The organism is Paraurantiacibacter namhicola, assembly GCF_001687545.1.
Classification (GTDB): domain Bacteria; phylum Pseudomonadota; class Alphaproteobacteria; order Sphingomonadales; family Sphingomonadaceae; genus Paraurantiacibacter; species Paraurantiacibacter namhicola.
Genome location: NZ_CP016545.1, coordinates 2,531,567 through 2,586,421, shown reverse-complemented (window position 1 = coordinate 2,586,421; position 54,855 = coordinate 2,531,567). Strand labels below are relative to the sequence as shown.

Here is a 54,855-nt window from a genome sequence, read left to right as displayed (position 1 = left end):
TTTCGGGCCGGACGCTGCTGATCGAGCGGGTCGGCGCGGCACTGATGGTGGCGGCCTGCGGGGCGACAGCCTTCATGGACAAGGTGGGGCTGGTGCACGAGATTGTCGCGGGTCAGTTCCTCGCGCTCGCCTTCGCCCTTTATCGCCCGCATCGCTGGTGGCCGGCCCTGTTGCTGGCCGCTTGCGCGCTGGCGGTGCGCGAACTGGCCGCGCCCTTCGTGCTGCTGTGGCTGGCCTTTGCGCTGGTCCAGTGCCGCTGGAGGGAAGCGGGCGCGGTTGCGGCGCTGCTGGCGATCTTTGCCATCGGCATGGTTCTGCACGCGCAGGGCGTTGCCGCGCACCGCCTGCCGGAGGACCTGGCATCGGAAGGCTGGCAGGCCATGGGCGGCCCCGTCGTGCCGCTTTACGGGGTGCTGGGCGTGACGTTGCTGCAGACGCTGCCGGGCTGGATCGGCCCGCCGCTCGTGGTGCTCAGCCTGCTCGGATGGGCCGGGCTGGGCGGGCGCACGGGCGGCTTCGGGACGCTGTGGTTCGCAGGCTTCATGATTGCCGCCGCGCTGTTCGCCCGGCTGGAGAACTTCTACTGGCTGGCGCTGCTGGTCCCGGCCTTCGGGGCAGGGATAGCCCTCGCCCCGCGCGCGCTGATGGACCTGGTGGCGGCGCTCTTCAGGCCTTCATCGCGTGGTGCGGCAGCATCCGGCTCCCGATAAGGGCCAGCACCACGGTCAGCGCTTCCACCCCCATGGGGAACCACCAGCCTTCGTAGATGCCATCTGCCAGCAGGCTGACGAAGCGGCCGGTAAAGGCGATGCCGACCAGAGCCGCGGCCACCAGCAGCACGTCGCCCGCGCGGCGCCATGCGCCCCACATCAGCGCTCCGCCAGCCACCACGAAAAAGGCCGTCATGTCCGCCCTCAGGGTGGAGAGGCCCTGTATGCCGTCTGCGCCCATGCCGAAGCCTGCCGCTTGCTGCTCCGGCGTCAGCAGGAAACCGATGCCATTGGCGACGAACACGATGCCCAGCAGGAACAGGGCGGCGATGAGTAGCAGGCGCATGATTGTCTCTCCCGTTTGCCCACCATGTCGCAGAGCCGGGGCCGATAGGCAAAACTTAACCCTCTCCCGCCAGTACTGGCACATTGCGGGCCGCGTGCTAGTGTCCCGTTTCTGGACTGGTTTTGAGAGGGTGGGCGCGGGCCGATGGCACAGCCGAAAATCCTGCTGGTGATCGGCGGCGGCATCGCTGCCTACAAGTCGTGCGAGCTCGTGCGGCTGATCCGCAAGGGCGGGGGCGAGGTGACGTGCGTATTGACCGATGGCGGATCGCAGTTTGTCACCCCGATGAGCCTTGCCGCCCTGTCCGGCAACCAGGTGCACACCAGCCTGTGGGACCTGAAGAACGAGGCCGAGATCGGCCATATCCAGCTTTCGCGAGAGGCGGACCTGGTGGTCGTGTGCCCCGCAACGGCGGACCTCATGGCCAAGATGGCCGCTGGCATCGCGGATGACATGGGCACCACGCTTATCCTCGCCACAGACAAGCCCGTGCTGGCCGTGCCCGCCATGAATGTGCGCATGTGGGAGCATGAAGCGACGCAGCGCAATGTCGAATGGCTGCGGCAGGCAGGCGTCACCGTGATGATGCCCGATGAAGGCGCGATGGCCTGCGGCGAGTTCGGCCCCGGCCGCCTGCCCGAACCCGAAGCCGTCTGGCTGGAAATCGCCGACATGCTGGGCGTGGACCCGGGCGAAGCCGGTCCCGGGGAGATCGCCGATTATCTCGAGGCGCTGGAGCCGGAAGACGAGGAAGAATTCGAGGCCGAGGAGCCGGAAGCACCGGCAAAGTCCGGCGGCCTGTCCGGCATCCTCTCCGCGCTCATCCCGCGCTCCACCCCGCGCCGGATCGAGGAAGAGGAAACGACTTACGGCGACGATTTCGGCGGAGACTTCGAGGGCGAGGAGGAATTGCCGGCCGAGGAATGGTCCGAGGAAGAGGAAATCGCCTTCAACCCCGATCTCGGCGGCGGCCTGCTGGCGGGCAAAGGCAAGGCCAAGGCTGCCCCTCCCACCGATGCGGAGGCCATCAATCACGAGGTCAATACCAACCAGTCCGCGCCGGAGCCCTTCGAGGGCGAAGCGCCCGCCGCGCCGGTCAGCCCGGAGTGGGACCCGCTGGAAGGCCAGCCCGCTTTCGAAGCGGAACCGCAGCATCGCCCGCTTTACGGCAAGCATGTGCTGGTGACCGCCGGGCCGACGCATGAGCCGATCGATCCGGTGCGCTACATTGCCAACCGCTCCAGCGGGAAGCAGGGCTATGCCATCGCCGCCGCAGCAGCAGCGGCAGGCGCGCGGGTAACTCTGGTGAGCGGCCCGGTGACACTGGCAACGCCCCCGGGTGTCGACCGGGTGGACGTGGAAAGCGCGGAGGACATGGCCAAGGCCGTGCGCGAGGCTCTGCCCGCCGATTGCGCGGTGATGGTTGCCGCCGTCGCGGACTGGCGCGCGCGCGATTACGTGCCGGAAAAGATCAAGAAACGCGGCGCGGCGCCGCCGGCCCTGCTGCTGGAGGAAAACCCGGACATCCTGGCCACGCTGGCCTCCCGCCCGGACAAGCCGGAACTGGTCATCGGCTTTGCTGCGGAAACGAACGACGTGCTGCTCCACGCCAAGAAGAAACGCCGCAACAAGGGCGCGGACTGGATCGTGGCGAACGATGTGTCCGGCGACGTGATGGGCGGGGACGATAACACTGTCCACGTGCTTTACGATGACGGGGTGGACAGCTGGGAGCCGATGTCCAAACAGGGTGTCGCAACGAAGCTCGTCGAAAGGATTGCCGATGCCATCGGGGACCACGATACCGGTCAGGATCAAGAGGCTTGAGCATGGCCGCGGGCTGGCGCTGCCGGCCTATGCCACCGATGGCGCTGCCGGGATGGACGTGGTCAGCGCCGAAGATGTGACCCTGGCCGCAGGCGCACGCCATGCGGTCGCCACGGGCCTCAGCGTCGCTATCCCCGAGGGTTACGAGATCCAGGTCCGCCCGCGTTCCGGCCTCGCCTTCAAGCACGGCATTTCCGTGCCCAACAGCCCCGGCACGATAGATTCCGATTATCGCGGCGAGCTGAAGGTGCTGCTGATCAATCACGGCGATGCGGACTTCGCCATCGCGCGCGGTGACCGGATTGCGCAGCTCGTCCTCGCCCCTGTCACGGTGGCGACGTGGGACGAGGTGAAAGAGCTGGACGACACGGCGCGCGGCGCAGGCGGCTTCGGCTCCACCAAGGGCGCCGCGGGCCTTTAGGGCTTCGCCGCGCGCGCGAAGCACAGGCTCGCTACCACCCACATTAGGGTTAAGACCGCCAGGATGCCCCATTCCACGCCGTGCCCCGGCATCGTGGCCTCAGCCTGCAGGCCTGCGATGGACGGCACGAGCGAGAGGGCTGCGGCGATCCAGCGCATGGCATTGGCGCGCAGGCGCACGAGCGCGCTGGCCAGAATGCCGAGCAGCGTGCTGGCGGTGAACCAGATGTTCACGGCCTCGCCCTCCGCGCCGATGATGCCGACGGCCGCGTTAGACCACAGCGTCAGGAAAGCGGTGAGCGCTGCGAGGGCAATCCCGATGCGGGCGGGGCCGGGGCGACCGATGCGCATCGCGAGCTCTCCGCCCAAGCCAAGGAAGCCAAGCAGGATGGCAGCAAGGATGAAGTCGATCGCCGTCCAGGCCCATTCCCCGCTCAGCTGCATCATCAGCGCGGGCAGGGATAGAAGAGCGAGCAGCACGCCCCACATGGCGATGCGCCAGCCATTGGGCCGGGGCGCGGACTGAGTTTCGGTCAGGGTCATATTTTACATCCTTCAATGCGGTTCGGAGCCCGCCGCTTGCGCCGAAAACCACCTGAGCGGCATGAGCAATTTGTGAGGAATGGCTGAAATCCTTCCGGCGCGCCGCGCCTTGGCTTATCCAGCACCGGACATGACCGCGCCTGCCCCCGACACCTTCCGCTTCGGCGATTTCACGCTCGACACGCGCAACCGCGTGCTGTCGCGCGGCGGAAAGCCGCTGGAACTGGGCAATCGCTATTTCAATGCGCTGGTCCTGATGGTTCGCGCCGATGGTCAGCTGGTGCGCAAGGACGACTTCATGCAAGCCGTGTGGCGCGGCATCCCGGTGACGGACGAGGCGCTGACGCAGTGCATCCGCACGCTGCGCCGCGCGCTGGAGGACGATGCGGCCGCGCCGCGCTTCATCGCCACCGTGCCCAAGCATGGATACCGCTTCGTCGCCCCTGTCGAAACCGGCCTGGGCGCTGCGCCGCCTCCGGTCGCGAGGGCGGTTCACTCCTTGCCGTCAGCGGTGGCGGCGGCCTGCACCATCGCCGGCCTGCTGAGCGGACTGGTTGCGGGCGCCTTCTATGCAGTCGTTTCCGGCGGGCCGGTCATCGTGCTGGCGGCACTGGTTGCGGCGCTCGGCCTGCTGGGCGGCGGCGGGGTGGGCGCAGGCCTCTCCGCGGCGCTGGCATGGCGCGGGAGGGCGGACGTTTGGCTGGTGGCCGGCGGCGCAGCAGGCGGCATGGCCGTGGGCGCGCTTGGCAGCATGGTCTCGCGCGAAGGCGTGGGCCTGCTGACCGCGCGCGACCTGCCTCCGGTCACGGGGCTGGTCGAGGGTATCGTGCTCGGCGCGGCGACGGGCTCCGCGGTGTGGCTCGCACTCTCCGGCAGGCCTGCGCGGCTGGCCATCCCGGTGGCCGCAACCATCGGCATGGGCGCGGGCCTCCTGCTGCATCTCGCAGGCGGCGTCCTGCTTGGCGGCAGCCTGTGGGCGTTGCAGCAGGGCCTGCCGGACATCAGGTTCGACCTGCAGGCGCTGGGGCGCTTCATGGGCGATGCGCCATTCGGGCCGCGGGCGCAGCGCCTCACCGCACTGGCCGAAGCGGGCGCCTTTACCGCGTCGCTTGCGCTCGCCGCCATCCTCGCCCGAAGTCGCGCGGATCAGGCGCATGAAAAAGGCCGGCCCCCTTTCGGAGACCGGCCTTCCTCGTGATGTCGTGCTGCCGGGAGGTCAGCGGCGCTGGGCCGCCATGTCCTCTGGCTTGACCGAAATGCGGACTGTTTCGCCGGAATTGCCGGGGAAGTCCGTGAACATGGCCTCGACCAGGTTCGGAACCAGATACTGCAGGCGGTTGCTGGTGGAGGCGGCCTGCGCCTTGCCTTCGAACAGCCGCTCGCCGCTCTGTGCATCGTCGATCTTCATCGTGATGCCGCTGGTAAACACGGTGTAGCTGGTCACACGTTCACGGCCACCGAAGAACGGATCGTGCCAGCCATAGCCCCATGCGCGCGTGGGCACATAAGCCACGCGGGCGCGCCCGTCGCGGCGGCTGCGATAGACAACCGGAGTATAGCTGCGCCAGGGGCGGAAGAACGGGTCGCGATAGCCGTAGCCAGCGCCCGTGGAACGGATGCGCTCGCGGCCATTGTCGATGCCGTAATCGAAGCGGACCAGCAGGTTTGCGTCCGACGGATCGACAACCGGCGTGTAGCCCAGCTGCGACATCTCTTCGGTGACGAAGGCGGCATACTGGCTGAATTCCAGCCCGCCGGCGAGCGCCGGATCGTCCGCCACGACGGCGAAGGTCTGGCCCTGCGGTGCGGGCAGCTGCGTCTGGAAGCGCGATACATCGGCGTTGAAGCCGGTGGTGCAGGCGGCAAGGGCGCCCAGTGCCAGCGGAGCAGCGGCCAGCTTTACCTTGCGCAGAGTGGTAGTGATAAACATGACAAACCTCTTTTGCGAAACCCTGTCGGGCGCGCGCCGTTCCCCCCGGACCCGGCTTTTGCCGGCGTATTGTGGGCGCGAATCATCCCGTTGTGCAGACGGTTCTACGCCGTCGGGAATGAACTCGTTTTGAACGCGTCACTTAACATAAGTGTCGCGCAAACACAGGCAAATCAGGCGCGTGGGCCCCGCACCAGCCCCAGCGCCGCATAGGCGTTGTCCAGGGTGGGGATGGCGATTTCGCGCGCACGGGCCGCGCCGCGGGCCAGGATCGCCTCCAGCGCCTCGGTATCGGCGGACAGCTCGCGGAAGCGCGCGCCGATGGGGGCCAGCGTCTCCACCATCAGCTCGGCCAGCGCGGGCTTGAACTTGCCGAACCCCTCCCCGCCGAACTCGCGCAGGACGCCGTCCGTGTCGGTTCCGGCCAGCACGGCGTAGATGGCGACGAGGTTTGCAGCTTCCGCCCGGCCTTCCAGGCCTGCCTCCTCGGATGGCAGGACATCGGCGTCCGATTTTGCCTTCTTCACCTTCTTCAGGATCGTGTCGGCATCGTCGGCCAGATTGATGCGGCTCATCTCGCTGGGGTCGGACTTGCTCATCTTGGCCGTGCCATCGCGCAGGCTCATGATGCGCGCGGCCTCGGGCGGGATGATGGGATCGGGCAGGGTGAAGACGGGGGCGTCCTCGCTGCCGAAGTCGTTGTTGAACTTCTGCGCTATGTCGCGTGCCAGCTCCAGGTGCTGTTTCTGGTCCTCGCCCACCGGAACGTGCGTCGCCTGGTAGAGCAGCACGTCGGCGGCCTGCAGCACGGGATAGGTGAACAGGGCGATGCTGGCGCCTTCGCGGTTCTTGCCCGCCTTGTCCTTCCACTGCGTCATGCGGTTCAGCCAGCCCATGCGGCCCGTGCCGCTGAGCAGCCACTGCAATTCCGCATGCTGGGGAACCTGCGCCTGGTTGAACAGGACGGAGCGAGACGGATCGATACCGCAGGCGACAAGCGCCGCAGTCATTTCCAGCGTTCCGTCGCGCAGATCCGCCGGATCGTGCGGCATGGAAATGGCGTGCAGGTCCGCCAGGAAGAACAGGCATCCGCCGTCCTCGCCGATCTCATCCTGCATGCGCACCCAATTGCGGATCGCGCCGAGGTAATTGCCGAGATGCAAATTGCCCGTGGGCTGGATTCCGGAAACGACACGCATGGGATCAATCGGCTTTCTGTTTCTTGGTCAGGGCGGCGATGCGCTGCCGGTCTATCGCGCCGACGGCAAAGGCAACCGCAAAATAAACGATGGCGGCACACAGGACGAGGACGCCAAGCGCAAACAACCGCGCCAGCAGGCCGGCCGCGTACCAGTCGGTTAGCAAATCGCGCGCATAGAACAAGGCGGCGCCCATGGCGGCTGCGGCAACCAACTGGCGCGCGATGCGCAGCAGCAGGGCGCCCGAGATCCGGTAATAGCCGCGCCGCACCAGCACCACATAGAGGAAGCCGACATTGATCCACGCGCCTATAACGCTGGAAAAGGCCACGCCGACGACGCCGAACCGGTCCAGCAGGACCAGGTTCATGGCCACAAACACAGCCAGCGAGATGAAGGCGGCATAGACCGGCGTTTTCGTGTCTGACCTGGCATAGAAATTGGGCACCAGCACCTTCACCAGCACATAGGCTGGCAGGCCCAGCACCAGCGCTGCGAGCACATTGCCGGTGGTCGCCGCATCGGCCAGGTCGAAGCGCCCGCCCTGGAAGATCATGGTGATGAAGGGCGTGGCGCAAATGGCCATGGCCACCGCTGCGGGGATGGTCAGCAGCATGGACAGCTCAATCGCGTCTGACTGCACGCGGCTCGCGCCCTCGCGGTTATCGCTGCCCACGAAGCGCGAAAGCGTGGGCAGGATCGCGGTGCTCAGCGCTATGCCGATGATGCCCAGCGGCAGCTGGTTCAGCCGGTCGGCATAATTCATGTAACTGACCGAACCGCTTTGCAGCTGGTTGAGGAAATAGAGCTGGACCAGCGTGTTGATCTGGTACGCGCCGCCGCCGATGGCTGCGGGCAGGGCGATGATGCCCAGCCGCTTTACCTCCGGCGTCAGGCGCGGCAGGCGCAGCTTCACCTCGAAACCTTCGACCCGGACCCAGGTGTATAGCCACGCCAGCTGCATCACGCCCGCGCCCGTGACCGCCCAGGCAACGCCGTAGGCGACCTGCTCGACGCTCGCGCCTTCATCGATGGCCCGCTCGCCCAGCAGCAGGGCAGCGATCAGCACGATGTTGAGGATGATGGGGAAGCTGGCACCGGGCGCGAAACGGCTGACCGAATTCAGCATGCCGGTGAACAGCGTCACCAGGCTGACCAGCACGATGTAAGGAAACATGATCCGCGCGAAATCCACCGCCAGGGCGAATTCGGCGGGGTCCACCGGCTTGTCCGCCAGCAGCCAGATTACGCCCGGCATGGCCAGCAGCATCACCGCGCATAGCGCGATCAGCACGGGCAGGAACACGCTCAGCACATCGGCGCTGAAACTGCGCGCCTCCTCCAGCCCGGTTTCCGGATCCGTGCTGCCGTGCAGCCGCTTGGAAAACATCGGCACGAAGGCGGCCGAAAACGCGCCTTCCGCGAACAGTCGGCGGAAGACGTTGGGGATGATGAAGGCCTGGAACCACGCATCGGTGACCGCATTGGCCCCCAGCACGCGGCTGAAGATCATCTCGCGCGCCATGCCAGCGACGCGGCTGACCATTGTCAGCCCGCCGATCGTCCCGACATGCTTGAGCAGGCTCATGTCATGAACCCGTGCGCGAGTGTGCTAACGCTCAGTTCGCCGCGTCGCCCACGGGGGCTTCACCGGCTTCCTGTGCCTGCTTGGCCTGCAGCTGCTGCAGGTAAAGGCCCTGGAAGTCCACCGGGTCCAGCACCAGCGGCTGGAAACCTGCATCGCGCACCGCATTGGCGATGATGGCGCGTGCGAAGGGGAACAGGAAACGCGGCGCTTCGGCATAGGTGAAGGCGTGCTTCTGGTCGTCCGGCATGTTGCGCATGCCCACCAGCCCGCAATAGGCCAGGTCGACTATGTAAGCCGTGCCCTGCTGGCACTTGCTGGTGCAGGTGATCTTGAGTTCCACCTCGATCACTTCCTCGTTCACGTCTTTGGCCTGGATGTTGAACTGCACGTCCATTTCCGGCTGGTCGGTCCACTGGAAGCTGTCGGGCGCCTTCGGGTTCTCGACCGAAAGGTCCTTCACATACTGGCTGATGATGCCTGCAACCGGCTGCGTATCCGCGCCGTTGGCTGCCTTGGCGGCATTGTCGAGGTCGGTCAGCACGTCGCTGTCTTCGGCCATGGAATCGGTATCCTGTATCTTGCGTGTTTGTGGATTGGCCGCGCGCCTAGCACCGGTGGCCGCCGCGGGCAACGCGCATCGCATAGATGCCCCGGCAGCCAGCGCTTGTTCATTTGAAATCGCACCTTATTTCAGGCACGGTAGGAACACATCGCGTCAGGCCCCGTATTTCGGGGGCTTTTCGCACGCTTCGGGACAGAAATTCGTGATATTGGAAATCGTCATCCTCGCCGCCATCGCCGTCTTCCTCGGCCTGCGCCTGTATTCGGTGCTGGGCCGCCGGGCGGAGCATGAGGAGGAGGCCGCCGTACAGCGGTTCGAGGCCAAGCGCGAAGCAGCCGAACAGCGCGAGCGGCAGGCCGCGCAGGTGCGCGAGCGGCCCGATCTCGCCAGCACGCCGCAGGCCGAGCCCGCGCCGCGCGCGTTGGTTGGCTTCCCCCCGGCGATCGAAAAAGGCCTGCAGCAGATTTCCGGCGCCGACCGGGGCTTCGACCTCCTGTCCTTCCTCGAAGGCGCGAAGGCCGCTTATGGCATGATCCTGGAAGCCTTCTGGGAAGGCGACAAGGATACGCTGCGCGAACTGTGCGACGATGATGTCTATGCCAGCTTTGCCGGTGCCATCGATGCGCGCGACGCCGCGGGCGAGACGCTGGCCAACAAGCTGATCCGCATCGAGGACGAGACGGTCCACTCCGCTTCGCTCGACGGCAAGGTGGCCCGCATCGCCGTGCGCTTCGTATCCGATATCGCCGCCGTCACGCGCGACAAGGATGGCAATGTCATCGCTGGCTCGCTGGACGATGCCGTGGAAAGCCGCGACATCTGGACCTTCAGCCGCGATATCGGCTCGGGCGACCCGGCCTGGCTGCTCGACGAGACCGACGCAGGCTGATGCAGGTGCGGGGGGCACGCATGCTGCGCCGCACTGCCGGCGCACTTCTTGCCGCACCGCTGCTGGTGCTTGGTGCGTGCAGCACGATCATCCCGCCCGGCGCGGAGCCGGAGCCTGAACCCACACCGCTTCCCTCACCGCCTGCCGCGCCCACCGCGCTGCTGACGGGCGTGGAACGCGGGCCGGGCATTTCTTCGTTGGGTTTCACGCTGGCAGACGCGCAGGGCGCGCTGGCCAGTTTCGTCGAAAGCTGCCCCGTCATCCTCAAACGGGAAGACAAGAGCGGGCTGACGCGGCTGGATGACTGGACGCAGCCGTGCAGGCTGGCCTCCACCTGGCCTATGGAGCGGGCCGACCGCTTCTTCACCGAGAATTTCGAAACCGCCCGCGTGGGTGAGGGCGAAGCTTTCGCCACCGGCTATTTCGAGCCGCAGATCGCCGGCGTGCGGGAGCGGCAGCCGGGTTACGACGTGCCGGTCTACGCCATGCCGTCCGACTTGGTGCGTGCATGGCCCAAGGACACGCCTGCCGAGGAGCGGGACGGGCGCGCCCCGCTCGGCCGGATCGACGAGAATGGCGACCACGTGCCCTATTACGACCGCGGCGAGATCGTGGACGGCGCGCTCGCCGGGCGCGGGCTGGAGATCGCCTGGGCCCGCGACGAGGTGGAATTCTTCTTCCTGCAGATCCAGGGCTCCGGCCAGTTGATCGGCCCCAATGGCGAGGTCATGCGCATCGGCTATGCCGGGCAGAACGGGCGGGGCTACACCGGCATCGGGCGCGTCATGCGCGACCAGGGCCTTCTGGGCGACGGGCCCGGCCAGTATCCCGGCAGCATGCAGGGCATCATGCGCTACATCCGCGAAAACCCCGAGGACGGCGACGCGCTGATGCGCATGAACCAGAGCTGGATTTTCTTCCGCGAGCTGGTGGGCGACGGACCGCTCGGTTCGCTCGGCGTGCCCGTGCGCCGCGAAAGCAGCGTAGCGGTTGACCCGAACTTCGTGCCCTATGGCGCGCCCGTCTGGCTTGCGCTCGACCGTCCGGAAGCCAATGGCCTGTGGGTCGCGCAGGATACCGGCGGGGCCATCAAGGGCGCCAACCGCTTCGACACATTCTGGGGTGCAGGCGTGGATTCGCGCGAGATTGCCGGCGGGATGAGCGGGCGCGGACAGGCGCTGATCCTGCTGCCCAAGGGTGCGCTTGACCGCCTCGGCGTAAATTGAAACCCCCACGCGGACTGAGCGACGCCGAGGCCGAGGCCTGGGCGAAACTGGCCGCGAGCGTAACGCCGCTGGACCGGGCCGCTTCCAAGCCGTTTTCCGCGCGCAATTCCAAATCCGCCCCGATTGCCGCACCGGTGGCACCGCCGCCTTCCGCGCCTGCCAGACCGGTGCCGCAGCCATTCACGAGCGGAAGGCTTCCCAAGGTCGGATCGCAGGCGAAGCCGCGCACCGCCCCGCCGCCAGCGCCGAGGTCCGGCTCACAATCGGGCGGCAATCTCGATTCCCATTGGGAGCGCCGGCTGGGCCGCGCAGCCATCGCGCCCGATTTCACGCTGGACCTGCATGGCCATACGCTGGACCAGGCCCATGCCCGGCTGGACCACGGCATCAGGCAGGCGCTGGCCATGGATGCGCGGCTGGTGCTGGTCATCACCGGCAAGTCGCGCCCCGTCGATGCCGCAGACCGGGGCAGCAGGCGCGGCGCCATTCGGGCAAAGATCCTGGACTGGCTGGCGGCAGGCCCGCACGCCTCCTCCATCGCCGCGATACGCAAAGCGCACCGCCGCCACGGGGGCGAGGGTGCGCTTTACCTTGTCCTGAAGCGGCGCCGCTGACGGGGTCTTAGCCCAGATCGTTTGCGCTGAAGGGGAATTGCCGCTTTCCGTGCTGCACGCTGATCCAGCGTGTGGTGGTGAAGGCATCCACCGCCCAGCGCCCGTTGAAGCGTCCTATGCCGGAATTCTTGGCCCCGCCGAAGGGGCTGAAAGGGCTGTCGTTAACGGTCTGGTCGTTGATGTGAGTCATGCCCGCGTCGATCTGTCTGGCAAAGGCGAGCGCGCGGCCCTCGTCGCGGCTGAACACGGAACTGGAAAGCCCCATCTCCGTATTGTTCGCCAGCTCTAGCGCGTGGTTCTCGTCCCGCGCGCGCTGGATCGGGGCGACGGGCCCGAATATCTCGTTTGCGACAAGGCAGTTGTCCTCCGCCACATCGGTGAAGACATGTGGCGGGATGACCAATCCGTCCGGATCGCCGCCCAGCGCGCAGGTCGCGCCCTGGTCCTTCGCCTTGGCGATCATGTCCATGATGCCATCGAACTGGTCGCGGTTGACGATGGGGCCGATCATGCAGTCGGCCGCATCGCGCTTGCCCACCACCAGCTGCTTCGTGCGCGCGACGAACTTTGCGGCGAACTCGTCGTAGATTGCGTCTTCCACCACGATGCGGTTGGCGATCATGCAGATCTGGCCCTGGTGGACGAACTTGCCCCAGACGCTGGCCTCCACCGCGTAGTCCACATCGGCATCGTCCAGCACCACGATGGGTGAATTGCCGCCCAGTTCCAGCTCCAGCGACTTCAGTCGGCCTGAATCCATGGCCGCCTTGCCCACGCCGCGCCCCACCGGGGTGGAGCCGGTGAAGGACACAACGGAGGGGACGGGGTGCTGCACCATCGCATCGCCGATTTCGGAGCCCGATCCGGGCAGCACGGCGACGAGGCCGGGCGGCAGTTCCGCCTCTTCGCAGATGGCGGCGAAGATGGTGCCGCCCGTGACGATGGAATCGCTCGCAGGCTTCACCACCACGCCATTGCCCAGCGCCAGCGCGGGGAACAGTGTGCGGGCGGTCAGCTGTGCCGGGAAATTCCATGGCGAGACGAGCGCGATCACGCCGGCAGGCTGGCGGTAAGCGCGGCTTTCCTTGCCGGGCAGGCTTTCGGGCAGGATCGCACCTTCCACCATGAAGGGCAGGGCGGCCGCTTCCTGCCGCGCAACCTGCGTGACCAGCATCATTTCCAGCGCGGCCTTCAGCTGCGTCCCGCCGACCTCGCGCACGATCCATGCGGCAATCTCGTCCTTCCGGCTTTCCAGGATGTCCGCGATGGCGTGCATCTTGGCGGAGCGGGCGGCGGGAGGCATTGCAGCCCATTCGCGCTGCGCCTCGGCACTGGCACGGTACGCCTCGTCCACGTCATCGGGCGTGGCGCCGTCCATCTCGAAAATCGTGCTCTCGTCCCATGGGCACACATTGGTCAGCGTCTTGCCGCTTCCGCTGCGCCATTCGCCGGCCAGGTGCAGCCGGCCCAACTGGGTGTATTCGCTCATGAAGTGTCCTCAAGTCTGCCTTGACCTGACGACGCTTGGGGGCAGCTGCGTGTTCCGCGCAAAAAGAAACCCCCGGCATTGCTGCCGGGGGTTTCCTTGCGACCCTTGGCCGATCGGTGAGGATCAGCCGTGGTACTTGGCGTGGGTCAGGTCGAACCGGTCGGCATCCATGACCTTGGTCCAAGCAGAGGCGAAGGTTTCGAGGAACTTGGCCTCGCCGCCGCTTTCCGCGAACACTTCCGCGATCGCGCGCAGCTGGCTGTTGGAGCCGAAGACCAGGTCCGTGCGCGTGGCGGTCCAGCGCTTGTCACCGGTCTTCCGGTCCTTGCCCACGAATTCCTCGTCGCCGCTCTCATCGACCACGGACCATTCGGTGCCCATGTCGAGGAGGTTGACGAAGAAGTCGTTGGACAGTGTGCCTGCGCGGTCCGTCAGGACCCCGTGGCCTTCATCGCCATAGACCGCGCCCAGCGCGCGCATCCCGCCGACCAGTGCGGTCATTTCCGGGATGGAGAGGCCGAGGAGGTTGGCCTTGTCGACCAGCATGTCCTCGGTCTTCACGCTCGCCTTGGTCTGCAGGTAATTGCGGAAACCATCGGCGAAGGGTTCCATCGGCTCGAAGCTCTCGGCGTCCGTGTGCTCGTCCGTGGCATCGCCGCGGCCGGTCGTGACGTCAAGGGACAGCGAGTGGCCGCCATCCTTGGCTGCCTTCTCGATTGCTGCTGCACCGGCCAGGACGATGGCATCGGCCATCGACAGGTCGCCGCGGATTTCGTCCAGCTTGGAGAGGACGGCATCCAGCTTGTCCGGTTCGTTCGCCTTCCAGTCCTTCTGCGGGGCCAGGCGGATACGCGCGCCATTGGCGCCGCCGCGGTGGTCCGAATTGCGATAGGTGGAGGCGGACGCCCAGGCGGTCTTCACCAGCTCGGAGACAGTCAGGCCGCTATCCAGTACCCTAGACTTGAAGTCCGACACGGCGCTGTCCGAAGGCTTGGAGCCGGCCGGGACCGGGTCCTGCCAGATCAGGTCTTCGGCGGGGACTTCCGGACCCATGTAGCGGATCTTGGGGCCCATATCGCGGTGGCACAGCTTGAACCATGCGCGGGCGAAGGCATCGTCCAGCGCCGCCTGGTCGTCGCGGAAGCGTTCGGAAATCTTGCGATAATCCGGGTCCATCTTCAGCGCCATGTCGGCGGTGGTCATCATGGTGGGCACCTTCTTGGAAGCATCGCGCGCGTCGGGCGCCATGTCTTCCTCGTCAGGGTTCACCGGCTGCCACTGCTTGGCCCCTGCCGGGCTTTCGACCAGCTCGTAATCGTATTTGAACAGCAGGCGGAAGTAATCGCCGCCCCACTGGGTGGGATTGGGCGTCCACGCGCCTTCGATGCCCGACGTGGTGATATTGCCATTGGCAATCTCTTCCTTGTCGTTCAGCCAGCCGAAGCCCTGCAGCGCCAGGTTCTCGCTTTCGGGCGCGCCGCCGAAGCTGTCGGCAGGCTTGGCGCCGTGCGCCTTACCGAAGGCGTGGCCGCCAGCGGTGAGGGCGACGGTTTCCTCGTCGTTCATGGCCATGCGGCCGAAGGTCTCGCGCATGTCGCGGGCCGACTGCAGCGGATCGGGATTGCCGCCCGGACCTTCCGGATTGACGTAGATGAGGCCCATCTGGATCGCCGCGAGCGGGTTCTCCAGCGCCTTGCCTTCATCGGGGTTGATGCGCGTTTCGGCGCCGGTATCGACCCATTGTTCTTCCGTACCCCAGTACACATGCTCGGGCTCATAGACATCGGCACGGCCGCCGCCGAAGCCGAAGACCGGGCCGCCCATGCTTTCGATGGCGACATTGCCGGTCAGGATGAACAGGTCGGCCCAGCTGATGTTCTTGCCGTACTTCTGCTTGATCGGCCACAGCAGGCGGCGGGCCTTGTCGAGGTTGCCGTTATCCGGCCAGCTGTTGAGCGGGGCGAAGCGCTGCTGGCCGCTGGAGGAACCGCCGCGGCCATCGCCGGTGCGATAAGTGCCGGCAGCGTGCCATGCCATGCGGATGAAGAAGGGGCCGTAATGCCCGTAATCGGCCGGCCACCATTCCTGGCTGTCGGTCATCAGCGCGGTCAGGTCCGCCTTCAGCGCGTTGTAATCGATGGCGTTGAACGCCTCGGCATAATCGAAATCCTCGCCCAGCGGGTCGGCGTTCTTGCCGCCCTGCGTCAGGATTTCCAGGTCCAGCGCATCGGGCCACCAGTCGCGATTGGTGCGGCCCAGCAGGGCGCGTGCCCCGCCATCGCCATGGAAGGGGCAACCGCCCCCGGAAATCGAACCTGTTGCAGCGTCCATCGTGTGTCTCTCCTGTTGAGAATCGTAACCTGTGATTGCGCAGGAGGATGCGCCCTCCCCGCTAATTCGTCCAATCGATTAAATGCACGGGAATAATCGCTTGTTCCGCTTACTCGGCGGAGCGGGGCGCGTATGCGGCGAAAGGCGGGAACCCGGTAGTTTCCCAACCGATTCGGCTGGCTGCCTAAAGCGGGCAAGCCTCGGCAATCGCCTGCCGGAACCGCTCCGAGCCCTCGGTGGTGAAATGCAGCTTGTCCATCATCAGCGGCCCCTCCGGCATCGCGACGAACTCGTAACCTGCGTCTTTCGCCAAGGCGGCGATGAAAGCATCGCCCTTGTCGGAATTGTGGATGCCCACCAGCACCACCTGCCGGCCGTCTGCAGCGTCGATCAGATAGGGATATTCGTTTTCCAGATCTGCCAGCTGGTCGCCGCTCGTGAAATAGTTCGTGCCGATCGCGATGAAGACGACCTTCGGATCGGTGTGCTGCACGATCGCGGGCAGGGCATTAATTGCATCCACGGCACTGCTGCCACCCAGTCCCGCCTGGAATGTCCGCCCGCAGACCCCGGAGAAATCGGTCTGTTCCACCAGGCTGTCGCCAATGATGACGCTGTCCGCCTTGCCGAAATGCGCCGCCTGCTGCCGCGTGTAATGGCTGCGGCCCTGGGGATAGGTGTAGCCTTGCTCGGGAGCGGGAGGCACGCTCGACCGGCCGCGCTCGTAAGCGGCTATCGCTATGAGCGCCGCGCAGACCGCCGTCGCCACGATCAGGGCAAAGGACTTCAGCCGCATTGCGCGCGGTGCAGCAATTTGTGGTCGGCCAGCACCAGAGCCATCATCGCCTCCACCACCGGTGCGCCGCGAATGCCCACGCAGGGGTCGTGCCTGCCTTTCGTGCGCACTTCCGTCTCCTCGCCATCGCTGGTGACGGACTTGCGCGGGGTCAGGATGGAACTGGTCGGCTTGAAAGCCACGCGGCAGACCACCGGCTGGCCGGTGCTGATGCCGCCGGCCACGCCGCCCGAATGGTTCGCCAGGAATTCCGGCCCGGCGCCTTCGCCGCTGCGCATCTCGTCCGCATTCTCCTCGCCGGAAAGGCGCGCGGCGGCGAAACCGTCGCCGATCTCCACGCCCTTGGTGGCGTTGATGGTCATCATCGCGGCGGCAAGGTCGCTGTCGAGCTTGGCATAGACCGGTGCGCCCCATCCGGCGGGCACGCCCTTAGCCACGCACTCCACCACCGCGCCGAGCGAGGATCCGGCCTTCCGGGCATCGTCCACCAGCGCCTCCCAGCGCTTGGCGGCCTCGGCGTCCGGGCAGAAGAAGGGGTTGTTCGCGATTTCCGCCGCATCGAAATTCGCGTGGTCGATGGCATCGCCGCCGATCTCGCTGACATAGGCCAGCACTTCGACCTCCGGGATCGCCAGCCGCGCAATCGCGCCCGCCGCCACGCGCGCCGCGGTCTCCCGCGCGCTCGACCTGCCGCCACCGCGATAATCGCGGACGCCGTATTTCGCGTCATAGGCATAATCGGCATGGCCGGGGCGGTAAGCCTTGGCGATTTCGGAATAATCCTTGGACCGCTGGTCCGTATTTTCGATCATCAGGCTGATCGGCGTGCCGGTTGTCCGGCCTTCGAACACGCCTGACAGGATACGCACCTGGTCCGCCTCCTGCCGCTGCGTGGTGAACTTGCTCTGCCCCGGACGCCGCGCGTCGAGAAAGGGCTGGATCGCCGCTTCGTCCAGCATCAGGCCGGGCGGGCAGCCATCGACCACCACGCCCAGCGCCGGGCCATGGCTCTCGCCCCAGGTGGTGAAGCGGAATGCGCGTCCGAAAGTGTTCCAGCTCATGCGCGCAATCTCTGGCGCAGGCGTGGGGAAGTGTCCAGCAGCGCTGGACCAAGGCTTAGTTTCGCGCCAAGAACAAACCATGATTGCGAAACTCACCGGCAGGCTGGACGAAACGGGCGCGGACTGGGCGGTGATCGACGTGCGCGGTGTGGGCTACCTCGTCCATTGCTCATCCAAGACGCTGTCCGCGCTCGGCGGCGAGGGCGACGACTGCACCGTCTTCACGGACCTGCAGGTCAGCGAGAACGACATGCGCCTGCTGGGCTTTGCCGATGCGGGCGAACGGGACTGGTTCCGCCTGCTGACCCAGGTGCAGGGCGTGGGCAGCAAGGTGGCGCTCGCCATCCTCTCCGCGCTTTCGACCGGCGAGCTGCGCGATGCCTGCGCCGGAGTGGACGCGGCGACGGTCGCCCGCGCGCAGGGCGTGGGACCGAAACTGGCCGGGCGCATCGTGAATGAGCTGAAGGACAAGGCAGGCGCGCTGCCCGGCGGCGGTGTTGCGGGCGCGGGAGGCGGCGTTGTCTCCCCCGCAGGTGGAGCGAGCGCCGATGCGGTGAGCGCCCTGCAGAACCTTGGCTTCAAGCCCGTGGTAGCCGCGAGCGCCGTCGCCCAGGCCCAGGCTGAACTGGGAGAAGATGCGAGCGAGAGCGACCTGATCCGCGTAGCGCTTAAGAAGGCGGCGGGGTGATCTTGAAATCGAAACTACCGTTCTATGCCTTGGCAATACTCTATAGTGTATTGGTTTTTTGCGCGATGTCCGGAATGGGCATTGGCTGGAACATCATTGAAACGCCATTCCTCCTTCTCTTTTTTCTCTGGACCGTGTCGCCAATCGTGTTTGTGACTTGGCGAATGAGTCTTGATACCGTTTGGATAATCGCCTTCTTCGTTATTGCCATGTTGGGATCGCTGGCGATCTATGACATGGCGTATCGACCAGGCTCATCAACTGACGCCCTTGGTTTTATTTTCATGCCAGCTCTTCAGTGGGCGGCCGGTGCGCTCATCGCACTTGATCGTCGGATTGCGCATCGTGACCACCAACCCTGACCTCACCCCCATCCGCCAGCCCGAGGACCCGGATGCGGCGCTGCGGCCTAAGTCGCTTGGCGAGTTCGTCGGGCAGGAGGCGGCGCGGGAGAATTTGCGCGTCTTTATCGAGGCGGCGCGCGGGCGCGGCGAGGCGATGGACCACGTGCTGTTCTTCGGCCCGCCGGGGCTGGGGAAGACCACGCTGGCGCAGATCGTGGCTAAGGAAATGGGCGTGGGCTTCCGCGCCACCAGCGGGCCGGTCATCGCAAAGGCGGGCGACCTGGCCGCGCTGCTGACGAACCTCGAACCCAACGATGTCCTGTTCATCGACGAAATCCACCGCCTCAATCCGGTGGTCGAGGAAGTGCTCTATCCGGCGATGGAGGACCGCGCGCTCGACATCATCATAGGCGAGGGGCCGTCGGCGCGCAGCGTGCGGATCGACTTGCCTCCCTTCACGCTTGTGGGCGCGACGACGCGGCAGGGCCTGCTGACCACGCCGCTGCGCGATCGCTTCGGCATTCCTGTGCGGCTGAACTTCTATACCGAGGCGGAGCTGACTCAGGTCGTCACCCGCGCTGCGCGGCTGCTGGACCTGACGATAGAGAACGCGGGCGCGCGCGAGATCGCGCGCCGCGCACGCGGGACGCCGCGCGTGGCCGGCCGCCTGCTGCGCCGGGTGCGCGATTTCGCCCATGTCGCGGGGGACGGGACGGTGACGGCGCAGGTCGCGGACGGCGCGCTGACGCGGCTGGAGGTGGATTCGCTCGGGCTCGATGCGATGGACCGCCGCTACCTCACCATGATCGCAGAGACCTACAAGGGCGGCCCGGTGGGGGTAGAAACGCTCGCCGCCGGCCTCGCCGAACCGCGCGACACAGTGGAGGAAGTGGTGGAGCCCTACCTCATCCAGCTGGGCCTGGTGGCCCGCAGCGCGCGCGGGCGCTGCCTCAATGACGGGGGGTGGAAACACCTCGGCCTGACGCCTCCGGCAAACCCGTCCGAATCGCGTGATTCGGGCTCCCAATCCGGTCTTTTCGATACGCCGGAGGCATGATGGTGAAGGCAAATTCCTAATTCACGTTAGGGATTTGGCGCGGTTTCGGTTCCACATCGGGACAGGTCGCGTTCATCAGGCGGACAGCCACCAAAAAAATGACCTCGCGGTCGCTTTTTCATGGTTAACGCGATTGCCGTTTGCCTGCCGACAGGTGTTCTTGGAAGCAACGGAGAGCCACGGGCCTGCCAATCGGGCAAGTTCCTTCAACTCCCGGGAAGCTGAGAGAGTATAGTCCATGTCGGTACGTATGGCCCTTGCGAAACTGTCCGCTGTTGCGGCCGGTGGTACGCTGGTTGCTGGTGGCGCGGTGCATGTCGCCGAGCCCCAGGCCGAAGTGGTTACCTACAAATCGGGTAAAGGTGCGCAGAGCGTGGTGAAGGGCGGCGAGAAGCCGGTCCGCTACGTCAAGCGCGCCGAGCGCCGTGTTCCCAAGCGCGTCAAGCGCGTGCGCCGCGTGGTGCAGGAAGACTGCTGCGAACAGCCGATGCAGGAAGAATACGCATACCGCACGATCCCCATGCCCCTACCGCAACTGCCGCAGGGTAGCGGTGTCGTTGGCGGCGGCGGTGGCGGCCCGGTGATCATCGGCGGCTCCGGCGGATTTGGTGGCGGCTTCGGCGGTGGCTTCTTCGGTGGGTTCTTCGGCGGCGGATCGGGCGGTTCCTCGATCGGCGACATCATCATCGACAATCGCAACAACGGCGGGGACGTAAGCTCCTCCGGCGGCGGTACGTCGACCTCGACGTCGGGCGGTTCGACTTCCACCTCCGGCGGCTCCACCTCCAGCGGTTCGTCCTCCGGCGATGGCGGCAACAGCTCGGGCAACATCAATATCGATATCAACATCGATAACAGCTCGACCGGCAGCTCGACATCTTCGGGCGGCTCCACCACGGGCGGCATTTCCAGCACGACCGGTGGTTCCACGACCGGCGGCATCTCGAGCACCACGGGCGGTTCGTCCACCGGCGGTTCGACCACCGGCGGCGTGACCAGCACGACCTCGACGGGCGGTTCGTCCAGCGGGAACATCAGTTCCACGACGGGCGGTTCCAGCACCGGCGGGTCCAGCTCGTCCACCACCACTGGCGGTGTCTCGACTTCCAGCGGCAGCGTCAGCTCCTCGACCGGCGGGATCAGCTCCACGTCGACGTCGGGCAATGTGTCCAGCTCGTCGGGGGCCGTGTCGTCCTCGACCGGCGGCGTGACCAGCAGCACGGGCGGCGTTTCGTCCAGCACTGGCGGCGTTTCGAGCTCTTCGGGCAACGTTTCCAGCTCGTCCGGCGCAGTGTCTTCGTCCAGCGGCGCGGTCAGCAGCTCTTCGGGCGGCGTGACCAGCTCCTCGGGTACTGTGACCAGCTCCTCGGGCAGCGTGACGAGTTCTTCGGGCAACAATGCCTCGACCAGCACCTCCACAGGCGGTGTCACGTCGACCTCGTCCTCGGGCAATGTCAGCTCGACGTCCTCTTCGGGTAACGTCAGCTCTACCTCGTCTTCGGGCAACGTGACCTCGACCTCGTCCAGCTCGGGTAATGTCTCGAGTTCTTCGAGCTCCTCGTCCTCGTCCTCCTCGTCGTCTTCCTCCTCCTCGTCTTCGTCGAGCAGCGGGTCGTCCTCGGGCAATACGAGCGGCAACACGAGCGGGAACACCAGTGGCAACACGAGCGGGAACACCAGCGGAAATACGAGTGGAAACACCAGTGGCAACACGAGTGGCCATCCTGGCACCACGACTGGTGGCATGACGACCACGGGCGGCACGACGACCACCACCACAGGTGGTTCGGGCGGCAGCTCCGGCAACTCGAGCTCCAGCAGCTCGTCCAGCTCGAGTGGTTCGTCCTCGTCCAGCGGCGGCTCTAACGGCGGTTCGTCCAGCGGTAGCTCCAGCGGCTCGTCGAGCGGTTCGTCCTCTTCCAGCGGCGGCTCTAATGGTGGTTCGTCCAGCGGCAGCTCCAGCGGCTCGTCGAGTGGTTCGTCCTCCAGCAGTGGCGGCAGTGGCGGCAGCAACGGTTCGAGCGGCAGCTCCAGCAGCAGCTCCTCGTCCTCTTCGTCCTCGTCTTCTTCGTCCAGCGGCAGCTCGGGCAACATGACGACGTCGACCAGCTCGAACAGCAGCGGTTCGACCTCGGGCTCCACCAGCTCCAGCACGAGCGGTTCCACCTCGACGTCCACCAGCGGCTCCTCGGGCATGACAAGCACGACATCCGGCACGCAGGTTCCTGCACCGCCGATGATGATCCTGTTCGGCGCCGGTGCGGCAGCGGTCTTTGCCCGCCGCCGTCGCAAGAAACCGGCGGATCGCGCCGAAGCCGCCTGAGGCCTCGCGCACCGACAGACAGGGGAAGGCCGGGAGCGATCCCGGCCTTTTTCTTTGTCAGGTGAGTTTTGAGGGCGAAGGCGCGACCTGGCCGGGCGTCAGCGCTGCTCAATGCTCCAGGGGAACAGCCGGTACCACTGGGTGATCACATATTTGCTGCCCGCGATCACCGGCGTCCCGGCGTGCAGGGTCTGGTGGTTCGGCCGCCCATCGCGCCCCATGTTGTTCCACACGATGATCGCGCCGCGTTCCGGTGGGATGGCCACGCCGACATCCTTGAAGTCGGTCGCGCCGCCTTCCTCCGGCTCGTTGAGATAGACCATGGCTGTCCACGTGCGCTGCCCTCCGCGGCGGCGCTCATCCTGCCAGTAGGCTTCCGTTTCGTGGAAGAAGTCCTGGTGGTGCTTGAACTGCTGCCCCGCCATGTAGCGCTGGCCCTGCGTCGTCTCGGCGAGCATATGCGGCAGGCCCAGCAGCGCGTCGATCTTGGTCTCCAGCGCGGTGGTGTCCGGGTCGCCCGCTGCGAAATAATGCGTTGAGCTGGTGCGGAAGCCGTCGATCTCCGTGCCCTTGAACAGGGTGGACGGGCCGATCTTGCGGTCGATGACCTTTACCAGCCTGCGGCACTCGTTGCGGTCAAGGAAGCCCCGGATCCGGTAAAGGTCCGCCTTCCCATTGCCGAGATATTCCGCATCGCCGCGTGCTTCCAGCCGCTCGCGCACCATCTTGCCGATGGCCGCCAGCTTGTCCGGATCGGACATCGGGTCGACCGGCGGGCTGGCGTGGCGGCCGAGGGAGAACCCGCTCGCCTGCCCGGTGACGCCGCTGCCGGAGCCGCCGAAACTGATGCTGAAGCCATTTTTGCCGTCATCAACCACGGGTGCGTCACTCGCCGCTTCGGGTGGTCTGGTATCCGGCATTGCGCCAAGCTTTTATCCCACCCGCGAGGTGGCGCACTTCCTTGCCGCCTTGCGCGCGAGACAGCATTTGCGCCGCCTTTGCAGAGCGGTTGGCACTCCGGCAGTACAGAATGATCGCGCGTCCTTCAGTTATCGGAAGGCTCGCCGGATCGAAATCTTCGATCGGCATATTCCACGCGCCCGGTATATGCCCTTCGGAAAATTCTTCTTCCGTGCGCACATCTATCAGAATGACGTCGTCCGAAGCCTTGAGACGAGCCAGTTCGTCCGGCTCGACCAGACCAACGACGGAATCCAGGATGACCGGGACCAGGTCCCGATCCCCGGCATCTGCAGCATCGTCCCCGCAAGCACCGATGGCTGGTAAGAATGCCAGCGCAAAGACGACTGCAGGATGTCGGCTGCGGTTAGGCATCACGCTGCCAGTTTGCGGATCACATACTGCAAGATGCCGCCGTTGCGGTAGTAATCCATCTCGTTGGCGGTATCGATGCGGCACTTCACGGTGAAGGTGCTGGTGGAGCCATCGGGTCCGGTCGCTTCCACTTCCACGTCCTGGCCAGGCGTCAGGTCTGCCAGGCCGCGGATGGAGAAGGTGTGCTCGCCCGTCAGGCCCAGTGTCTCGCGCGTCTGGCCTTCGTGGAACTGCAGCGGCAGCACGCCCATGCCAACCAGGTTGGAGCGGTGGATACGCTCGAAGCTCTCCACGATCACGGCGCGCACGCCCAGCAGGATGGTGCCCTTGGCCGCCCAGTCGCGGCTGGAGCCGGTGCCGTATTCCTTGCCGGCGATGACCACCAGCGGCGTGCCATCGTCGCGGTGCTTCATGGCGGCATCGTAGATGGCCATCTGCTCACCCTTGTAGGTGGTGTAGCCGCCCTCGACGCCGGGGACCATTTCGTTCTTGATGCGGATGTTGGCAAAGGTGCCGCGCATCATGACCTCGTGGTTCCCGCGGCGGCTGCCGTAGGAGTTGAAGTCTGCCTTCGCGACCTGATGGCTCTTCAGATATTCGCCTGCGGGCGAATCTTCCTTGATGGAGCCGGCCGGGCTGATGTGGTCGGTGGTGACGGAATCGCCAAGTACGGCCAGCGGCTTGGCATCCACGATGTCGGTCACCGTTTCCGGCGTCATGCCCATGCCTTCGAAGAAGGGCGGGCTGGCGACATAAGTGCTGCCCGGGTTCCAGCCATAGGTGTCGGATGCCTCGACCTTCACCGCCTGCCAGTGCTCGTCGCCCTTGTAGACGTCGGCATAGCGGGTGACGAACATGTCGCGGTCGATATTGGCGGCGCGGTGCTCGTGCACTTCGGCATTGGTCGGCCACAGGTCCGCCAGCATCACGTCATTGCCGTCCTGGTCCTGGCCGATGGGCGTGGTGGTCAGGTCTTCGGTGACCGTGCCCTTCAGCGCATAGGCCACCACCAGCGGCGGGCTGGCGAGGAAGTTGGCGCGCACGTCCGGGCTGACGCGGCCTTCGAAGTTGCGGTTGCCCGACAGCACGCTGGCAGCGACGATATCGTTGCCATTGATCGCCTTGCTGATCGGCGGCGCGAGCGGGCCGGAATTGCCGATGCAGGTCGTGCAGCCATAACCAACGAGGTCGAAGCCGATCTGGTTGAGATAATCCTGCAGGCCGGACTTTGTCAGGTAATCGGTGACCACCTGCGATCCGGGCGCGAGGCTCGTCTTGACCCACGGCTTGGGCGTCAGGCCCTTCTCGACCGCCTTCTTGGCGACGAGGCCCGCGGCGATCAGCACGTCCGGGTTACTGGTGTTGGTGCAGCTTGTGATGGCCGCAATCACGACGTCGCCATCGCCGATATCGTGGTCCTTGCCGTCCACGCCGACACGGGCGGGAGCATCCTTGGAATAGATGGACTTGAGGTCCGAGTTGAACAGCTCGTCCACTTCGGGAAGGGCGACCTTGTCCTGCGGGCGCTTGGGGCCGGCCAGGCTGGGCACCACGCTGCCAACGTCCAGTTCCAGCGTCTTGGTGAAGACCGGCTCGTTCTCCGGCGTGAACCACATGCCCTGCTCGCGGCTGTAGGCTTCGACCAGTGCGATCGTTTCCTCGTCGCGGCCGGTCAGGCGCATGTATTCCAGCGTCTTGTCGTCGATGCCGAAGAAGCCGCAGGTGGCGCCGTATTCCGGAGCCATGTTGGCGATCGTGGCACGGTCTGCCAGCGACAGCTGCGAGACGCCCGGGCCGTAGAACTCCACGAAGCGGCCCACCACGCCCACTTCGCGCAGCATCTGCACGCAGGTGAGCACGAGGTCGGTCGCGGTGATGCCTTCGGCCATCTTGCCGGTCAGCTTGAAGCCGACGACTTCGGGGATCAGCATGGAGATCGGCTGGCCGAGCATGGCGGCCTCCGCCTCGATACCGCCCACGCCCCAGCCCAGCACGCCAAGGCCGTTGATCATGGTGGTGTGGCTGTCCGTGCCCACGCAGGTGTCGGGGTAAGCCACGGCCGCGCCATCGGGGCCGTTGGAAGACCACACGCCCTTGCCGATATATTCCAGGTTCACCTGGTGGCAGATGCCGGTGCCGGGAGGTACGGCGGTGAAGTTCTCGAAGCTCTTGGAGCCCCACTTCAGGAAGTCGTAGCGTTCCGCGTTACGGGCATATTCCAGCTCCATATTCGCTTCCATCGCCTTGGGATGGCCGAATTCGTCCACCATCACCGAGTGATCGATGACGAGATTGACGGGAACCTGCGGGTTGATCTTGGCCGTATCGCCGCCCAGCGCGGAGATGGCATCGCGCATGGCCGCAAGGTCCACCACGCAAGGCACGCCGGTGAAATCCTGCAGCAGCACGCGGGCCGGGCGGTACTGGATTTCCTTCCCGGTGGCCGGGTTCTTCAGCCAGTCCGCAATGGCCTGCGCATCGTCGGTGGAGACGGTGTGGCCGCCGTCCTCGAAGCGCAGCATGTTTTCCAGCAGAACCTTCAGGCTGAAGGGCAGTTTCGACACATCGCCCAGCTTCTCGCCAGCCTTGCTGAGCGAATAATAGGCGAATTCCTTGCCATTCACGTCAAGGGTTGAACGGGTGCCGAGAGTGTCCTTGCCGACCTGCGTCATGTGCTGGGCTTTCCTTCTTTGTTGCTGGCCGCCCACCTTGCGCGTTAAAGGCTCACGCGGAAGGGCGGCTTTCGGCCCGGCACCTGCGGCATGCAGGGTCATTGGTCAAGGCCGCTTTATGTCTTAGAAATGCCGCGCGGCGCCCCGTGGTTCCGCGTGCCTGAGGGAGCAGCCAAGCCATGCCCATCGGTGGTCCCGTCCGCCCTCGTGAGCCCTTGCGGGTCTGGCTGATGGTCTTCGCGCTGGTGCTGGCCGCATTCCTGGGCGCGGCGCTGGGCCTCGTCTGGCAGCGCTGGATCGCGGATGACAGCCCGCAGGAGGTTGGCAGCGACGGCACGGAACAGGATGCCTCGGCCAATGCCGCCGCAACACCGGTGGCGACACCGAACGCGCGGTAACGCGGGCGGCGCGTCAGGTCGGCTGTTCGGGCGCCCGGCGCGGGGCGGCGTACCAGGATCCGAAGGCAATCATGATCGCGCCGGCGATGGTGGTGGCCGTCACCGCTTCGCGGAAGAACAGCCACCCGAACAGGCTCGCCCACAGGAAGCCGGTGTATTCCAGCGGGACCAGCACCTGCGCTTCTGCCCGGGCATAAGCCCAGGCAAGGATCATGGCCCCGGCAACGGTCAGGACCGAGGAGACGCCGATCGCGGCCAGGACCTCGGCATCGGGTAGGACCAGCAGGAAGGGCGCTGCCACCGCTAGCGTCAGACCGCCCACGCCGGAATGGAAGGCGGCAACCTCCCCCGGATTGGCGACCTGCGCCTGCTGGCGCTGCAGCACCAAATTCCAGGCATAGAGCACGGCAGAGAACAGGATGGCGGCAAGGCCCAGCACGGCATCCTCGCTCATCTTCTCGCGCCCGATGCGCCCGCCGATGATCACCACCGTGCCCGCTATCCCGATGATGGCGGCGATCACCGCCTCGCGCCGCACTTGCTCACCCAGCAGGACACGCGCCAGCCACAGGGAAATCAGCGGCGCGATGAAGGAAATCGCGATTGTCTCAGCAATCGGCAGCTTGGTCAGCGCATAGAAGAAGCTCAGCGCCATGAAGGCGACTACCACGCCGCGGATCAGGTGCACCCGCAGCACTTCGGGGCGCGGCCAGCGTCCACCGGCGGCCAGCCAGATCGGCGCGGCGATGACGAAACCGATGGCATAGCGCAGCAAGGATGCGGAATAGGCCCCGATGGCGATGGACGCACCCTTCATAAAGGCATCCATCAGCGCAAGCATGCCGACACCGGCCAGGGCAGCCAGATACGGCATGGCGTGACCGGCTGCGGCATGGTCTGGGCGCGATGATGGCATGGACGCAACGCCTAGGGGCAATTCACCGTGCAGTCAGCCGTCTTGCTTGATGAAAGAGCCCGAAACAGGCAAAATGCACCATGCAATCCGGCCGCTCGACCAACGCAAAACCGCGGCCTAGCCTGGTTAACGGGGAATTTTTGACGTGAATACAATGCTTGCCCGCCTCTCGCTCGCCCTCGGCGCCTTCTCGCTGCCTGCCATGATCGTGGCGCAGGAAGTCGATCCGCAAAGCGTGCTGGATGACGATGCAGCGCCGGTCACCCAGAGTGCGGCTGGCCAAAACATGACCTCCCCGCCGATGGCGCGTTACGCGATGGTGCAGCCCTGGACGGTCGATAATGCGCAAGGCCTGCTGTCGGCCGTGCGCGGCATCGGGGCCGAAGGGCTGGATCCTGCGGATTACCGCCCCGCCGCGCTGGAGCAGGCCATTGCCTTTGGCGAAGGCGAGCAGCTGGACCGGCTGGCGAGCGAGATCTTCACCTGGCTGGTCGAGGACCTGCGCGACGGCCGCACGCCGATGGAAGCGCGTAAGCAGTGGTTCGTGGTCGATCCCGATCCCGATCTGCATCCCACCGGCGAGGTGATGGGTGAAGCGCTGGCGTCGGGTGACATTTCTGGCACGCTGATGGCGCTCAATCCCATCTATCCGGACTATGCCGTGCTGAAGGCGAAGCTGGCCGAAACGCCGGAGAGCGATACGGCCAAGCGCAAGCTGATCCGCATCAACATGGACCGCTGGCGCTGGCTGGCGCGTGACCTGGGCGGCCAGTACCTGATCACCAATGTGCCGGAATACCAGCTGCGCCTGACGGTGAACAACAAGATCATCCAGACCTATCGCACCGTGGTGGGCAAGCCGGGCCGCACGGCGACCCCGCAGCTGGCCGAAATGGTCGAAGGCGTCGTTTTCAACCCGACCTGGACCGTGCCGCAGAGCATCGTGAAGGGCGAAGGGCTGGGCGCGAAAGTGCTGAACAACCCGACATGGGCCAAGCGCAACGGCTACAAGGCCACGAAGGGCGCAAATGGCTGGGTCACCGTTGTCCAGCAGCCGGGTCCGGGCAATTCGCTCGGCCTGATGAAGCTGGATATGCCCAACCGGCACGCCATCTTCCTGCATGACACGCCCAGCCGCCACCTGTTCAAGAACGACAATCGCGCGCTCAGCCACGGCTGCATCCGCGTGGAAAGTGCGCTGCGCGTTGCCATGATGGTGGCGATGCTGGGCAATGGCGATACCCGCGAGGACTTCGCCGCGCTGGGCAAGGAATACACTGCCATTTCCACCAGCGGCAAATACACCAAGGTGCCGGTGAAGAAGCAGATGCCGGTCTACATCACCTATTTCACCTATGGGGTGGACATCGATGGTGATCTGCACACCTTCCGCGACATTTACGGCCGCGATGCGCCTGTGCTTGCTGCGCTGGATGCGCCGCGCAAGGGCAATCGGGGCCGCGAGACGGACGAGGAAGTGATCGTCATCGAGGACGACCTGCAGGATAGCTGAGGTAACGGGCGGACAGCGCGTCCGCCCTTCACAGCGCTCTCATAGTAAATCCGGACTGTCGGTCAGGGTTCGCCTGCCAGGGAGGCGGCCGCGCCATTGCCCTGGTTTGCTTCCACCGTCAGGCGGCGGCGTTCGGCTTCAGCGGCGTCTTCCGCCTGCCGCGCACGCATTGCAAAGTCCTGTTCGGTCAGTGTCGGCTGCTGCGGCATGGCGACCTGCTCCCCGTCCGGGCCGATGCCAAGCGAATCGAGATAGACCAGCCGTCCGCCGCTCAGCTGGACCAGCGCATATTTGAAATCGTCCGGGCCCATGGCCGGGCAGCCGTTGCTGCGTCCGCACTTGCCCCAGCGGTCCACATGGTCCTGCGTGGCATAGCGCGCAGCATGCATCACGATCGCGCGCGGGAAGGCGTTTGAATTGCTTTCGTCCAGCCCGCCCATGCGGATGCTGGTCCCCCAGCGCCCGACATACCATTCCCAGCTGATGTAAGCGCCGCGGCTGGTGCAATTCGACCCTTCGACGTTGGAATACCAGTTGAGCATCCCGTCATGTTCCGGATCGCTGCCGGCCCCATGCGTCACGTAATAGGAGGTGACGGTCCCAGCCTCCAGATTGGCGAAATGGAACCGCTTGTTGCTGGAATGTACGCCCATGTCGGCCACGCCCACCATGTCACGCCGCCACAGGGCCGCGCCGGCCCGTTCCACCTGCTCACGCGCAATGCCCAGGATACGGCGGTCGCGCGGTCCGGGGCCAGCCTGCGCAAAGGCGCGCGTCGGAACGGCCAGCGCTGCGCCAGCCACTACCGTGCTCTTGAGAAGGTCCCGCCTGTTCATTCCTGCCATGATATGTAGCATCGCATGTGCGCCGGGTTAACGCGAAATCCGCCCGGCTTGCGCCCAGTCGAGCGCGGGATGCGCCGTGCGGTGTGAAGCGGTGGGGTAAAGCTGCGTGAGATGGCCCGAATCCGCCCTCAGCGATTCAGGATCATCTCGTCGCCTTCCACGCGTATGCTGCCGATCTGCTGCAGGAAGCTCTGGCCCAGAAGCGATACGCGCAGGCCTTCGGGAATGATGACGGCAGGCACGTCATAGGCGGTAAATTCGCCCAGCTTCATCTCGGGAATGCGGGCGACGACGCCGTGAACCTCTCCGCTGGCACCGTGGCCAATCACGCTGACTTGCGAGGGGTCCCAGTGAAGACCCATTTCGCGGGCGTCCTGCCCGGTCAGCGCGACAAGGCTGGCGCCGGTATCCACCAGCATGCGGTAAGGCCGCATCTTCATGCTGATATCGGCATAGAAATGGCCGTCTGCCTCGCGGTTCAGCACAAGATCGCCCTGCGCCCATCCGCCGCCTGCCTGGTTGCTGGTATCCAGCGCCGAAAAACTGGGATCCCCGCCTACCGAAGTCACCTCGGGGCCTGTGGCAGGATCTTCGCCCACGGCGGGCAGATTGGGGGCCATCCACATGGCAAGGCCGCCGACCGCGGCGACAAGGATGATCGCATTGCGCATGACGCGCAGGTTACGCTGCGGTCGTTACCGAGGGGTAAAGAGCGTTCTCCGCCGCCATGGCCAGCATGGACCAGGCGTGCCGCTGCGCCACTTCGCGCTGGTCGGCGCCGTATCCTCCGCCCAGTGCGCTGGCGACGGGCAGGCCGCGGCTGCGGCATTCGCGCAGCACGATCCGGTCACGCGCCAAAAGGCCTTCGTCCGAGAGGGCGAGACGCCCGAGCTTGTCGTCGTGATGCGGATCGACGCCCGCCTGGTACAGCACCATGTCGGGCGCGAAATCGTCCAGGATCTCGGGCAGGTGGCGCAGCAGTTCGGCCGCATAGGCGGCATCGTCCACCCCGTCCGGCAGGGCGATATCGCGGTTGGAGCGGGCCTTGCGCACCGGGAAGTTCTTCTCCGCATGCATGGAGAAGGTGAAGATGTCCTCCCGCATGGCGGTGAGGCTGGCCGTCCCGTCACCCTGATGCACGTCCAGGTCGACGACCAGCACGCGGCGCGCATGGCCTTCCGCGATCAGGCGGTTCGATGCGACGGCAAGGTCATTGTAAACGCAATACCCTGCGCCCGTATCGTACAGAGCATGATGGCTGCCCGCGGCGGAATTAGCGGCGTAGCCATGGGCCTGCGCCAGCCGCGCTGCCAGGAAGGTGCCGCCGTTGGTGTGCGCGACACGGCTGGCGATATGCGGCGTGACGGGAAAGCCGATGCGCCGCTCCTTGTCCTGCGGGACCTGTGCAGCAAAGACCTGCGCGACATATTCGGGGTCATGCACCTGCTCCAGCCATTCGCGCGGCATGGGATCGGGTGCATGCTCGATCAGCGGGTAACCGCTCTCGCGAAGCGCCACCATGACCAGCGCATATTTGTCGAACTTGAATGTGCCGCGCTTGGGCTGCGGCGCCATGTAATCGGCGTGGTGGACGACGTGAAGCAGGGCGCGCCTCAGTCCCGCGCGGCGTAATCTTCAAGCGCGGCGAAGATCGCATCCTCGCTGCGGCTGGCGGCATTGCGCCATGCCCTTGCGTCTTGCGGGGTGTTTAGCAGTCTGCCGCCCGGGCCGATCACCAGGACGCTGGGCGTGCCTTCGATATCCGCAACGCCGTACCGCGCGGCGAGGTCGAGATTGCGCCCGCGCCCGTCCTGCGGAGTGCCGACGTCGATATAGACCACGTCGAACTCGTCCGCGATCAGCTGCTGGAAGCGCGGCATCTCCAGCCATCCTGCCAGCGCGCGGCTGTCGTGGCACCAGTCCGCGCCGAACACCGCGAGCACGCTGCGGCCCGGCTCCAGCGCGGCAACCCGCGCGTCCAGATCGGCCGCAGCCTGCGCCTCGGCAACATCCTGATCGTAAGGCGCCGCATCGGGCAATTCCGCGTGGTGAGAAGCGGTCGCGCAGCCGGGAAGAAGCGGGAACGACAGCAGCAGGCCCAGCGCCGCAAGACGCCTCATTCGGCGGCCTCGGTCGCTTCGCCGGCATCGCTCATATCGGCTTCGATCTCGGCGGCCTTCTTCTCGACCAGCCCGACGATGTGATCCAGCATGTCGTCGCTTTCGACATGGTGGTCGGTCACGCCGGACAGGTAGACCATGTGCTTGCCCGCGCCGCCGCCGGTGATGCCGATATCCGTCTCGCGCGCTTCACCCGGCCCATTGACCACGCAGCCCAGGACAGAGAGCGAAAGCGGCGTCTTGATATGCTGCAGCCGCTCTTCCAGCGCCTGCACGGTGCGGATCACATCGAAACCCTGGCGCGAGCAGCTGGGGCAGGAGACGACGCGCACACCGCGCGTGCGCAGGCCCAGCGCCTTCAGGATCTCGAACCCGACGCGCACTTCCTCTTCCGGTTCTGCCGACAGGCTGACGCGGATCGTGTCGCCGATCCCGGCCCACAGCATGTTGCCTATGCCGATGGAGGATTTGACCGCCCCGCCGATCAGGCCGCCAGCCTCGGTGATTCCAAGGTGCAGCGGGCAGTCCACGGTCTCTGCCAGTCCGTGATAGGCGGCAACCGCCAGGAAGACGTCGCTCGCCTTCACCGCTACCTTGAATTCATGGAAGTCGTGGTCCTGCAGCAGCTTGATATGGTCGAGCGCGCTTTCCACCAGAGCCTCGGGGCAGGGCTCGCCGTATTTCTCCAGCAGGTCCTTTTCCAGCGACCCGGCATTCACGCCGATGCGGATGGCGCAGCCATTGGCCTTGGCCGCGCGGACCACTTCGGCAACCCGCTCCGACGATCCGATATTGCCCGGATTGATGCGCAGGCAGGCCGCACCCTTGTCGGCCGCTTCCAGCGCGCGCTTGTAGTGGAAATGGATGTCCGCAACGATCGGCACTTCGGCCCCGCGCGTAATCTTGTCGAAGTTCTCGGTCGCCTCCGCCGTGGGGCAGGACACACGGATGATATCCGCGCCTGCATCCTCGCACCGGCGGATCTGGTCCAGCGTTGCGGCCACATCCTCCGTCGGCGTGTTGGTCATGGTCTGGACGGAGATGGGGGCATCGCCACCCACCGGGACCTTGCCCACCATGATCTGGCGGGACTTGCGACGGTCGATCATGCGCCAGGGGCGGATCGCGGAAATGCTGTCAGCGGACATGGCCGTGCATATAGGCCGCGCTGCATGAAGGGGCAATGACAGCGCGCCGATACGCGCTGCCGACGCTTGCAATCAGAAGCGGCTGCTGACCCCGATGGACACCATGTCGATATTGCCGCCCGTGCGGCTGCGGGTGTCCGTGGTGAAAACTGCCGGGGTCCCGTCGAAGAAAGTTTCGGTACGCGTAATGGGGCCGGATTCCATCCAGATATGTGCGTATGCCAAATTCACTTCCATGTGATCGGTCAGCTTGTAAGTCGCGCCCGCGCTCAGCCAGGTGCGGTCGCCGTCCGGAACACGCGTGGTTCGGAAGCCATCCTGTGTTGGCGTGGCATCGAACATCGTCCCGGTGCGAAGCGTCAGGCGTTCCGAAACATCGTATTCGCCGCCGACTGCGACAGACCAGCTGTCCTTGTAGTTCTGGGTGTTCACCGCGTCGTCGAGACCGAGTGGTTCGAGCCGGATTTCCTCGAAATCGCTCCAGTCATACCAGCGCGCAGTGGCATAAAGACGGCCCGGTCCGCCATTGTCGTAGGCCAGGCTGAGCGTCGCAATATCCGGCAGGTTCAGGTCGGCATCGACGCTGGTGGCGACATTCGCGCCCGCCAGTGGCCCGGTCAGCCCGGTGACGACGAAATCGCCTTCCAGCTCGTGCTTCATTTCGTTGCGGTAATGCAGGCCTGCGCGCAGCGCGCCTGACTTCAGGAAAATGCCGGCATTCCACGACATGGAAATGTCGTCACCCGTCACATCGAGGAACCCGTCAGGATCGCCGGGCAAGAAACCGGGCACTGCGCTGGTCAGGTGGACCTTCGCATACTGGATATCCACCCCGCCGCCGATCGAGACATTGTCACTGAGCTTGTAGGCCACGCTGGGCTGCACGTTCAGGGTGAAGAGTTCGGACCGCCGGGAATCGTACCGGCCGAAAAAATCCTCATCGTATTCCGCCATCAGGCCATAAGGGCTGAATACGGCCAGGCCGAGCCATAGCCGGTCGTCGACCTGGTAGCTGGCATAGGATGACGGCACGACCAGTGGCTGCGGGAACGGTGTGCCGCCGCCATTGCCAGTGATGCCGGGCGTGGACGCGCTGCCGGGCACGGTGCGGAAGCTGCCGCGGTTTTCATGGTTGGTGGTCACGAAGATGGCATGCACGTTCGCGTCCAGGTTCAGCCCTTCCAGCTCGGTCATCGCGGCAGGGTTGAAGAACACCGTCGCCGCGCTGTCCGCAGCGGCGGCATCACCCGAATAGGCGCGGCCCGTTTCCTTGGCCGATTGTTCCTGGATGTAATACCCGCCCGCCATTGCCGGCGCATGGACCGAGAACAGGGCAGCGGCCGCGGCAATCCGCACGGCGAAAGAGGTTGGCTTTTCCATGCATGCTGTTTCGCCCAAAAGTGTAAAGATTTCCAACACTGCTTTTGAAGATTGCCAAGTTTTCAGACCTCTTTTTCGGTTAACATGACAAAAGTGTGTCCATTCCGGATCAAGTGAGGCCTTAATCGAAGCGGTGACGAGGCCGCATTCGTCACCTATGCCTTGCGCCATGATAAATCCGCAGGATGCGCTGGAACTGGACGGCCCGATGCTTTTCGGGCGCGTGCTCGATGGCAAGGGCGGCGCCAGGCCGATCACATGGGACGAAGCCAGCCGGTGGGAGCCGCAGGCCGAAGGCGAGGTGCTGTGGGTGCATCTGTGCCGCAACCGGCCCGGTGTGCAGGAGTGGTTCGAAGAGGTTCGCAAGGTGCCCGAGCCGACGGCCGAACTCCTGGTCAGCAATGCCAGCCGGCCGCGGGCTTTCCGCGAGGGCGGGACGCTGGTCGGAACGCTGCGCGGCATCAACTTCAACCCCGGTGCGGAACCAGAAGACATGGTCAGCATGCAGCTGTGGTGCGACGGCGCGCGGCTGGTGACGCTGCGCCGACTGAAGCTGCAGACCCCGCGCGATGTGCTGGCCAAGATCGACGCGGGGCGCGGGCCGACCGATGCTGGCGCGCTGATTACGCACCTGACCGAATTGATGATTGCCCGGATGAACCAGGCGATTGTCGACATGAACGATTTCATCGACGACTGCGAAGCGGCAGACCCGGATGACAATGCGGAGGAGCTGCTCGACAAGATCAGCGACATTCGCCGCAACTGCCTGGGCCTTAAACGCCATATGGGACCGCAGCACGTGGCACTGGAAGCCATAGCACGCGACGCCCCTGCATGGTTCGAAGACCACGACCGGCGCGAAATCGCCGAAAGTATCGACCGGCTGCGGCGGTATCTCGATGATATCGATGTCAGCAAGGAAAGCGCCGTCGTGCTGCAGGACGAATTGCGCGCCCGCGCACTGGCACGCAGCGAGCGCACCAATTACGTCCTGACAGTGGTCGCTGCGGTGTTCCTGCCGCTCGGCTTCCTGACCGGGCTGCTGGGCATCAATGTGGGCGGCATACCCGGCGTGGAGGACCAGGATGCGTTCTGGATCGTTGTCGGGCTGTGCGGGCTGGTGTTCCTTGGCCAGCTGCTGCTGTTCTGGAGATGGCGATGGTTGTGAGAAGATGGATTGCCTGCGGGTCACTTGTCCTGCTCGCGTCCTGTACGGCGACGATGGATGAACCGCAGAGTGCGGGGCCAGAGGCTGCGGAGCCAGCTGCGAGCGATAGTGGGCCAAGCGCGCAGGGGGACATCCCGCCGCCGATTTCCATCCCTCCTCCTCCTAAAAAGCTTCGGTCCCTTCCGCTCGCGGTGGCGGACGAGAAATCCGTCTCTGCCAACGATGCCGCCATGTATCGGCTGGCTTTCCGTGTCCTTTTGGGTGTGGCCAATCCGCCCGATGGCATGGCGCTGTGCGTATCCATCGGGCGCGATCCCGGCAGCAATACCGCTTACGATCCGCCGGCCGAGCTGATCGCGCGCCTCACGCCGCCGCTTCATGCGGCCTATCCCGCGTCGCAATGCGTGATGGACACGCGCCCTGTCATCGCACGGGGCGGGGAGCAGGCGCAGTGGTATCATGTGTGGGTCAAGCAGCAGCGGGGCGATGGCAGCCGCCTGCTCGTGCTCGTGCATATCTACGGGAACCTGGGCTCCCACGCATGGGAAAGCGTTGCAACGCCGGTGGATGGAGGTTGGCAGGTGAGCCAGCAGACCTTGGTCGCGATTTCCTAGCCGCGGTTCCGACCCGGCAGGCCGAGCTCGAACAGCCATTCATCATCGCGGTGCTTGCCGACCCAGAAGTCGATATCCGCGACATGGGTGAAGCCATGCCGCTGGTAGAAGCGCTGAGCCCCCGTGTTCTCGCTGAAGACGGACAGCTGCACGGCATCGGCGCCCCATTCATGTGCCGCGGTGACAGCATCCGCCAGCAGGCGCGAACCCAGGCCCATGCCGGTTGCGTCGGCCGCGCAGTATAGCTGGCTTAATGTGGCGGGGCGGGCCGGGTGCGGCTGTGGCCGTTCGGCAAATCCTTCGCCAAGGTGTGTGACGCTGTAGGCCAGCAATGCGCCGTCACGTTCGGCCAGCATTACCCGCGAATTGTCGCGCGCGATCTCGCCGCGATAAGCGTCGATGGAGCGGGCCTGTGCGAAGAAGCTCGCCAGGTCTTCCGGATCGTACAGGTGGCCGAACTTCGCATCGAATGCGGCGCGCGCAAACGGGGCGAGGGTTTCGGCATCCTCGATGCAAGCGGGGCGCAGGATGGTAGCCATCCCGCGCCCCTATTGCTTCTGGTCGATGGGCAATAGCGCCCTTCGACCAGCGTCTTTCAATTGGCCGATCACGCGCCCGGGGGCAGCGGATCATCCTTCTTCACTTTCGTGGAGCGGGTCGCCGTAGGGGCCGGCGTGGCGCCGCTGCCGGCTTCCCACTTTTCCAGCTGGCGACCGGCCCACTCGCGTCCGCCGAGGCCGAAGGCCAGGGCCCCTGCAACGGCGCCGCCGATCACGATGGCGCTGAAGGCCGTCTCGGTGATGATCTCGCCCACACCCGTGAAGCTGAGCCCCATGAAGGTGAACAGCACGATGGTCGCCCATTTCACGATCGTCGCCGCCGTGCTGGTGCCGTCCGTGCCGGAAAGCACGCGCGCCAGCATGTTGGCGATCAGGAAGCCGAAGCCGATAACCACGGCGCCGAAGATCACCCGGCTGCCGAGCGCCAGGACCTCGTTGAGGATGGCGGTCAGTTCCGGGAAGGCCAGCAACCGGGTGGCAGCAATCGCGAAGAACAGGATGATCGCAATCTGCGCGACGCGGGCAATGATGCTGGAGGCGTGCGTGCCGTCAGGCAGCAGCCCGCTTTCGGACAGCGAACGGTCCACGCCGAAGCCGCTCATCAGCTCCTTCAGGATGTTCACCACGAACTTGCTGATGACATAGCCGATGCCCAGCAGGATGGCGGCAGCGATGATGCGCGGGATGGCATCGAAGATCAGCTGCAGCATGTTGCTGGCAGGTGCGGAGATGCTCTCGATATTCAGGATGTTGAGAGCCGCGATGCCAACGAGCAGGGCGATCAGCGCATAGACGATCGTGCCGATGGTCTTGCTGATGGCCGAATTGCCGGTCACCGTTTCCATGCCGCCGCGGTTTGCCCAGCGATCGAGGTCCAGCGTCTGGAGGATCGTCACGACCAGGTCCCTGACGATCTTGGCGACCATCAGGCCAACGAACAGCATCAGGCCCGCGCCCAGCAGATTGGGCACGAAGTCCATGACATTGGTCAGCAGCGTGTCGATTGGTCCGGCAATGGCGTTGAGTTCGAATACCTGCAGGATGCCGAGCAGGCCGATCAGCCAGATCAGCAGGCCGACGATCTTGCCAAGCGATTCACCCAGCGTGCTGCCGCTGGAGGTATCGCGCCGCAGGAAGGCGACGTTGTCCACCAGCTTGGCAAAGGCCCATTTCGCGCCCTTGGCGAGTAGCCATGTGGCGATGAGGATAGCGACGGCCCAGCCGATCTTGACCAGCACCTCCATCGCCAGTTCCTGGTCAAATTGCATGTTTCCCATTTTCACTCCCCTGATTTGCGGGCGTTGTCCGCGCGCTTTCTTGGCTGCTTCTGGCGGGTTCGCGGGTGCGACCCTCGCAGCTTCCGGGAAAATCTAACAGTTCGGGAGGGATAAAGCCAATTTATCGGCCTGCGCTGTGGAATTCATGCCAGCGCGCGGCGATGCGGCCGAGCCTTGCCAGCACGGCCTCGCCCTCCGGCTGCACGCCTTCATGCGTTTCGTTTGCGCGGAAATAGCCTGTCAGGACGAGCGGTGTGGCCCCGGACGGGGTAAGCACCGCGATGTCGACATAGAGGCTGCCAATGCCCGGCCACAGGGACGTGCCGGTCTTGTTGGCGGCCTGCCAGACCTCGGGGAGGCCCGCCCGGATACGCCGGGTCCCGGTGGTCGTCTCCGCCATCCAGCCGAGCAAGGTGGCGCGGCTTTCGGGCGCCAGCACATCGCCGGTCGCAATCTTCGCCAGCGTCTGAGCCATTGCCCGCGGGGTGGTCGTATCGCGCGGGTCGCCTGCCGGCGCGTTGTTGAGCTGCGGCTCGGTGCGGTCCAGCCGGCTCGTCTCGTCCCCCAGTTCGCGCCAAAAGGCGGTTACAGCTTCCGGCCCGCCAAGCCTGCCAAGCAGCACATTCGCCGCCGTATTGTCCGAGGCGACCTGCACCGCGCGGGCCAGTTCTGCCAGCGTCGCGCCAGTGCCCAGCCTGTCCATGGTGAAGGGCGAATTGCCGAGCATCGCCGTCTCTTCCCAGGCCATCTGTTCGGACAGGTCCAGCGTCCCATTGTCCGCCCCCGCCAGCACCATGGCCGCGAGCGACGTCTTGAAGCTGGAGCAATGGCCGAAACGCTCATCCAGCCGGTGGCCAAGGAGCGCGCCACTCGCCGTATCGAGCAGGCATGCGCCCAGCGTGCCGCCCGAGGTCTGCTCCAGCGCGGCAATCTCTACAGCCACGTCGAAAGCCGGGCGCCCGGCCGGCGGTGACGCATCGGCGGTGGCATTGTCACGGCACGCAGCCAGCGCCAGCATTGCGGTGCCGGATGCGAGGACAGTGCGGCGGTCGGCGATCATAGCGCGCGCGCCATGCACATGCTGAATTCGTCGGACACGTAATCGCCGAAGGGCTCGCATTCGGCAAAGCCGTTTGCCGCATAGAGCCGGTGGGCGGCGGCAAACTCTGCCGGTCGTCCGGTTTCCAGTCCGATCCAGTTCATGCCCCGGGCCTGCGCCTCTGCCAGCAGGAAGTCCAGCATTGCGCGGCCCGCACCGGTGCCGCGAAAATCCGGAGCTGCCCGCATGCTCTTGAGTTCGCCGCATTTGTCGCCAAGATCCTTCAACGCGCCCACCACGGCCAGCTCGCTGCCGTCCCAGCCGCTGTAGAATGTCACGTCCGGCTCTCGCAGCCGCTCGGCCGGCATGGCGTGGACTTTGCAGGCGGGCGACCAGCGATGCATTTCATCGAGGTGCAATTGCAGCAGCGCCAGCACGGCGTCCGCCGTCAGGTCGTCGCGGCGGAAGGCCAGCGCGCTCAAGCGAACTTGTCCGCCTTGCGCTTGCCGAAGCGCATGCCCTGTTCCAGGTGCGCGCGCAGCGCTGCGTAGAAGGCTTCCAGGAAGGCGCGCTCGTCGCCGCTGCCCGCTTCCCAGCCGAGCTTGCGGCAGATGGCTTCCATCACCTCGCGCAGCGCCTCCGGGCGGTCTTCGCGCAGCACGCGTTCCAGCACCTGCAATTCGTGCTCGCCGTAAATCGAAAGCTCCGCTTCGCCGAAGCGGTAATTGTGCAGTTCGGGCTGGGCCTCTGCATCGATGCGCAGGCTTAGCGCCTCCTCCAGCTTTGCGCGCGGAGCCTCCACCACCCAGGTCCCCGCCACAAGGTCGCCCGCGCGAAGATTGTCGCGGTTGAAGAAGGGGAACAGCACGAACACGGCCAGCCAGACGAAGGTCGCGCCGCCCATTGCCCCTTCGGAAGCGCCTCCGCCCAAGAGGAAAGTGGTCGGCAGGAAAACCTCCGCATCGCGCATCAGGTTTCGCGCCAGCACCGCTTCTGCGGTCAGCTTGCCCCCGGTGCGGCCCCCGCGTGCGGCCACCCGTATCCCCAGTGCCCGCTTGCCCGGCGTCGCGCCGCGCGGCCCCAGTTCGAAGAACAGGAAATATCCATAGCGCAGCAGGAAGAAGAACAGGATCGCCACGACCAGCAGGAATTCAATAGCCGGTGGCGGCGTTTCCAGGAAACCCAGTCCGCCGAAGAAGATCGAAGCGATGATGAGTGCCGCGATCATGATAGTGAAGAGCAGCGCAAGGTCCAGCAGCAGCGCACCAGCCCGCGCCCCGCGGCTCGCCAGCATGACGGGCAGCGCAATCCCCTCCGGCGTCAGCATCGTGCGCTGGCGCTTCGCCGCTGAAGCATCGCGTTTCAGGGCCATCGCACTCATGACGCGGCCCTCCGCCGGAAGAGGTAGAAATACACCAGCCAGAAGGTGAGCATGCCGCCGCCCACGGCAAAGCGGCCCTCCACCGATCCCACCAGCTGGCGCGGATAGGCTTCCAGCAGCCCGGCCAGCACCATCATGATGACGACGCCTGCCATCACCACCGCTGCGCGCCTGCCGCTCTCTGACAGCGCCTGCATCACGGAGCGGTCGCCGGGGAAGGTCATGCTACGCCCGACATGCAAGCCCGCCGCGCCCGAAAGCAGGATGGCGTAGAATTCGGTGGAGCCGTGCACGAATAGCCATGCGGTGAATTCCACCGGAAGTCCGCCCTGCTGGAATACCCACCACATCGCGCCCAGTAGCGCGGTATTGTACACCAGCAGCAGGACGGTCGGCACGCCAAAGCAGAAGCCCAGCGCAAAGGCCATGATCGCCACGCCCGCATTGTTGGAAAACAGGCTGGCGGCAAAAACGCCGAGCCCATTCGCACTTTCTTCCGTGGCCAGGGTCGCCAGCAGATCTTCCCGGCTGGCGCCAGGGCGACGCTGGTCCGCGAACTGCCCGGGGACGAGCGAATAATACCAGTCCGAATTGCGCGCGACGAGGAAGTAACCGACCAGCGTGCCCACCACCATCACGGCGAGGGCGATACAGGTCTCCAGCCACAGGGCGCGCACGGCCGCGCTCCACCCGCCGCCGAAGAATTGCCGCAGCCAGCCGAACAGGCCCACGCGCGGCCCATGCACCTGGAACCACGCCCGCCGGACAAGGCTCTCCAGGTAAGCCAGCGTGGCGGCATCCAGCGTGGTCTCGCGCGCCACGGCCAGGCTCGACGCGGCCTGCCGGTACAGCACCGGCAGGTCCAGCAGGTCTGCATCCGATATGCCGCCGGGGCGGTTCTTCTCCAGCCGGGTGACAATGGCCTCCAGCCGCTCCCAATCGGTCTGGCGTTCCAGCCGGAACCGGTCGGAGCGCAGGCTGGCGGCCTCGATGGCCGGCATTTCGGGCGGCTCTGCCTTGCGGAAGAAGGGGAGGGTCGGAAGCGCCATCAGCCGATGAGCTCCCGCCGCTTGGTCGCCATGTAACGATCGAGCAGCGCGTAGGTGATCGCATGATACGGCGCCTCGATCACGTCCACGCCCAGGTGCCGCAGGCGTGTGAGCACGATGGCGCGCTGCCGGGCGAGGCTGTCAGCCGTCACCGCGCCTGCCACATCGCCGACGGTATCCGGCTCCGCGCCGGAGAAGCCTTCCAGCTCCGCATCCTCCATCGCCACGAACAGCACCACGTGGCGGCGCACCAGCCGCTCCACGCTTTCCACCATCATTTCCGCGCTGGTGGAGTCCGAAAAGTCGGAGAACAGCACCACCAGGCTGCGGCGTTTCAGGTTTGCCGCGAGCGTGGCAAGCGCCAGCGTGTAATTCGGCTCCCCGGCCGAGTAGTCGAGCTGGGCTGCGGCCTGCTGCAGGCGGTGGAAATGGCGCGGGTCGGTCACGAAGGGCGTGGAGAGCTGCGGCCGTGCGTCGAAGCCGAACAGCGACACGCGGTCACCGCCCTTCAGCGCGACATAGGCGCTGGTCAGCGCCGCGGTGATGGCCCGGTCAAGGCGCGGGAGGCCTTCCAGATCTTCGCTCATCGCCGCGCCGCAATCGAAGGCGAAGACAATCTGGTTGTCGCGCTCCGCCTCGTTCTCGCGCGCCAGCAGCTGCACGTGGCGGGCGCTGGCATTCCAGTCGATCCGGCGCCGGTCCATGCCGGGTTCGTACTCGGTCAGGCTTTCGAACTGCGTCCCGTCACCGCGGATGCGCTTGGCCACCAGGCCGAACTGCGCATCGCGCAGATAGGTCTGCAGCAGCGGGCTGCGGACGGGCGAGAGGTCCGGCCAGATCCGCACCTCGCGGTCTTCCAGCGCGGAGCGGAACTGGCGGTGCGCCAGGCCGAGCGGGCCGCGCCAGCGGATCCAGATCGCCTCCACCGGTGCGACGCCGCGCTGCGACGGTGACAAGGCCAGCGACGTTTCCCAAGCGTCACCTTCACCGGCGCGCTCCATCTGCCCGCCGACGGAGCCGCTGTCATCCAGCCTGGCATCCACCGCCACGGAAGTCTCCGGCGCGCCGATTGGTGCGCGCGCGCCGATGCGTGCAGAGACGGCGAGGGCCAGGTCCTGCCCCACCTCGGCATCGTCCGGCAGGTGCATGTGCCATTCCCGCAGCGGCCCGGCCAGGAAGGCGTCCAGCGCGGCCAGCGCCAGCAGCACCACGGCGGCCATGGGCACGGCCGTCCATGCCTGCGGGGCGAGCGCGGCCACGAGCACTGCGGCCGGCGCTGCCAGCACGATCAGGCCCAGGGTCAGGCCGGTAGGGACGAAAGGCGCGCGCATGGCTTAGCGGGGTGCCTCGACCTCTTCGATCATGCCTTCGACCAGCTGTTCGACCTGGCGCCCTTCGATCTCTGCAGCGGGGCTCAGCAGCAGGCGGTGGCGCAGGACATTGGTGGCCAGCGCCTTCACATCGTCCGGCAACACGTAATCGCGGCCCTGCAGCGCGGCGCGGGCGCGCCCGGCATTGGCCAGCAGCACGGCGGCGCGCGGGCTGGCACCGGCGGAAAGGTCCGCATTCTCGCGCGTCGCGCGCACCAGGCCCACGGCATAGTCGATGACTTCCTGCGCGATGGTGACTTCGGCAATGGCATCCTGCGCCTCGCCGATCCGCTTGGCATCGGCCACCTGCGTCACGCCGTGATCTTCGGGCTTCGGCATGCCGCTGCGCTGCGCGAAGCGGCTGACAATGGCGGCTTCCTCCTCGGCAGAGGGGTAAGGGACCAGCAGCTTGAACAGGAACCGGTCCAGCTGCGCTTCGGGCAGGGGATACACGCCCTGGTTCTCGATGGGGTTCTGGGTGGCCACCACCATGAAGCGTTCGGGCAGGTCGTGGCTTTCGCCATCCAGCGTGACGCGGCGTTCCTGCATCGCTTCCAGCAGGGCGGCCTGCGTCTTGGGCGGCGTGCGGTTGATCTCGTCCGCCAGCAGCAGTTCGGTGAACACGGCGCCGCGCGTCAGGGTGAATTGGCTGGTCTGGAAGTTGAACAGGTTGGAGCCGAGGATGTCGCCCGGCAGCAGGTCCGGCGTGAACTGGATACGGCCAAAGTCCATGCCCGTGGCGCGGGCGAAGCACTGGGCGAGGAAGGTCTTGGCCGTGCCCGGAGCGCCTTCCAGCAGCACGTGGCCGCGGGCCACCAGTGCCACCAGCAGGTGTTCCACCGTGTCTTCCTGTCCCACGATAGCCTTGCCGATCTCGGCCCGGATCGCGTCCGCCATCTGGCGCGTCTCGTCCAGTGTCATGGTCATCGCCTGATTGTCCTTTCGATGTCTTTCAATGCGCGTGCACCGCGCAGCAATTCGCGTGGATTGTCGGCAGATCTCATGAAATTTGCCGCCTCGATAAAGCTCATACCCGGTGCCCGGCGGGCCAGCGCCGTCTCGATCGCCTGCGCGCGCGCCTCCGGCTGCGCCGTGCGGATGCCCAGCGCGCGGGCGATGCGGGCGCCCATCAGATTGGCGTAGGGATCGCCCAGCAGGTGGAAGCGCCGCGTACGCTCGAGCAGGGCAGCGCCATTGCCGACCAGCTGCGACTTGCCCAGCGTCGTCGCATCGCCTGCCAGCATGGGCGGACCATAGCGGCGGAAGGCTCGCCAGCCGATCACCAGCGCTGCCAGCAGCAGGCACAGGGTCGCGGCCAGGAAAGGCGGCGTGAAAGCCATGGTCAGCAAATTGTCCGCCTGCCCGTATCCCGGCACGACCATGTCGAAGACGATGGGGATATCCGCTCCGTCTACCGTGGCATCGATCAGCGCCATGGCGGCGCGCGCGCGGTCCTCGTCTGCCAGCCCATAATTGTTGAGCAGGTCCGGCTCAGCCACGATGACGACGGGATAGAATGCCTCGTCATCGTCGTAATAATATTCGTCTGTCGTTACCACGATGTCCGGTGGTGCGGTGGCGGTCTCGCCGGCCCGATCTTCGGGCTCTGTTTCACGCGCAGCCTCGGCGCTGGCAGCAAGTGCGAATGCGTCCAGTCCCTCGTTCTCCGAATCTGTCGAATATCCGACCAGCATCCTCCCTTCGTCATCGGCGATGACCGGGACAAGGTCGGCAGAATTCATCCACTGCGCAGGGTATTGCGGCAGCGTGCCTGCCATGCCGAAGCCGGAATAGCCTGGCGGCGCAGGCTCGCTCTCCTCCTCCTCATCCATGGCGTCTTCGGTCTGCCGGACAATCAGCGCGCGCTGCGTATCCTCTTCGTCCGGGGAGCGGCCGTACAATTCGATGCGGGCGGTTTCGAACTCTTCCAGCCAGCCGGGGCCCATCTGGCCGTAAAGCCGCACCCATCCGTTCGGCGGGTCGTCCTGCCCGGGCAGGCCGGACGCGCGGAAGGCGTACCATTTCGGCAGGATCACGATAGTGGGACCGCGCCAGCGGCGGTCCTCTATGATCTGTGTCAGCCGCTCCCCGTCGGAGAAAGCCTCCGGCGTCAGGACCAGCAGGGCATCGTCATTGAACTTCGATTCGCTGCGCGACAATTCGGCATCGTAACCGCGCGCCTCCGTCAGCTTTACCAATGCAGAGAAGCCCTGCAGCCCGTCGGCAGCGGCGTGGGCCGTGCCGGCCTGCTCGTCCGATCCGTCCCAGCCGCGCGCGATGGCATAAAGCAGCAGCAGGAAGGCGGCGGAGCCGACCAGCACCATCGCCAGGATGCTGCGCGTGGTGAAAGGATTGCCGCCGCGCGCCATCAGCCTGCCGCCGCCAGCTTGCGCGGGGCCGCTTCCATCGGATCGGCCAATGCGAATTCGGAATAAGCGTCGCGCGCGGCCTGCCAATCGTCGGAGGTCAGCTTGCGCAGCGCGAAATAGCTGCGTTCGACCCGTTCGGCGATCGTGCCGAAGGCGGCCCGTGCGGCGACGGAGAGGGCGGGCAGGGCGGCAATTTCGCGGGCCGTGGAGGACGCCTCCACGCTGCCGGGCCGCGCGTCGGAAATCTGCCGGACGGAGCGCAGCAGCAGCAGGTGCGTCGCCTCGTCATAACGGCCATCCAGCGCCAGCCGGTCGGCATCTTCCAGCAGCGCCAGCGCTTCCCCGCGCTGCGGCACCCAGGCTGGTTCGGCTTCGGTCTCGGTATCGCCTCTCGCCCGTCTATCCTCGATCGCCGGCATGACGATTTTCCAGATCAGCCAGGCGGCAAATGCGGCAGCGAGTATCGTCGCCAGCACGATGGTCAGCGTGCTGTTGGTCACGAAGAAATTGAAGATGGCTGCGAAGAAATCCCCAATCGCGCGCAGGATGGGGTCGTACCAGCGTTCCACATCGGGCGGGGCGACATATTCGGGCAGCGGTTCGAACTGGATCGCCTCATCCGCGCGCACTTCGCGCCACGCATCGGAAAAGCCTTCCGCTGCGCCCCCGTCTTCAATGGCTGACCCCGATCCCGTCGTCACACCAGAGGTGGTGGCATGGACGCGCACGGGCCGCAAGCAAACTTGCCCCCGAAATCGAGTCTCCTGTCAGCTGCCGATGGCGCCGCGTCTGCGGGCGAGGGGATAAGTGCCCAGCATGCGCACTTCGCGCGTGTGGAAAGCCAGTTCTTCCAATGCGCGATCGACTGCGGGGTCGCCGCCATATTCCTTCGGCGCGCCGATGATGTCCGCATAGAACATGGTGGCCGAGAAATTCGCCCCGTCCTGGTAGCTTTCCAGCTTGGTCATGTTCACGCCGTTGGTCGCGAAGCCGCCCAGCGCCTTGTACAGCGCGGCGGGAATATTCTTCACCTTGAAGACAAAGGTGGTCATCGCCTGCGCGGGATCGATGGCATCGGGCGCAACGCCTTCGCGCGCCAGCACGACAAAGCGCGTGGTGTTGTCAGCTGCGTCCTCCACCCGCTCTTCCACGATCTTCAAGTCGTAGAGATCTGCCGCCAGGGCGGGCGCGATGGCGGCAAATTGCGGCTCGCCGCGCTCCGCCACATAGGCCGCCGCGCCTGCCGTGTCGGCATGGCTTAACGGCACGATCCCGCGCTCGCGCAGGAAATTGCGCGACTGGCCCAGCGCCTGCGGATGGGAATAGGCCGCCTCGAAGGGTCCATCGCCCAGACCCATCAGGGCATGGGTAATCGGCATGAAATGCTCGGCCACGATCTTCAGCCCGCTGCCCGGCAGCAGGAAATGGATGTCCGCCACGCGGCCATGCTGCGAATTTTCGATCGGGATGATGGCGCTGCCGCACTTGCCGGCGGTCACGGCATCCATCGCGTCCTCGAAGCTGAAGCAGGGCAGCGGCAGGCATTCCGGCTCCCACTCCAGCGCTGCGCGGTGCGAATTGGCCCCGGGCGCACCCTGGAATGCCACCGCGCGATCGGGGCTTTCGGCCGCAGCCTGTGACATGGTCGCGACCAGTGCGCGGGCGGGCGCAGCGAAGGATGAAGCAGCGGACGACATGGGAACAGCGCGGTAATGCCCGCGTTCCAAGGCGGCAAGGACAAGCTGCACGCATTGCACGCCCGTATCGCGCTACGCCCTTGCACCGCGCCGCGCCCGATACTAGAGCGGCGCGCAATACTAAGGCTCACACAAGCAATGGCGGAATCGCTGGTCTCATGAACGATCGCACAAACACCATTTTCGGCTGGGTGCTTTTCTCCGGCGTTGTCGCGCTGGGCCTCAGCGCCATCTCCACCCGCGTTTTCCACGCTGATAGCAGCGAAGCGCCAGAAACGTTCGGTTATCCGATCGAAGGCGTCTCCACTGGCGAAGAAGAAGATGCGGGCCCCTCGCTCGCCACGCTGCTGGCCACCGGCAGTGCCGATGCAGGCGAAGCCGTTTTCGCCAAGTGCACCGCGTGCCACACCATCGCGCAGGGCGGCGCGGCCGGTATCGGCCCCAATCTCTACGCCATCATGGGCAAGCCCATCGGCAAGCATGCGGCAGGCTTCGCTTACAGCTCCGCTCTGTCCGGCCATGGCGGCGACTGGACTTATGAGAACATGGACGCCTGGCTGAAGGCACCCAATGGCTTTGCCAGCGGCACGAAGATGAGCTTTGCCGGCCTTTCCAAGCCGGAAGACCGCGCCAATGTCATCCTTTATATGCGCGCCAATGGCGGCGGCCCGCCGCTGCCCGAACCCGAAGCGGAAGAAGCCGCCCCGGCCGAAGGTGAAGTGGACGGCGCAGGCGAAGGCCCCGGCGGCGTCGAGGGCGCGGAAGCCAATTCCGTCGAAGCAGCCGGTGCCATGGGCGCCCCGCAGCCTGTACCGGGCAGCGGCGCAGCGGCCAGCAACAGCGGCGGCGCCAAGATCGGCGACTGATCGCCGGAAAGCTTACGGCCTTCGGGCCATGAAGACGCCGCCCCTCACCGGGCGGCGTTTTTGTTTGCGGTGAAGATAGCGCGCCGCCTCAGCCGCGGCCCTTGAAACCCTGCGCCACGACATACCACTCGCTCGATCCCTTGCGGCTGGCGGGCGGCTTGGCGTGTTTCACGGTCTTGAAGTGGTGTTTCAGCAGCGTCAGCAAGTCCTTGTCCGTCCCGCCAGCGAGAACCTTGGCGACGAACGCGCCGCCTTCTTCAAGCGTTTCCACGGCAAACCACGCGGCGGCTTCCACCAGCCCCATGGTGCGCAGGTGATCGGTCTGTTTGTGGCCCACCGTGTTGGCGGCCATGTCGCTCAGCACCAGGTCGGGCGGACCATCGAGCGCGGCTTCCAGCGCGGCAGGTGCCTCGTCCGCCATGAAGTCCATCTGCAGGATGGTCACGCCCTCTATGGCGTCCGTTTCCAGCAGGTCGATACCCACGATACCAGCCTTCGGGATGGTCTTGCGGACCACCTGAGCCCAGCCGCCCGGCGCGATGCCAAGGTCGACCACGCGCTTCACGCCGCGCAGCAGGCCGAATTTCTCGTCCAGGCCCAGCAGCTTGTAAGCCGCGCGGCTGCGATAGCCCTCGGCCTTCGCCTGCTTGGCGTAAGGATCGTTCAGTTGTCGCTCCAGCCAGCGGATGGAGCTGGCCGAACGCTTCTTGCCGGTGCGCACGCGCCGGTCGGCATCCTTGCCCGATCTTGACATTAAATGTTCTCCGTTCCGCGCTTCAGCGCAGCCCGGTTGGCCGCACCTTCGCTGTCGGCGCTCATCATGGAGCGTAATATGCCTTCGCGAATGCCGCGGTCGGCCACGCCCAGCCGTGGGGCGGGCCAGATGTCCAGGATCGATTCCAGGATGGCGCAGCCGGCCACCACCAGGCCGGCCCGGTCGCGCCCGATGCAGGGAAACTCGCTGCGCCCGTCCGCGTCCAGCTGGGATAATTCAGCGGCGATATTGCGCATGTTGATGGACGGCACGATCAGCCCGTCCACCGCCTGCCGATCGTATTGAGGCAGCTCCAGGTGGACGCTGGCTAGCGTTGTTACTGTGCCACTGGTCCCAAGCAGGCGCAGGTCGGGCGAGCGGTGCGGGCCGATGCGCTCGGCAAATTCGGCAAAGCTTTCATCGACCAGCCGCCGCATTTCGGCATAGCGGGCCAGCCGCGCTTCGCGGTCATCGCTGTCCGCTTCCGCGCCCACGGTCTCTGTCAGGGACACGACGCCCCACGGAACGCTCTGCCAGTCGATGATGCGCGGCACGGGGCCGCCCGGTTCGATCAGCACCAGTTCGGTCGATCCGCCGCCGATGTCGAAGATCATGGCCGGCCCCAGCCCGTCCTCCAGCAGGATGTGGCAGCCCAGCACGGCGAGGCGGGCTTCCTCCTCGGCGGAGATGATGTCCAGCCTTATGCCGGTTTCGCGTTGCACGCGCTCGATGAACGCCTCGCCATTGCTGGCACGGCGGCAGGCCTCGGTCGCAACGGAGCGGGCGAGGTGGACATTGCGCCGCTTCAGCTTGTCGGCGCAGATCTTCAGCGCGCCGACCGCGCGGTCCATCGCCTCGTCCGACAAGCGGCCCGATTGCGCCAGGCCCTGGCCCAGCCGGCACACGCGGCTGAACGCATCGATCACCACGAAGTTTTCCTGCGTGGGCCGGGCGATCAGCAGGCGGCAGTTGTTGGTGCCAAGATCGATGGCGGCATAGGCCTGCCGGTAATGGCTGTGGGGCGGGCGGCGCCAGAGCCTCTCATCGGGCTGGGCCTTGCCGTCGGCGGCGCCTGAATCGGCCTGGGCCACGCCCGGCCTTGCAGCGGGCGGCCGCTTCTTGTCCTTCCGGCCTGCCTTGGGCAGCCCGTCCGGCGGATCATGTTCCGCCATACGCGATCTTTCCATTCTTTCCGACCCGCGCATGCCGCGCGGGGACCTGCCGGCGATGCTAGCGAAGGGACCGGCACGGGGCAAGGAGCCGCTGGCAGCCGCGCCAGCACGCTTGACGACTCGCACGCACCTGCCTAAGTGCGCGGACCTTCCGGCAGGAGCCGCCCATCCGGGCCGCAATGCCGACTGGTGCCCCGTCGTCTAATGGTAAGACTACGGACTCTGACTCCGTCAATTGAGGTTCGAATCCTCACGGGGCATCCATTCTCCATCCCAGAAAAATGCAGCCTTGCCCGTGCGCGGCGGGGCGCTTACGGGCCGTTCCATGACAGATAAGACTGATAAGACACAGGCGCCCGCAAATCCGGGCAAGGATCGCGATATCGACGATCGCAAGTTCTACCCCGCAAAGCAGGAAGCCGATTTCGCGGACCAGGTGGTCCCGGTCACGCCGCAGACGCAGCATCCCGCTTACAAGCTGGCCTTCCGCGACACCGACTTCATGCTGCGGGACGAATTGCGCCCCGTGCGTTTCCAGCTGGAATTGCTGAAGCCCGAAATGCTGCTGGACGAGGCGCGTGTCGGCTCCACGCTGGTGATGTACGGTTCTGCCCGTATTCCTTCGCCCGAAGCGGCGGACGAGGTGCTGGCCAAGGCCGAGAAGCTGCCCGAGGACGAGGCCCGCATCGCGCGCAGCCTGGCAGCCAAGGCAAAGTATTACGGCGAAGCACAGAAGCTGGCCCGCATGGTCAGCGAGAAGGCCATTGTCGAGAACGGGAAGCGGCAGTTCGTCGTGTGCTCCGGCGGCGGCCCCTCCATCATGGAAGCGGCCAATCGCGGGGCGAGCGATGCAGGCGCGGAAAGCATCGGCCTCAACATCGTGCTGCCGCATGAACAAGCGCCGAATTCCTACGTCACGCCCTATCTGGCGCTGAACTTCCACTATTTCGCGCTGCGCAAGATGCACTTCCTGCTGCGTGCCCGCGCAGTGGCGGTGTTCCCGGGCGGCTTCGGGACGTTCGACGAGCTGTTCGAGCTGCTGACCCTGATCCAGACCGGCAAGATGAAGCCGATCCCGATCATGCTGTTCGGCAAGGATTTCTGGAGCCGCGTGGTCGATTTCGATGCGATTGCGGAAGAAGGAACGATCTCGCGCAAGGACCTCGACCTGTTCCACTGGTGCGAGACCGCGGACGAGGCGTGGGAGCACATCCGCGACTTCTATGACCTGACGGAAAACGGCCAGCCCGCAGGCTGATCAGCAATACGGGCGCGCTCGCTCAGCCACGGCCCACGCGGTTGTGGCCGAGCGGGCCGTTGCCCTTGCCAAATCCCGGCGCCGCCTCGATGGCCTGGCGCACGAACTTTCGGCTGAGCTCCACGGCGTGGCGCAGGTCCTGCCCGTGACCCAGCAGGGTGGCGATGGCGGCCGACATGGTGCAGCCCGTTCCATGCGTATGCGGCGTGTCGATCCGCTCTCCTTCCCACTCGGCGACTGCGTCATGGGGGAAGACCAGCCGGTCCACCATCAGATCGTCCGCCGAATGTCCGCCCTTGGCCAGCACGGCGCAGCCATGCTTGCGGGCGATGGCCAGCGCAGCTTCGATCACGTCCTGCCCGGTGGGGCATGAATGGCCCGCCAGCGCCTCGAGTTCCGGCAGGTTCGGGGTCACAACCTCTGCGCGCGTCAGCCACCGCTCGAAGCTGGCAATGGTCGCCTCGTCAGCCAGCGATGCGCCGCTGGTGGCCACCATGACGGGATCGAAGACGACCGGCCCTTCGAAGCCTTCCAAAGCGCCGAGCACCGCCTCGGCAATCTCCGGCGAGCCGAGCATGCCGATCTTCACGGCGTCGGCCCCGATGTCCTGGAGGCAGGCGGTGACCTGCGCGGCCACCATGCCTGGTTCCAGAAGGGCAATCTTGTGAACGCCGGTGGTATCCTGCGCAGTGACGGCGGTGATGGCCGTCATGGCGTAACCGCCCAGCACGGTGATGGTCTTGGTATCGGCCTGGATGCCAGCGCCGCCAGAGCTGTCGGACCCCGCTATCGAGAGGATGCGCGGCTGGATCGGCTTTTCCTGCGAACTCACTCCGCCGCCTGCCTGACGCTGTCACAGATCCGTCCGACGACGGCCTTTACCTGTCCCTCGTCGTCGCCTTCCGCCATCACGCGGATGACAGGCTCCGTGCCGCTGGGGCGGATGACCAGGCGGCCCTTGCCGGACAGCTCGGCCTCTGCGTCGGCAATGCACGCTTTCACGGCCGCGTCCTCAAGCGGCTTCCCGCCGGAGAAGCGGACGTTTTCGAGCAGCTGCGGGACGGGATCGAACTGGTGGAGAAGTTCGCTGGCCGGCTTCCCGGCGCGCACCATTGCGGCCAGCACCTGCAGCGCGGCAATCGTGCCGTCGCCGGTGGTGGCATGGTCCAGCAGGATCATATGGCCGGACTGCTCGCCGCCCACATTGTAGCCGCCGGCCCGCATCCGCTCCAGCACGTGCCGGTCGCCCACCTTGGTGCGCTCCAGCGTCAGGCCCTGGCCTTGCAGGAAGCGTTCGAGGCCCAGATTGCTCATCACCGTGGCGACCACGCCCTCGCCGGTCAGCGTGCCGCGCGATTTCATCCGCGTGCCAATCAGCGCCATGATCTGGTCGCCATCGACCGTCTGGCCTTTCTCGTCGACCACGATCAGGCGGTCCGCATCGCCGTCCAGGGCAATGCCGATATCGGCGCCTTCTTCCAGCACCCGCGCCTTCACGGCGTCGAGCGATGTGGAGCCGACGCCGTCGTTGATATTGGTGCCATTCGGGGTGACGCCGATGGCGATGACGTCCCCGCCCAGCTCCCAGATGGCCGTCGGGGCAACCTGGTATGCCGCGCCGTGGGCGCAATCGACCACCACCTTCAGCCCGTCGAAGCGCATGTCCTCGCCCACGCTGCCTTTCACGGCGTGGATGTAGCGGCCGCGCGCATCGTCGATCCGGCGGGCGCGGCCGATGCCGCCGCCCTGTGCCAGCGGGATTTCCCCGCCCCCCATCAGCGCCTCGATTGCCTCCTCATCCGCGTCGGACAGTTTGAAGCCATCGGGGCCAAACAGCTTGATGCCATTGTCGGCATAGGGGTTGTGGCTGGCGGAGATCATCACGCCGATGTCCGCCCGCATCTCGCGCGTCAGCAGGGCGATGGCGGGGGTGGGCAGGGGGCCGGTCATGATCACGTCCATGCCCACGCTGGTGAAGCCTGCGACCAGCGCGGTCTCCATCATGTAGCCCGAAAGCCGCGTATCCTTGCCGATCACCACGCGGTGGCGATGGTCCCCGCGCACGAAATGTGCGCCGGCCGCCTGGCCCACCTTCATGGCCGTCGATGGCTTCAGCAGGTCCGCATTGGCGCGCCCGCGAATACCGTCCGTTCCGAAGAATTTACGTCCCATGCTGCCCCTATGGTCTGGCGCCTGATTGCAAGCGGCTTGTGGCGCGGTTAAGCGCGGAAGGGAAGGGGGCGATCTTGGCCACGCACGAAACGCATGACGATCCGCAGGCCGAAGAAGGCCTTGTCGCAATCCGCCTGCCGGTCTGGTGGACGTTCGGCGGGCTGGTTGCGGGCCTTCTGGCGGGCCTCGCGCTGACGGACACTGCGGCGCTGGAGCCGGTCCTAGCCGTAACGCAGCCCGTGGGCACTCTGTGGCTGCGCGGCCTGCAGATGACGATCATCCCGCTGGTGGCCGCGCTGCTGGTGCTGGGCATTTCGCAGATGGCAGCCGCAGCGCGTGCCGGTGCGACCGCGCGGCGCATGCTGACCTATGTCTTTGCGGTGCTGGTGCTGAGCGGGCTGGCGACGGCTGTCTTCCTGCCGCTGCTGCTGAAGGCATTTCCCATTCCCGCATCCGCGGCATCCCTGCTGCAGACGGGTGACATCGAGCCGCAGGCCGTGCCCGGGCTGGCGGACTTCATCACCAGCCTTATCGCGCCCAATATCATCGCGGCCGCGGCGGAGACGGCGATGCTGCCGCTGACGATCTTCTTTGCCATGTTCGCCGTCGCCGTGGCGCGCCTGCCTGCCGGGCAGCGGACCAGCATGCTTGGGTTCTTCCGCGCGCTCGCCAATGCGATGCTGACCATCATCGGCTGGGTCCTGTGGGTCGCACCGGTGGGCGTGTTCGCGCTGGCTTTCGGTGTCGCGGCGCGGGCCGGGGGCGGGGCCTTCGGGGCGCTGGCGCATTACATACTGGTCGTATCGGCCATGGGCGGCATCGTGCTGCTGGGCGCTTACGTGCTGGCCTTCACCGCCGGCCGTATCGCACCGGGGCGCTTCATCCGCGCCATGATCCCCGCGCAGGCCGTGGCCATTTCCACGCAGAGCTCGCTCGCCAGCCTGCCAGCCATGCTGGACAGTGCGCGGCGGCTGAGACTGCGCGAGGAAACGGCGGACTTCGTGCTGCCGCTGGCCGTGGCGATCTTCCGCGCGACCAGCCCGGCGATGAATATGGCGGTGGCGATGTATGTAGCCGCGCTGGCCGGTGTCGATCTGACGCCCGGCATCATCGCGGCGGGCATCGCCGTGGCGCTGGTCATCTCCGTCGGATCGGTCAGCCTTCCGGGTTCCATCAGCTTCGTCGTGTCCATCGGCCCCATCGCGCTGGCCATGGGCGTGCCGATCGAACCGCTGGCGCTGCTGGTGGCGGTGGAAATGCTGCCGGACATCATGCGCACACTGGCCAATGTGACGATGAACGTCGCGGTGACATCCGCCGTCGATCGCGAGCGAGCCGCTGCGACTGACTAGCTCTCAATTGAGAATGAATCGCAAGGGAAACGACAGGCGCACCTCGCGCGTTGCCATTCCGAACCACTCTTTTCACCACACGATCCGATAACGGGAAGGACCATCCATGGCTTTCGAAGTAACTCCTCTGCCTTACGCCTCCGACGCACTCGCGCCGGCTGTCAGCGCCGAAACGCTGAGCTTCCATCACGGCAAGCATCACCAGGCCTATGTCGACAAGACCAACAAGGCGATCGAGGGCACGGCCCATGCAGACAAGGCGCTGGAAGAGATCATCTCCGCGGCGCGTGGCAGCGACCAGGGCCTGTTCAACAACTCCGCGCAGAGCTGGAACCACGGCTTCTACTGGCACTCGCTCAGCGCCGACGCGAAGTCGCCTTCCGGTGACCTCGCTGACAAGATCGATTCCGACTTCGGCGGCTTCGACGAGCTGAAGGCGCAGCTGAAGGACCGCGGTGCGGGCCACTTCGCCAGCGGCTGGGTC

The 54,855-nt window shown here is 65.8% G+C and carries 55 protein-coding genes and 1 tRNA gene (2 of these 56 only partly in view); 20 read left to right on the top strand and 36 right to left on the bottom strand.

Going from position 1 to position 54,855, the window contains the following annotated elements:
- A protein-coding gene (locus A6F65_RS12600; protein ID WP_067789557.1) for a hypothetical protein crosses the window boundary here: on the top strand, positions 1-710 show its 3' portion. Its footprint begins 418 nt before the window's first position; 710 of the gene's 1,128 nt are visible here — the last part of the coding sequence; its start codon lies beyond the left edge, outside the window; the stop codon is at positions 708-710.
- Here A6F65_RS12600 and A6F65_RS12595 read toward each other — a convergent pair.
- Positions 667-1,056 (bottom strand): hypothetical protein, encoded by a 390-nt coding sequence (locus tag A6F65_RS12595; protein WP_067789554.1) that lies wholly within the window; start codon positions 1,054-1,056, stop codon positions 667-669. The genes A6F65_RS12600 and A6F65_RS12595 overlap by 44 nt on opposite strands.
- Before the next feature lie 144 nt (positions 1,057-1,200).
- Here A6F65_RS12595 and A6F65_RS12590 point away from each other — a divergent pair, with 144 nt between their 5' ends.
- Both A6F65_RS12590 and dut read left to right on the top strand, forming a co-directional pair.
- Positions 1,201-2,883: a bifunctional phosphopantothenoylcysteine decarboxylase/phosphopantothenate synthase gene (locus A6F65_RS12590; RefSeq protein ID WP_067789551.1), complete on the top strand. Its 1,683-nt coding sequence runs from the start codon at positions 1,201-1,203 to the stop codon at positions 2,881-2,883.
- Positions 2,840-3,304 carry a dUTP diphosphatase gene (dut, locus tag A6F65_RS12585; protein WP_067789548.1) on the top strand — a complete coding sequence of 155 codons (465 nt, stop codon included), beginning with the start codon at positions 2,840-2,842 and terminating at the stop codon, positions 3,302-3,304. The genes A6F65_RS12590 and dut overlap by 44 nt, the downstream gene beginning before the upstream one ends.
- Here the strand turns inward: dut and A6F65_RS12580 are convergent.
- Positions 3,301-3,846: a hypothetical protein gene (locus tag A6F65_RS12580; RefSeq protein WP_067789545.1), complete on the bottom strand. Its 546-nt coding sequence runs from the start codon at positions 3,844-3,846 to the stop codon at positions 3,301-3,303. The two genes, dut and A6F65_RS12580, sit on opposite strands and share 4 nt — an antisense overlap.
- Positions 3,847-3,976: 130 nt before the next feature.
- Between A6F65_RS12580 and A6F65_RS12575 the strand changes: the two genes are divergently transcribed.
- Positions 3,977-5,044, top strand: a complete 1,068-nt coding sequence (locus tag A6F65_RS12575; RefSeq protein WP_169817033.1) for a winged helix-turn-helix domain-containing protein — start codon at positions 3,977-3,979, stop codon at positions 5,042-5,044.
- A gap of 18 nt (positions 5,045-5,062) precedes the next feature.
- Here the strand turns inward: A6F65_RS12575 and A6F65_RS12570 are convergent, their stop codons facing one another.
- The 4 genes from A6F65_RS12570 to secB form a co-directional block, all read right to left on the bottom strand.
- Positions 5,063-5,776 carry a DUF4136 domain-containing protein gene (locus A6F65_RS12570; RefSeq protein WP_067789539.1) on the bottom strand — a complete coding sequence of 238 codons (714 nt, stop codon included), beginning with the start codon at positions 5,774-5,776 and terminating at the stop codon, positions 5,063-5,065.
- A 173-nt stretch (positions 5,777-5,949) separates the two neighbouring features.
- Complete coding sequence (trpS, locus tag A6F65_RS12565) at positions 5,950-6,975, bottom strand: tryptophan--tRNA ligase (protein WP_067789534.1); 1,026 nt, start codon at positions 6,973-6,975, stop codon at positions 5,950-5,952.
- Positions 6,976-6,979: 4 nt separating this feature from the next.
- Positions 6,980-8,563 (bottom strand): murein biosynthesis integral membrane protein MurJ, encoded by a 1,584-nt coding sequence (gene murJ / locus A6F65_RS12560; RefSeq protein ID WP_067789531.1) that lies wholly within the window; start codon positions 8,561-8,563, stop codon positions 6,980-6,982.
- Between the two features lie 31 nt (positions 8,564-8,594).
- Positions 8,595-9,122: a protein-export chaperone SecB gene (gene secB / locus A6F65_RS12555; protein ID WP_067789528.1), complete on the bottom strand. Its 528-nt coding sequence runs from the start codon at positions 9,120-9,122 to the stop codon at positions 8,595-8,597.
- 205 nt (positions 9,123-9,327) lie between these two features.
- Here secB and A6F65_RS12550 point away from each other — a divergent pair, with 205 nt between their 5' ends.
- From A6F65_RS12550 to A6F65_RS12540, 3 genes are read left to right on the top strand one after another with little or no spacing between them, the layout of a single operon-like run.
- Positions 9,328-10,014: a Tim44/TimA family putative adaptor protein gene (locus tag A6F65_RS12550; RefSeq protein ID WP_067789526.1), complete on the top strand. Its 687-nt coding sequence runs from the start codon at positions 9,328-9,330 to the stop codon at positions 10,012-10,014.
- A gap of 20 nt (positions 10,015-10,034) precedes the next feature.
- Positions 10,035-11,240: a murein transglycosylase A gene (mltA, locus tag A6F65_RS12545; protein ID WP_067790683.1), complete on the top strand. Its 1,206-nt coding sequence runs from the start codon at positions 10,035-10,037 to the stop codon at positions 11,238-11,240.
- The gene (locus tag A6F65_RS12540) at positions 11,237-11,854 is read left to right on the top strand and encodes a Smr/MutS family protein (RefSeq protein ID WP_067789524.1); all 618 of its coding nucleotides are present in this window, start codon (positions 11,237-11,239) and stop codon (positions 11,852-11,854) included. Before mltA ends, A6F65_RS12540 begins: the two co-directional genes overlap by 4 nt.
- Before the next feature lie 7 nt (positions 11,855-11,861).
- Here A6F65_RS12540 and A6F65_RS12535 read toward each other — a convergent pair whose 3' ends face one another.
- From A6F65_RS12535 to aroC, 4 genes are all read right to left on the bottom strand, one after another.
- On the bottom strand, positions 11,862-13,343 hold the full coding sequence (locus A6F65_RS12535; protein ID WP_067789521.1) for an aldehyde dehydrogenase family protein: 1,482 nt from the start codon (positions 13,341-13,343) through the stop codon (positions 11,862-11,864).
- Positions 13,344-13,466: 123 nt separating this feature from the next.
- Positions 13,467-15,674 carry a catalase/peroxidase HPI gene (katG, locus tag A6F65_RS12530; protein ID WP_067789518.1) on the bottom strand — a complete coding sequence of 736 codons (2,208 nt, stop codon included), beginning with the start codon at positions 15,672-15,674 and terminating at the stop codon, positions 13,467-13,469.
- A 184-nt stretch (positions 15,675-15,858) separates the two neighbouring features.
- Entirely contained in the window at positions 15,859-16,470 is a 612-nt protein-coding gene (locus A6F65_RS12525; RefSeq protein ID WP_067789515.1) for an SGNH/GDSL hydrolase family protein, read from the bottom strand.
- Entirely contained in the window at positions 16,461-17,531 is a 1,071-nt protein-coding gene (gene aroC / locus A6F65_RS12520; protein ID WP_067789511.1) for a chorismate synthase, read from the bottom strand. Before aroC ends, A6F65_RS12525 begins: the two co-directional genes overlap by 10 nt.
- A 79-nt stretch (positions 17,532-17,610) precedes the next feature.
- Between aroC and ruvA the strand changes: the two genes are divergently transcribed.
- The 3 genes from ruvA to ruvB all read left to right on the top strand — a co-directional run bounded on the left by ruvA (position 17,611) and on the right by ruvB (position 19,620).
- On the top strand, positions 17,611-18,219 hold the full coding sequence (gene ruvA, locus A6F65_RS12515; protein ID WP_067789509.1) for a Holliday junction branch migration protein RuvA: 609 nt from the start codon (positions 17,611-17,613) through the stop codon (positions 18,217-18,219).
- 65 nt (positions 18,220-18,284) lie between these two features.
- Complete coding sequence (locus tag A6F65_RS13195; RefSeq protein WP_067789506.1) at positions 18,285-18,581, top strand: hypothetical protein; 297 nt, start codon at positions 18,285-18,287, stop codon at positions 18,579-18,581.
- The gene (gene ruvB, locus A6F65_RS12505; protein ID WP_067789493.1) at positions 18,565-19,620 is read left to right on the top strand and encodes a Holliday junction branch migration DNA helicase RuvB; all 1,056 of its coding nucleotides are present in this window, start codon (positions 18,565-18,567) and stop codon (positions 19,618-19,620) included. The genes A6F65_RS13195 and ruvB overlap by 17 nt, the downstream gene beginning before the upstream one ends.
- A 402-nt stretch (positions 19,621-20,022) precedes the next feature.
- On the opposite strand, the gene A6F65_RS13125 is transcribed toward ruvB, so the two are convergent.
- Complete coding sequence (locus A6F65_RS13125) at positions 20,023-21,816, bottom strand: hypothetical protein (protein ID WP_205631881.1); 1,794 nt, start codon at positions 21,814-21,816, stop codon at positions 20,023-20,025.
- Between A6F65_RS13125 and A6F65_RS13120 the strand changes: the two genes are divergently transcribed.
- A complete protein-coding gene (locus A6F65_RS13120) occupies positions 21,815-21,943 on the top strand; it encodes a PEP-CTERM sorting domain-containing protein (RefSeq protein ID WP_205631880.1) in 129 nt (42 codons plus the stop codon). The two genes, A6F65_RS13125 and A6F65_RS13120, sit on opposite strands and share 2 nt — an antisense overlap.
- Positions 21,944-22,041: 98 nt before the next feature.
- On the opposite strand, the gene A6F65_RS12495 is transcribed toward A6F65_RS13120, so the two are convergent.
- The 3 genes from A6F65_RS12495 to acnA are packed head-to-tail and all read right to left on the bottom strand — an operon-like array spanning position 22,042 to position 25,950.
- Complete coding sequence (locus A6F65_RS12495) at positions 22,042-22,863, bottom strand: 2OG-Fe(II) oxygenase (protein ID WP_237164830.1); 822 nt, start codon at positions 22,861-22,863, stop codon at positions 22,042-22,044.
- Entirely contained in the window at positions 22,829-23,278 is a 450-nt protein-coding gene (locus A6F65_RS12775) for a rhodanese-like domain-containing protein (protein WP_083989552.1), read from the bottom strand. Before A6F65_RS12775 ends, A6F65_RS12495 begins: the two co-directional genes overlap by 35 nt.
- A complete protein-coding gene (gene acnA / locus A6F65_RS12480; RefSeq protein WP_067789485.1) occupies positions 23,278-25,950 on the bottom strand; it encodes an aconitate hydratase AcnA in 2,673 nt (890 codons plus the stop codon). The genes A6F65_RS12775 and acnA overlap by 1 nt, the downstream gene beginning before the upstream one ends.
- A gap of 215 nt (positions 25,951-26,165) precedes the next feature.
- Here acnA and A6F65_RS12475 point away from each other — a divergent pair, with 215 nt between their 5' ends.
- A complete protein-coding gene (locus tag A6F65_RS12475) occupies positions 26,166-26,348 on the top strand; it encodes a hypothetical protein (protein ID WP_067789482.1) in 183 nt (60 codons plus the stop codon).
- Between the two features lie 13 nt (positions 26,349-26,361).
- Here the strand turns inward: A6F65_RS12475 and A6F65_RS12470 are convergent, their stop codons facing one another.
- Positions 26,362-27,264, bottom strand: coding sequence for a DMT family transporter (locus A6F65_RS12470; protein ID WP_083989550.1), 903 nt, complete (start codon positions 27,262-27,264; stop codon positions 26,362-26,364).
- Positions 27,265-27,418: 154 nt separating this feature from the next.
- Between A6F65_RS12470 and A6F65_RS12465 the strand changes: the two genes are divergently transcribed.
- Complete coding sequence (locus tag A6F65_RS12465) at positions 27,419-28,777, top strand: L,D-transpeptidase family protein (RefSeq protein WP_083989548.1); 1,359 nt, start codon at positions 27,419-27,421, stop codon at positions 28,775-28,777.
- Between the two features lie 62 nt (positions 28,778-28,839).
- Here A6F65_RS12465 and A6F65_RS12460 read toward each other — a convergent pair whose 3' ends face one another.
- From A6F65_RS12460 to A6F65_RS12435, 6 genes are all read right to left on the bottom strand, one after another.
- Positions 28,840-29,622 (bottom strand): murein L,D-transpeptidase catalytic domain-containing protein, encoded by a 783-nt coding sequence (locus tag A6F65_RS12460; protein WP_067789474.1) that lies wholly within the window; start codon positions 29,620-29,622, stop codon positions 28,840-28,842.
- Positions 29,623-29,750: 128 nt separating this feature from the next.
- Positions 29,751-30,293 carry a retropepsin-like aspartic protease family protein gene (locus A6F65_RS12455; protein WP_067789471.1) on the bottom strand — a complete coding sequence of 181 codons (543 nt, stop codon included), beginning with the start codon at positions 30,291-30,293 and terminating at the stop codon, positions 29,751-29,753.
- 10 nt (positions 30,294-30,303) lie between these two features.
- On the bottom strand, positions 30,304-31,197 hold the full coding sequence (locus tag A6F65_RS12450) for a histone deacetylase family protein (RefSeq protein ID WP_205631879.1): 894 nt from the start codon (positions 31,195-31,197) through the stop codon (positions 30,304-30,306).
- Positions 31,198-31,235: 38 nt separating this feature from the next.
- Positions 31,236-31,742 carry a thioredoxin family protein gene (locus A6F65_RS12445; RefSeq protein ID WP_067789462.1) on the bottom strand — a complete coding sequence of 169 codons (507 nt, stop codon included), beginning with the start codon at positions 31,740-31,742 and terminating at the stop codon, positions 31,236-31,238.
- Positions 31,739-32,875, bottom strand: a complete 1,137-nt coding sequence (gene ispG, locus A6F65_RS12440) for a flavodoxin-dependent (E)-4-hydroxy-3-methylbut-2-enyl-diphosphate synthase (protein ID WP_067790673.1) — start codon at positions 32,873-32,875, stop codon at positions 31,739-31,741. Before ispG ends, A6F65_RS12445 begins: the two co-directional genes overlap by 4 nt.
- Positions 32,876-32,962: 87 nt before the next feature.
- Positions 32,963-34,270 carry an OmpP1/FadL family transporter gene (locus A6F65_RS12435; RefSeq protein WP_067789459.1) on the bottom strand — a complete coding sequence of 436 codons (1,308 nt, stop codon included), beginning with the start codon at positions 34,268-34,270 and terminating at the stop codon, positions 32,963-32,965.
- A gap of 169 nt (positions 34,271-34,439) precedes the next feature.
- On the opposite strand from A6F65_RS12435, the gene A6F65_RS12430 reads away from it, so the two are divergent.
- Both A6F65_RS12430 and A6F65_RS12425 read left to right on the top strand, forming a co-directional pair.
- Entirely contained in the window at positions 34,440-35,441 is a 1,002-nt protein-coding gene (locus A6F65_RS12430; protein ID WP_067789456.1) for a zinc transporter ZntB, read from the top strand.
- Positions 35,442-35,632: 191 nt separating this feature from the next.
- Positions 35,633-36,055, top strand: coding sequence for a hypothetical protein (locus A6F65_RS12425; RefSeq protein ID WP_067789454.1), 423 nt, complete (start codon positions 35,633-35,635; stop codon positions 36,053-36,055).
- On the opposite strand, the gene A6F65_RS12420 is transcribed toward A6F65_RS12425, so the two are convergent.
- The 11 genes from A6F65_RS12420 to A6F65_RS12370 all read right to left on the bottom strand — a co-directional run bounded on the left by A6F65_RS12420 (position 36,052) and on the right by A6F65_RS12370 (position 46,797).
- A complete protein-coding gene (locus A6F65_RS12420; protein WP_067789451.1) occupies positions 36,052-36,594 on the bottom strand; it encodes a GNAT family N-acetyltransferase in 543 nt (180 codons plus the stop codon). The genes A6F65_RS12425 and A6F65_RS12420 overlap by 4 nt on opposite strands.
- 68 nt (positions 36,595-36,662) lie before the next feature.
- Positions 36,663-37,892, bottom strand: a complete 1,230-nt coding sequence (locus tag A6F65_RS12415; RefSeq protein WP_237164829.1) for a mechanosensitive ion channel — start codon at positions 37,890-37,892, stop codon at positions 36,663-36,665.
- A 121-nt stretch (positions 37,893-38,013) separates the two neighbouring features.
- A complete protein-coding gene (bla, locus tag A6F65_RS12410) occupies positions 38,014-38,952 on the bottom strand; it encodes a class A beta-lactamase (protein WP_067789444.1) in 939 nt (312 codons plus the stop codon).
- Complete coding sequence (locus A6F65_RS12405) at positions 38,949-39,413, bottom strand: GNAT family N-acetyltransferase (protein WP_067789442.1); 465 nt, start codon at positions 39,411-39,413, stop codon at positions 38,949-38,951. The genes bla and A6F65_RS12405 overlap by 4 nt, the downstream gene beginning before the upstream one ends.
- On the bottom strand, positions 39,410-40,312 hold the full coding sequence (locus tag A6F65_RS12400) for an RDD family protein (protein WP_067789440.1): 903 nt from the start codon (positions 40,310-40,312) through the stop codon (positions 39,410-39,412). Before A6F65_RS12400 ends, A6F65_RS12405 begins: the two co-directional genes overlap by 4 nt.
- The gene (locus A6F65_RS12395; RefSeq protein WP_067789437.1) at positions 40,309-41,361 is read right to left on the bottom strand and encodes a stage II sporulation protein M; all 1,053 of its coding nucleotides are present in this window, start codon (positions 41,359-41,361) and stop codon (positions 40,309-40,311) included. The genes A6F65_RS12400 and A6F65_RS12395 overlap by 4 nt, the downstream gene beginning before the upstream one ends.
- Positions 41,361-42,692, bottom strand: coding sequence for a DUF58 domain-containing protein (locus A6F65_RS12390; RefSeq protein WP_067789434.1), 1,332 nt, complete (start codon positions 42,690-42,692; stop codon positions 41,361-41,363). The genes A6F65_RS12395 and A6F65_RS12390 overlap by 1 nt, the downstream gene beginning before the upstream one ends.
- Positions 42,693-42,695: 3 nt before the next feature.
- Complete coding sequence (locus A6F65_RS12385; protein ID WP_418303108.1) at positions 42,696-43,658, bottom strand: AAA family ATPase; 963 nt, start codon at positions 43,656-43,658, stop codon at positions 42,696-42,698.
- The gene (locus A6F65_RS12380) at positions 43,655-45,100 is read right to left on the bottom strand and encodes a hypothetical protein (RefSeq protein ID WP_067789427.1); all 1,446 of its coding nucleotides are present in this window, start codon (positions 45,098-45,100) and stop codon (positions 43,655-43,657) included. Before A6F65_RS12380 ends, A6F65_RS12385 begins: the two co-directional genes overlap by 4 nt.
- Positions 45,100-45,801: a hypothetical protein gene (locus A6F65_RS12375; protein ID WP_067790670.1), complete on the bottom strand. Its 702-nt coding sequence runs from the start codon at positions 45,799-45,801 to the stop codon at positions 45,100-45,102. Before A6F65_RS12375 ends, A6F65_RS12380 begins: the two co-directional genes overlap by 1 nt.
- Positions 45,802-45,867: 66 nt before the next feature.
- Positions 45,868-46,797, bottom strand: coding sequence for a prephenate dehydratase (locus tag A6F65_RS12370; protein WP_067790666.1), 930 nt, complete (start codon positions 46,795-46,797; stop codon positions 45,868-45,870).
- Between the two features lie 158 nt (positions 46,798-46,955).
- Between A6F65_RS12370 and A6F65_RS12365 the strand changes: the two genes are divergently transcribed.
- Positions 46,956-47,663: a c-type cytochrome gene (locus A6F65_RS12365; RefSeq protein WP_067789425.1), complete on the top strand. Its 708-nt coding sequence runs from the start codon at positions 46,956-46,958 to the stop codon at positions 47,661-47,663.
- 88 nt (positions 47,664-47,751) lie between these two features.
- Here A6F65_RS12365 and A6F65_RS12360 read toward each other — a convergent pair whose 3' ends face one another.
- Positions 47,752-48,417, bottom strand: a complete 666-nt coding sequence (locus A6F65_RS12360) for an RlmE family RNA methyltransferase (protein WP_067789423.1) — start codon at positions 48,415-48,417, stop codon at positions 47,752-47,754.
- Entirely contained in the window at positions 48,417-49,604 is a 1,188-nt protein-coding gene (locus A6F65_RS12355; RefSeq protein WP_237164828.1) for a Ppx/GppA phosphatase family protein, read from the bottom strand. Before A6F65_RS12355 ends, A6F65_RS12360 begins: the two co-directional genes overlap by 1 nt.
- Before the next feature lie 175 nt (positions 49,605-49,779).
- Between A6F65_RS12355 and A6F65_RS12350 the strand changes: the two genes are divergently transcribed.
- Positions 49,780-49,853: transfer RNA gene (locus tag A6F65_RS12350), tRNA-Gln, on the top strand.
- Between the two features lie 61 nt (positions 49,854-49,914).
- Complete coding sequence (locus A6F65_RS12345; protein ID WP_067789418.1) at positions 49,915-50,847, top strand: LOG family protein; 933 nt, start codon at positions 49,915-49,917, stop codon at positions 50,845-50,847.
- Between the two features lie 22 nt (positions 50,848-50,869).
- Here the strand turns inward: A6F65_RS12345 and thiD are convergent, their stop codons facing one another.
- Positions 50,870-51,679: a bifunctional hydroxymethylpyrimidine kinase/phosphomethylpyrimidine kinase gene (gene thiD, locus A6F65_RS12340; protein WP_083989540.1), complete on the bottom strand. Its 810-nt coding sequence runs from the start codon at positions 51,677-51,679 to the stop codon at positions 50,870-50,872.
- Positions 51,676-53,019 (bottom strand): phosphoglucosamine mutase, encoded by a 1,344-nt coding sequence (gene glmM, locus A6F65_RS12335; RefSeq protein ID WP_067789414.1) that lies wholly within the window; start codon positions 53,017-53,019, stop codon positions 51,676-51,678. Before glmM ends, thiD begins: the two co-directional genes overlap by 4 nt.
- 74 nt (positions 53,020-53,093) lie before the next feature.
- On the opposite strand from glmM, the gene A6F65_RS12330 reads away from it, so the two are divergent.
- Positions 53,094-54,371, top strand: coding sequence for a dicarboxylate/amino acid:cation symporter (locus A6F65_RS12330; RefSeq protein WP_067789411.1), 1,278 nt, complete (start codon positions 53,094-53,096; stop codon positions 54,369-54,371).
- 106 nt (positions 54,372-54,477) lie between these two features.
- Positions 54,478-54,855: the 5' portion of a superoxide dismutase gene (locus A6F65_RS12325; RefSeq protein ID WP_067789408.1), read on the top strand. The gene runs 231 nt beyond the window's last position; only the first 378 of its 609 coding nucleotides appear in the window; the start codon lies at positions 54,478-54,480; the stop codon falls past the right edge of the window.

Excerpts from the sequence above, each read along its gene's own strand:
- A6F65_RS12595 (WP_067789554.1), bottom strand. The coding sequence starts at position 1,056 with ATGCGCCTGCTACTCATCGCCGCCCTGTTCCTGCTGGGCATCGTGTTC.
- A6F65_RS12590 (WP_067789551.1), top strand. The coding sequence starts at position 1,201 with ATGGCACAGCCGAAAATCCTGCTGGTGATCGGCGGCGGCATCGCTGCC.
- dut (WP_067789548.1), top strand. The coding sequence starts at position 2,840 with ATGCCATCGGGGACCACGATACCGGTCAGGATCAAGAGGCTTGAGCAT.
- A6F65_RS12580 (WP_067789545.1), bottom strand. The coding sequence starts at position 3,846 with ATGACCCTGACCGAAACTCAGTCCGCGCCCCGGCCCAATGGCTGGCGC.
- A6F65_RS12575 (WP_169817033.1), top strand. The coding sequence starts at position 3,977 with ATGACCGCGCCTGCCCCCGACACCTTCCGCTTCGGCGATTTCACGCTC.
- A6F65_RS12570 (WP_067789539.1), bottom strand. The coding sequence starts at position 5,776 with ATGTTTATCACTACCACTCTGCGCAAGGTAAAGCTGGCCGCTGCTCCG.
- trpS (WP_067789534.1), bottom strand. The coding sequence starts at position 6,975 with ATGCGTGTCGTTTCCGGAATCCAGCCCACGGGCAATTTGCATCTCGGC.
- murJ (WP_067789531.1), bottom strand. The coding sequence starts at position 8,563 with ATGAGCCTGCTCAAGCATGTCGGGACGATCGGCGGGCTGACAATGGTC.
- secB (WP_067789528.1), bottom strand. The coding sequence starts at position 9,122 with ATGGCCGAAGACAGCGACGTGCTGACCGACCTCGACAATGCCGCCAAG.
- mltA (WP_067790683.1), top strand. The coding sequence starts at position 10,035 with ATGCTGCGCCGCACTGCCGGCGCACTTCTTGCCGCACCGCTGCTGGTG.
- A6F65_RS12535 (WP_067789521.1), bottom strand. The coding sequence starts at position 13,343 with ATGAGCGAATACACCCAGTTGGGCCGGCTGCACCTGGCCGGCGAATGG.
- katG (WP_067789518.1), bottom strand. The coding sequence starts at position 15,674 with ATGGACGCTGCAACAGGTTCGATTTCCGGGGGCGGTTGCCCCTTCCAT.
- A6F65_RS12525 (WP_067789515.1), bottom strand. The coding sequence starts at position 16,470 with ATGCGGCTGAAGTCCTTTGCCCTGATCGTGGCGACGGCGGTCTGCGCG.
- aroC (WP_067789511.1), bottom strand. The coding sequence starts at position 17,531 with ATGAGCTGGAACACTTTCGGACGCGCATTCCGCTTCACCACCTGGGGC.
- ruvA (WP_067789509.1), top strand. The coding sequence starts at position 17,611 with ATGATTGCGAAACTCACCGGCAGGCTGGACGAAACGGGCGCGGACTGG.
- A6F65_RS13195 (WP_067789506.1), top strand. The coding sequence starts at position 18,285 with ATGTCCGGAATGGGCATTGGCTGGAACATCATTGAAACGCCATTCCTC.
- A6F65_RS13120 (WP_205631880.1), top strand. The coding sequence starts at position 21,815 with ATGACAAGCACGACATCCGGCACGCAGGTTCCTGCACCGCCGATGATG.
- A6F65_RS13125 (WP_205631881.1), bottom strand. The coding sequence starts at position 21,816 with ATGCCCGAGGAGCCGCTGGTGGACGTCGAGGTGGAACCGCTCGTGCTG.
- A6F65_RS12495 (WP_237164830.1), bottom strand. The coding sequence starts at position 22,863 with ATGCCGGATACCAGACCACCCGAAGCGGCGAGTGACGCACCCGTGGTT.
- A6F65_RS12775 (WP_083989552.1), bottom strand. The coding sequence starts at position 23,278 with ATGCCTAACCGCAGCCGACATCCTGCAGTCGTCTTTGCGCTGGCATTC.
- acnA (WP_067789485.1), bottom strand. The coding sequence starts at position 25,950 with ATGACGCAGGTCGGCAAGGACACTCTCGGCACCCGTTCAACCCTTGAC.
- A6F65_RS12470 (WP_083989550.1), bottom strand. The coding sequence starts at position 27,264 with ATGCCATCATCGCGCCCAGACCATGCCGCAGCCGGTCACGCCATGCCG.
- A6F65_RS12465 (WP_083989548.1), top strand. The coding sequence starts at position 27,419 with ATGCTTGCCCGCCTCTCGCTCGCCCTCGGCGCCTTCTCGCTGCCTGCC.
- A6F65_RS12460 (WP_067789474.1), bottom strand. The coding sequence starts at position 29,622 with ATGGCAGGAATGAACAGGCGGGACCTTCTCAAGAGCACGGTAGTGGCT.
- A6F65_RS12455 (WP_067789471.1), bottom strand. The coding sequence starts at position 30,293 with ATGCGCAATGCGATCATCCTTGTCGCCGCGGTCGGCGGCCTTGCCATG.
- A6F65_RS12450 (WP_205631879.1), bottom strand. The coding sequence starts at position 31,197 with ATGGCGCCGCAGCCCAAGCGCGGCACATTCAAGTTCGACAAATATGCG.
- A6F65_RS12445 (WP_067789462.1), bottom strand. The coding sequence starts at position 31,742 with ATGAGGCGTCTTGCGGCGCTGGGCCTGCTGCTGTCGTTCCCGCTTCTT.
- A6F65_RS12435 (WP_067789459.1), bottom strand. The coding sequence starts at position 34,270 with ATGGAAAAGCCAACCTCTTTCGCCGTGCGGATTGCCGCGGCCGCTGCC.
- A6F65_RS12430 (WP_067789456.1), top strand. The coding sequence starts at position 34,440 with ATGATAAATCCGCAGGATGCGCTGGAACTGGACGGCCCGATGCTTTTC.
- A6F65_RS12420 (WP_067789451.1), bottom strand. The coding sequence starts at position 36,594 with ATGGCTACCATCCTGCGCCCCGCTTGCATCGAGGATGCCGAAACCCTC.
- A6F65_RS12415 (WP_237164829.1), bottom strand. The coding sequence starts at position 37,892 with ATGGGAAACATGCAATTTGACCAGGAACTGGCGATGGAGGTGCTGGTC.
- bla (WP_067789444.1), bottom strand. The coding sequence starts at position 38,952 with ATGATCGCCGACCGCCGCACTGTCCTCGCATCCGGCACCGCAATGCTG.
- A6F65_RS12400 (WP_067789440.1), bottom strand. The coding sequence starts at position 40,312 with ATGAGTGCGATGGCCCTGAAACGCGATGCTTCAGCGGCGAAGCGCCAG.
- A6F65_RS12395 (WP_067789437.1), bottom strand. The coding sequence starts at position 41,361 with ATGGCGCTTCCGACCCTCCCCTTCTTCCGCAAGGCAGAGCCGCCCGAA.
- A6F65_RS12390 (WP_067789434.1), bottom strand. The coding sequence starts at position 42,692 with ATGCGCGCGCCTTTCGTCCCTACCGGCCTGACCCTGGGCCTGATCGTG.
- A6F65_RS12385 (WP_418303108.1), bottom strand. The coding sequence starts at position 43,658 with ATGACCATGACACTGGACGAGACGCGCCAGATGGCGGACGCGATCCGG.
- A6F65_RS12380 (WP_067789427.1), bottom strand. The coding sequence starts at position 45,100 with ATGGCGCGCGGCGGCAATCCTTTCACCACGCGCAGCATCCTGGCGATG.
- A6F65_RS12370 (WP_067790666.1), bottom strand. The coding sequence starts at position 46,797 with ATGTCGTCCGCTGCTTCATCCTTCGCTGCGCCCGCCCGCGCACTGGTC.
- A6F65_RS12365 (WP_067789425.1), top strand. The coding sequence starts at position 46,956 with ATGAACGATCGCACAAACACCATTTTCGGCTGGGTGCTTTTCTCCGGC.
- A6F65_RS12360 (WP_067789423.1), bottom strand. The coding sequence starts at position 48,417 with ATGTCAAGATCGGGCAAGGATGCCGACCGGCGCGTGCGCACCGGCAAG.
- A6F65_RS12355 (WP_237164828.1), bottom strand. The coding sequence starts at position 49,604 with ATGGAAAGATCGCGTATGGCGGAACATGATCCGCCGGACGGGCTGCCC.
- A6F65_RS12345 (WP_067789418.1), top strand. The coding sequence starts at position 49,915 with ATGACAGATAAGACTGATAAGACACAGGCGCCCGCAAATCCGGGCAAG.
- glmM (WP_067789414.1), bottom strand. The coding sequence starts at position 53,019 with ATGGGACGTAAATTCTTCGGAACGGACGGTATTCGCGGGCGCGCCAAT.